This window comes from Nocardia sp. NPDC004151 (assembly GCF_042874235.1).
Classification (GTDB): domain Bacteria; phylum Actinomycetota; class Actinomycetes; order Mycobacteriales; family Mycobacteriaceae; genus Nocardia.
Map to the genome: position 1 here is coordinate 1 of NZ_JBIAMR010000018.1, position 54,135 is coordinate 54,135.

Consider the following 54,135-nt stretch of genomic DNA (forward strand, 5'->3'; position numbering starts at 1 on the left):
ATTTGCCAACGTGGACAGCGCTTTCCAGCTCACGTGTGGAGGGGTGCCGCTTCGCGGCACCCCTCCACACGAACTACTTTCAAAACACGGCCTAGATCTCTCGCGCTGGTTCTCCTGCGGCCGCTGCGATCATGGGTGGGAATCAGTCGGGAGTCGGGAGTCGGCATGGCCAAGCTCGATCGTGTGCAGCTCATCGAACTGGTCGCGCGCGTCGCGAGCGGCGAAGGGAGCGACGAGCAGTTGGATGAATGGCTCACTCAGCTGCAGGATTCGGTGGCGGACCCGCGCATCTCGGACTACATCTTCTGGGACTTCTCCGACCCGCCGCTGACTGCTGAACAGATCGTGGACAAGTCGCTGGCCTACCGGCCGATCGTGCTGGGCGGACCGGAACAGCCGACGGTTCCAACGGAGTGATCTGCCGCAGCGGCGCGGTTCCACGAACCTTTTCGCCCAAGCGGGTGTCGGCATTTCGCCGTGGATAGCCTTGACGCTGTGGATGGTCTCGACATCAAAACCGCCGTGGGCAGCGATACGGGCAATCGCTATTCGGCGAACTTCGACGTCACTTATCTCGCTGAGAAGCCCTTGCTCGCGGTGCTGGCCGACGGTATGGGAGATGGGCCGGGCAGTGCGGCCGCGGGGCGGATCGCTGTCGATACCTTCGTCGACTACGCCACGCGTGTGGCAGAACCGGGGCCGGACACGCTGCGCGATGCGGTGGCAGCAGCTCATGCCGACGTGAGCCGCGTCGGCCGTGAATTGCGGGACCTCGCCGGGTGCACTCTTACCGCCATGATTGCCGCGCCACAGGGTTACTGGCTCGTTCAGATCGGTGACTCGCGTGTATATCGGTGGCGTGCCGGGCTGCTCGAACTGTTGACCACCGACCATACGATGGCATGGCTGGGTGCGGTGCACGGTTGGTATCCGTTCGACTCGGCACAGGCCGCGGCGGCCCGATATCAACTGACACGCTATATCGGCCATGGGTCCGCGCCGGAACCCGATGTGTTCAGCGTGACGATGAGACCCGGTGACCGATACCTGTTGTGCACCGACGGCGTATCCGAACAGGTCGGCTACGACGACCTACGGACATTTCTCGGTCGCGATACACCGCCGAACTCTGTCGTCACCGCCCTTTTGGCCGCCTGCGAGACAGCGGGCGGAAACGACAACGCCTCCGCCATCGTGATCCGAGTCGAGTGAACGACATGTCGGAGGTTGTGAACTTGACGGCGGTTGATTCCGCGGGTGTGCAGTGGCCGGTCGTGCTTCGTCTGGGTGAGCCTTCGGTGGCGCGGGTGGAGTTGGTGGGTCATGGCGTGTTCGGGTCGGCTGATGACGACTACCTGAGTTGTCTGCTCGCTGTGCGCGAGTATCTGGAGGCCAGGGGCCGACTGTTGTGCTGTCAGGGCGCTCGGCCAGATGTGTGGCCGTCGGGCATGTTGCGGCAGTTCGACAATGGCCGGCGGGCACACGTTCTCGACCATGATCGGCGAGGTGCGGAGCTCGAGGTGGTGGACATCTTCGCGCCGGCGCCGGCGGAGGTGGTCGTGAGCGTGCTGGATCAGGGCAAGGCCGTGTTCGCGTTCCATGGCTTGCCCTGGCGAGGAGAGTAGCTGCCACCTCACCGCCGGAAGGTCGGCGCAGACAGGGGAACGTCCTGTCTTGCCGCACCGCGCCGACCGAACCGGCCGGCACGCGGCGAATGCGAGTCGAGACCGACTGCGGCGCAGGAACATCCGCTGCTGCCGATCCGAGCGCGTCGCCGACTCGTCCTGGGGATTCGCCCGAAGTCCCCTCCATGACGTGGATCGGGACAGGACTACGCTTCCTCGATTTGCTTCGTGTCCGGCTTCTGAACCCCGTTGGGGCGGATCTGTTCGAGGGCCTGCCGTACGACGTCCTCGGAGACGTCGCCCTTGACCGAGATTTCCGAGTCGCCGATTCTCAAGGTGAATTTCGTTGTGCGGCTGGCGATCCAGGCTGTCACGCATGCGGTGACCGCACCCATCAAGGGCGCGGATTCGACCACCAGTTTGATGAGTTCCGATGCGCCGAGCGCGTCCGGGACGGGTTCGCCGCTGATCAGTCGTTTGTGGACGGCGCGTAGGTCGTCGTCCACCACGATCGCCTCGAACAGCGAGGCCAGTTCGGCGATGTCGTCGTCGGCGTCGGTGATCGAGATGGTGATCGTTGCGGCCACGTGGATCCTCCCCGGTTGGTCTGTGGCCGCAATTCTAGGACGGACGGTCAGTGCGCGCGCGAGTGGTACTGGGGGATGGGAGGATTCGCGCGTCGGGTGCAGTACCGTCCCTCCGGGAAATCACCCGGGGGACGGTCCGCACCGTCCGCGCGCCGCTGCCGGCGGTCGCGTTCGATGATGCGCGCCGCCAACCGGACGACGGCCTCCTCGAGCCGCATCCCCAGCGATTCGGCTCGCAGCGCCGCCAACTCCAGGACGAATTCCTCCTCGGCGGAGGCCAGGTCACTCAGGATCTCGTCGAGCGCCATCCCGTCGATGGCCTGCTCCCGGGTCAGATCCCGCCCCGGCAGCCAGCTGAGCACCCACCGGCTCCCGGCAGGACCGGGAACCAGATGCGCGGTCTCAGGCGTCATGTCACTGGTGATCGCCTGTCCGGAAATACGTAGCGCCATAGCCTTTCACCCCCTCGGAGCTGGACTCCCCGAAAAACTACGGTCCGGCGCTTAACGCTCGCTATCGATTTCCTTACCGGGACCGGTCCGGTCGCCGTCTCGCAGGGCGCCGGGTGATCAGACCTGGCGCGGTGGGATCCCCTCGCGAAGCATGTCCTCGACGGTGGCGAAGGAATGAGCGGTGAGCCACAGGCGCAGCAGGTGACGGCGACGGGCGGGGTCCTCGTGGTCCGTGTAGGCCTCGCGGCTGTGCAGGATCTTCGCGTTGTTGAGGATCTGGATGTCGCCGGGGGCGAATTCCATGGGGAGGTAGAAGTCGGGGTCGTTGGCGGTGTCCTCGAGCATGCGCATGGCCTCGAGTTGCAGATCGGTCAGGGGCGGGACGCCGGGGTGGCGTTGGGCGTCGCGGATGTACCAGCCGATGTAGAAGATCCGGGGTGTGCCGTTGATGTCATGGATGGCAGGCAGGGTGAAATACGGCGCCTCGCCGGGGGATTGCTCGTCGTTGCGGTCCCAGTGGAAGGGGCTGCGGAGCACCTCGAGGAGATCGGGCCGTTCGGCCAGGATGTGGTTGTAGACGGCCAGGGAGCTCGCGATGCGGCTCTCCCCACCGGTTTTCGCGGGGTTCAAGCACAGCAGCCCGACCAGGTCGGAGCCGTCGGTGTGGAAGTCCTGACGCTCATTGGTGGTGTAGAGCCGCACCGCCGGGCCGGTGCGCGGGAGGCGCTCGTCGCGGACGTGGCCCAGCAGGTCGCCCGCCGCGTTCTGGCTGACCGGAGTGCCCAGGTGCAGGCCGAGACCGACGTAGGCGAGCTCGGTCTCCTCCTCGGTCAGCAGTTCGACGGGGAACCGGCGGATGAGAACGAAGGCGCGGCCCTGCGCCAACGTGACCGTCCACTCGCGCAGCGGATCGGCCAGGCCCGGCAGCGGGAAGTCCTCGCGGCGCAGGTTTGTGGCGTCACGCCCGGCGGCCAGGGCCGCGCGCGTGGCGTCCACGATCTCCGCGCGCTGCGCGTCGGTCAGGACGGTCGCCCATTCGGTGGAGTCGCCGAGGTCCGCGCCGCGCCAGACTGCCGGCGACTGCGCGGGTCGGGAAACGGCACTCATCGCGGATCCACTCCTGATGTCTGCAACTCTTCGATGAGTTGTTCCACCCGGGTGCGGATTTCGTCGCGAATCGGCCGCACGGCCTCGACGCCTTTGCCCGCCGGGTCGTCCAGGGTCCAGTCGCGGTAGTCGACGCCGGGGAAGTAGGGGCAGGTGTCGCCGCAACCCATGGTGATCACCACGGTGGAGGTCTGCACGGTGTCGGGGGTGAGGACCTTCGGTGTCTGGGCGGTGATGTCGATGCCCAGCTCGGCCATGGCCTCGACCGCGGCCGGGTTGATGGTGTCGGCGGGCGCGGTTCCGGCCGAGCGGACTTCGATGGCGTCCCCGGCCAGGTGGGCGAGGAAGCCCTGCGCCATCTGGGAGCGGCCCGCGTTGTGGACGCAGACGAACAGGACGCTCGGCTTGACGGAGGTCATTGGTGGGCGGAGCCTTTCAGGCGGTCGGGACGTCGGCCGCGGCGCGCTCGGCCGGGGCGGGAGCGGGGAACAGCGCGCCGACCAGGACGAATCCCAGTGCGGCGCCGAGGAATTGCGCGGCAATGAACGCGGGCGCCGAGGAGGGTGCGATTCCGGCGAAGGTGTCGGAGAAGATTCGGCCGACCGTGACGGCGGGATTGGCGAAACTGGTGGAGCTGGTGAACCAGTACGCCGCACCGATATAGGCGGCCACGGCGACGGCCGCCAGTGCGGCGCGGCCGGTGCGCACCAGCGCGAAGATGACGGCGATGAGCCCGGCGGTGGCTACCACCTCACCGACGAGATGGCCGGTGGTGACCCGGTGATGGGTCGCGATCTGGACGGCCCGCTGATCGAACATGATGTTGGCCAGCACTGCCCCGGCGATGCCGCCGGGCACCTGGACGCCGACATAGGCGAGCAACTCGGCGGTGGTGAGGCCGGTGTCGAGGCGGCGACCCGCCCACCAATCAGCTACCGAGACAACCGGATTGAAGTGCGCGCCGGAGACCGGTCCGAGGATCAGAATCAGCACTCCCAGCCCGAACACGGTCGCGGTCGAGTTCTCCAGCAGCTGGCGCCCGACGTCATGGGCGGACAGCTGCTGCGCCGCGATGCCGGACCCGACGACCACGCACACCAGCAGTCCGGTGCCGACGAACTCGGCCAGCAAACGCCGGGACAGGACGGTCATCGTGCGGCCGCCTCGGGCAAGGCGATATCCAGCAGATCCGACAGCTGCCGCAGCGCTCCGGGCTCGACACGGTAGTACACCCACGAGCCGCGGCGCTCGCTCGACAGCAGCCCGGCTTCCCGCAGCACCTTCAGATGGTGGGAGATGGTGGGCTGGGAGACGTCGAAGCCGTCGGAGATATCGCACACGCAGGCTTCCTGGCCCACATGGCTGGCGATCACCGACAACAGCCGCAGCCGCACCGGATCCGACAACGCCTTGAACACCGCCGCCAACTCGGTGGCGGCCGGTGCGGTCAAGGGTTGCCGGGCCAGGGGAGTGACCTCACATCCGGGTGCGGTCACCGCGGTGAGCGGCAGTTCTCGTTTCGACACACGTCGATATTGACGGGTGTCGAAGTCGCGCGCAAGCGAACAACCGGCGAATTCGCCGCGACGTCAGCCGCAGCAGGACTGGCCCGCAGCGACCGCCTCGGCCTTCGCGGTGCTGCCGCAGCAGGCTCCCTCCGCGTCGGCTTCCTCGGCGGTGCCGCAGCAGACCGCCGTGGCCTGCGCATCCGTCGCCGCCTGCCCGGAGGCGAGAACCGGTGCCGTGCCGAAGGTCTCGCTGTCGGCCAGGACGGTGTAGACCTCCCACCGTTCGGCGTCGGGGGCGGTCACCCACACCTTGTCCTGGGTGGCGAAGCAACAGGTGGTGGCGATCTGCTCCTCGGTGAACATCCCCGCCTCGGACAGGCGGGCGATCTCGCCGTGGACCTGCTCGCTGGATTCCACCTCGACCCCGAGGTGGTTGAGGCTGCCGCCGTGACCGGGGTTCTCGATCAGGACCAGCTTGAGCGGGGGTTCGGCGACGGCGAAGTTGGCGTAACCCGGCTTGCGCTTGGCGGGCTCGGTCTTGAACAGGGTCGAGTAGAACGCGACCGCCTGATCGAGGTCGTCGACGTTGAGTGCGAGCTGGATGCGGGACATGAGACTGTACCTCCACTTGTGAGACATATGTCGAAGAACTGCTGTGACCGAGTCTGCGCCACATCTTCGACATATGTCAAGAAGGTCGGTAAGGTTGATCGCATGCCCAAGGCGCTACCAGTGATCGACATGTCCGCCCCGGTCTGCTGTGCCCCGGTCGCCGCAGGTCCGGTCGACGATGCCGCCGCCCTCGAAATCGCGCTGCGGCTCAAGGCAATTGCCGACCCGGCCCGGGTGAAGCTGCTCTCGTTGCTGCTCACCAGCCCGGCGGGCGAGGTGAACACCGGTGACCTCGCGGAGACCGTCGGCCTGGCCGAATCGACCGTCAGCCACCACCTCGGCCAGCTGAAGAAGGCGGGCCTGATCGAATCGGAACGCCGCGGCATGAACACTTTTCACCGCGCCTACCGCGACGCGCTCTCAGCCCTGTGCCTGGTGCTGGACCCGAACTGCTGCCGCTGAATCCAGCCCGAGGGCGGCGACGTGCAGCCGGTCGGTAACTTCCCCGGTCAGCTCGCGCGGGAGAACACGGCCACCAGGAAGTCCGCGTCGGCGGAGAACGGCCGGAGGTCCCACGTCGACAACAGCAGATCCGGTGTGAGCCCGGAGGTTTGGGCGTCGGAGAGGAACTGGGTGAAGTCGTAGCCGCGATCGGCGCCGAACCCGATGGCCGCGCGGCCGGTGGGGGCGAGGTGCCGGGCGAAGGCGGACAGGACGGTCCGGCGGGTGGACGGCGCCAGGAACGCCATCACATTGCCCGCGCAGACGATGGCGTCGAAGTCGGCGGGCACGCCCCGGCCGGGCAGGTCCAGTTCGGCCAGGTCCCCGACAAGCCAGGTGGGGCCGGGGTGGTCGTGCTCGGCCGCGGCGATCAGCACCGGGTCGACGTCGACACCCACCACGGTGTGACCCACCTGGTGCAGGTGGCCGCCGATCCGGCCCGGCCCGCACCCCGCGTCCAGGATGCGGCTGCCGCGCCCCAGCATGGCGTCGATGAGTCGCGCCTCGCCGACGATGTCGGTGCCTTCGGCGGCCAGATCGCGGAAACGCTCCACGTAGCGGGTCGAGTGGGTGGGATCGGCGGCGATGATCTCCTCCCACTGACTGGGGGTGCGTCCGCTCATGGTCTGAACCTCCTCGCTCGGGGCGCGTCCGCTTCACTCTGCCAGCCCGCGAATCGGTGTCCGGGCGGGGGCTGGCGAGTAGCGGACGCGCCCCGGCTGCCGCGCCTACGCCAGGCGAGTCGGCAGCGGGGCGAGGGTGTAGTTCTGCCAGACGTAGTTGTCCATCTGGTGCTGGTCGCCGGAGAGGTTCACGACGCGGTCGACCTTGCCGTCGGCGTTGAAATGCCAGACGAGCGCCCACATGGTGTCGACCTTGCCCTCGCCGGCGGTGGAGTAGCCGCGGTGGATGTCGACGACGTATTCGTCATTGGCTTCGAGGAAGAACGTCTCGGCCTTCATTCCCGCGGTCGAGAGCTGGTTGAAGAATTCCACGACCTCGTCGATACCGTGCTTGGTGCCCGACAGCGGGTGGCGGCCGGGAATGGTCCAGCTGATGTCCTCGGTGAGGACGGCCCGCATCCCGTCGAGGTCGTAGCGGGCGTAGGCCTCGAAGAAGGCGGCGATGGCGGCGATCTTCGGATCCTGTTCGGTCACAACGTTTGTCGTCATGCCAACAGGTTATTGCCGAGCTGCGGCGGGGAGAAGAATCGATCCGGAATGGACCTGGAACGGATCGTTATCAATCGATCCGGACTTCGGTTGAGCGGATGACGAGATTCGAACTCGCGACCCTCACCTTGGCAAGGTGATGCGCTACCAGCTGCGCTACATCCGCGTGCTCACCCGGCCTTGTGGGCCGATCGGCTTGCGGGACAGAACATTAGCCTATGGGTGGGTGGGTTGTGCAAATCGGCTGGAAACCGGCGGTGTCGCCCCACCTCTTCGGGCCCTGGCGGCATTGCTTTCCGACTAGTACTCCAGCATCACTTCGTGATGTTTGCCTGTCTTCGCTGGTAGTGGGCTTGTTTGGCGCGGTGTTGGTGTCTTCGTCGCCAGGTCGACCAGCGATATGCCATGGTCAGGTTGTGTGTCGGGATGATCAGGTGTGCCAGGAGACGCTTGATTTCGCCGAGTGTGAGTGGAATGAGGCCGCTGCCAATGCTTTTGGGGAGACAGCGGCCGTGACAGCGAGGTAGGTGTGGGCGAGCATGGCCAGGGTAATGTGTCGGTACCAGGCGTCATAGCGACGGACTTGATAGTGGTCGAGCCCGACTTCGGTTTTCGCGGTCTGGAAACAGTCCTCGACCGACCAGCGGGCGCCGGCGACCCGGATGAGTTCCTCGTCGGCAGTGCCGACCGGCGCACCACACAGGTAGTAGGCGATTTCGAGCTCGGCCTTGGCGTTTCGAGTCAGCGACCGGCGGGCCAACAGCCAGCGCCGCCACCCGGGACCGGCTTCGCTGAGCGAGGGCAGTGTGGCCACAGCCCAGTCGAACAGTCGGGGGCCTTTCGCGCCGTCGCCACAGCTCACGCGCTTCCACGCCTCGGGGGGTGCGTCCGCGACGACCTGATCGGCACGCCAACTGCCCGCCAGTGACACGATCGGGGCGCTGCTGGGCACGGCCACCACATATCCGATCCGTCGGCGTTCGAGCCAGCGCCGGAACTTCGAATCACCGCCGTATGCCTCGTCGGCGGTGACCCACCGAGCGGGGACACCGGCATCCAGAGCGCGAGCCAGCATTCGTTGTGCCAGAACCTGTTTCGTCGCGAACTCGACCTTGTCGGGCACCCCGGCGTCGCGGCAGCGATCCCGATCAGCGGTCCACGACTTGGGCAGATACAACTCCCGGTCGATCAACGTACGGCCCTTCACGGTCGCATATGCACAGAACACCCCGAGCTGACAGTTCTCCACCCGACCAGCTGTTCCCGAGTATTGCCGTTGCACCCCAGCCGATTTCACTCCCTTCTTGAGAAATCCGGTCTCGTCGACCACCAGCACACCGTCCGCATCGCCCAGATGCTCGACCGCATAGGCACGTGCCTCGTCGCGGACTCCGTCGACGTCCCAGGCCGCCTTGTTCAACAGCCGCTGCATCCCGTTCGGGGTCGAATCGCCCGCGGCTTCAGCCAGGGTCCAGCCGTTTTTCCCCGCCAGCGGCGCGAGCAGGCCCCGCACATACGCGCGTGCCCGCAACCGCGGCTCCGCCCGATGGAACCGCCCCGCGACCCGCGCGAACAACTCCTCGAGACCAGCTGTCCACGCCGCCAGATCCTCATCAACCAGCACGAAACCCTATGCTACCCAACAACATCACGAAGTGATGCTGGAGTACTAGACGGGGTCGCCGTAGTAGCGGGCTGGTAGAGGACGGTTTCCACGTCAAAGCACCACCACCCCAGGCCGCACCCGGAACCGGTGAATCACCCTCTACCAGGGCACATCTCGAACTTCGTTGGATTTTCGGCGATTACCACCGGAACCCCGCTCAGCAGCGGCTACCACGAGCGCGGCACGGCCGCCCGGCGCCGCGCCGCCGAGCTGCTCGCCGACGTCGACGTCCGCCTCGACACGGTCCTGGCCCAGATGGACGAGTGGCTGGCCCGCACCGACGCCCTCATCAACGACGCTATCGGTGACCCGGTTCACTACGGTGCTTTTGACTCGTACTCGTCTTCAGCACGAGGGTGTCCGGGATGGCCGGGGATTCGTCGCTGTCGGATCGTCGTGTGCTGAGCGCGGAGGAGGCACGCTGGCAGACGGCGGTGCGCCGGGCGACGGTGATCGGGCCGCTCCCGCGGCCGAATCGGGTGAGTGTGTCGGTCGCCGAGGAGGCCGCCGCCCGCCTGAGGGTCTTGTTCACGTCGGCGCTGGGCCTGCTGATCGCCACCCTGTTGGGAGTGCCAAGATCGGTCGGTCACTATTCACTGAAGCCTTTGGTTCCTGAGATTTGTTCTCTCGCAAGGCAAATCGTCAGCCAAGGGATTCGCCCATGATCAACCAGGAGTACGCGGCCAGCGCACAGCACGGCCCCAAAGCTCAAAGCTCGAGCTAGCGGATCAGCAGACCGGGATCCCTACGGAGCCGTTGAGGCTGGTGTGAAAGAGGAGGCAGACCAGGTGGTTCGCGGCAGAATACGAGCCATTCGAAGAGCCGGTGGTGTCCACGGGCTGTGCGGCGGTGACGGGCAGTGGCTCGGCTTGAGCGGGGGCGGCGAGGAGGGCCATCGGGGTGAGGAGGCCGGAAGTGACGGCCAAAGCACCGAGGAACTTCTTCGAATTCATTTGAGACTCCCTCTGTTTGGATCGGAACGGGAGTCAGTATCACAGTCTCGGAGCGTGTGCCTGTAGACCCGATAGTTGGGGCTACTGATGTGTCAAGGAGCGCCTCGAGCAGCAACAGTCCCAGCCGCGCCCATTGGCGTCGGTCAGGTCTGCACGCCCCGCCACCGCTACGCTGGTCACGAGTTCTCCGGTATTCAGGTTCTTCGTCGCCGAACCGTCTACCGGAGCCCCAACGAGATCACCCAAAACACGTCGCCAGTCTAAAGTGGCTGCGCCGGTGACCATCTGGTTTCGATGGTCCGCCGAAGGTCAGGCGGTCGACGATCGCCGCCGTCATCTCGGCGCCGGTGGCCGAATATCCGTGCTTGAGCAGTGCTTTCGTGTCGTGGACGGGTGTCCTCGACTGCCGACTACGTCGGTGCTGAGGCGGGCGGTACGGAGTTGGCCGTGGGCGTGTGCGAGTGCCCCGTTGTCGGATCCAGATCGGCAAGCTGCTACCGGAAATGGCGATGCTGTTAGCCCGACGCGATGTTCAATACTCCGATCGGTGTGTCTCAGTTTTCCTGATCCGGCTCTTTTTCGAGCCTTCCGATGAGGGCCGAGGCGACGAGGCCCACGACCCGGTCTTCGTCATGGGCCAGTCGTCGCAAGATGTCCAGCGCGATGGTCCCCGGCATTTCGGCGAGAGCCTGGGTCAGTCGCACCCGTACCGCCGAGTCCGCTGTGTGCGCGGTGAGTTCGTCTGCCAGCGCACTCATGATCAGGTCCGCCCACTTCGCGTCCTGCGCCAATGCTCCCAAGAGCTCGGCCGCCTCGACATCGTTCGGCCCCTTGACCACCGTATCGACCAGTGCCGGCACAGCCCGGGCCACGCCCCGCGCACCGAGTGAGAGAGCAGCATGTCTGCGGACCGTGGCGTCGGCGTCCCCGAGCGCGTCCGTGAGTATCGTGGTCGCTTCGTCGCCCGGTAGCTCGGCGAGCGCCAGGACCGCGCGCCGCCGGACTTCGACGTCTTCCGAGCCCAGGCCGAACGCCACGCTCGCCACGCCGTCGCCGTTGGCCCGGGCGAGTGCCCACCGCAGGGCCCCGGCAACGTTCGGATCGGATTCGGTCAGGATCGCCTCGGCCAGCAGTTCGGCAGGCACCGGCACGTCCTCGGCGGGGGAGAGGACGGCCTGCTGTCGCCGGGCGGCACTGTGCGAACGGAGTCCGTGCAAGAGCTCGACTATGCGTAGGACGTCTTGCCAGCCTCCTGGATCGGCGGCATCTACGGTACGGAGCCGCTCGAGGAGTTCTTGCTCCCGGTTCAGTCGTGCTTCGGTCCTTCGAATAAGGTCACCGACCAGTATGGACGGGCTGAATCCAGGATCGTCGAGAGCCTGTCCGATTTGGCGCAGGGACAGTCCCAGCGACCGCAACCCCTCCACATGGAAGATCCGCCGGATATCGTCGGGTGAGTATTCCCTGTAGCCACTCACGGTGCGGCCTGTCGGTCGTACCAGCCCGAGGGAGTCGTAGTGCCTGAGCATCCGGGCGCTCACTCCCGAGAAGCGCGCCACGTCGCCGATCAGCACGCCGTTGTCTCCTCCCGATCCGGACCGAGTGCGACGCCCCGTCTCGCCTCACCGATGGCGAGGTCGAATCCGGCATCCGGGTCACTCAGGAGCCGCTGCGTGGCGCTCGCGTGCGCCCGCACCGTCGGGTCGTGACTTGTCATCGCCGTCTGCAGGACCGGCTCGACCACCTCGCCGAGTGCAACGAGAGCACGGCTCAGACTCAGCCGTACCTCGCGGTCACCTCGGCCGAATTGCGTGGCCAGTTCCGCGGCCAGCCCCTCCTTCACTTCCTGCTCGTCGGGCACGAGAACGACCGCAGCGCGCCATGCACTCCGCGCGACCTCGTCGTCGGCATCGTGCAGCATCGAATGCGTAATCGCTGACCAGGTATTCGGGGCACCGATCTTGGACAGCGTATGCAACGCTTGGCTGCGGGCTTGCGTGTGTTCGGAATAGAGCTCCGCCCGTAGTGCGGGAACGGTGATCTCGTGCGGGAGCCGGGTCAGCGCCCAGGTGAGCATGTCGCGCACGAAGAAGTCCGGCTCGATCGCGCACCGCCCTACGAGTGCATCGACGAAGAAGGGCTCGGGATACGTGCCGGCTGCCAGAGCCGCCTCGAGCCGGGTCGATGAGTTCGCAGCGGCCAATGCCTCGAACAGTCGCATGGTGTGTGGGTTCCTGTGTGTCGAATTGATGGGGACCACCTCCGACAGCCATTCAATGCCTTTACACAGTGACAAGGTCAAGCACTCACGGCCGATGTCGTGGGCATCGCTGTACTCCACGATCACATCGCGTCCATCCTGGGCTGGGCAGGGCATGCGGAAGACGGGCACAGCCCACCTGAGGTCTCCCCGCTTTCTCGGAGGGAGGGCTTACCAGGTCGGCGTCAGACGGTGGCGACGATCTTGCCAATGTGGATAGCGGTGGCTGCGACGATGTCATCGAGGGCGAACACGGTGTCGAATGGGATGCGATGTGCCGGTGCGGAAACCTGCCAGGCTACGCGGAAACCGGTTGCCGCCCGGCAACTCTCACGAGCGCTGTCCAGCGCCGAAGGTGCTCACGATCACCTCTGCCCGACGGTATGCCGACCAGATTTGCAGCGGCAAACCTCGGTGCTCGCTTCCCGACCCGTGCGCGTCGAGGTGCCGATCAGTCTGATCGCGGCTGCCGCGGATTCTGGGTCGCCGACGACGAAGATGGTAAGGCGGCAAGCAGATTCGTCGTAGGTCCAGTGGACATTGAGCTGCGCTGGGACACTCGAATCGTCGACCGCGGTCGCGGCGAGTTGTGCGGTGATCTGGTCCATCGCGAGACGGTCGACGTCGTCGATGTGCACGACAGACGAAACGTGCACGTGCGGGGTGCTGACCGGTTCGTCGGAGACCACGCCGGTGAAGGCACGCAAGTCCCGTTCGCTGATTCGGTACTGCTTGCCCATCCGCATGGCCGGCAGACGGCCGTCTCGAACGTATCCGCGCACGGTACGCACATGCAATCCGAGAATGGCAGCCACCTGTTCGGCCGAATACAGAGCAACGGTCATCAACACAACGTACCGGGCCGTTAGCAGGAGACATCAGATTGAGTGAGCCGGACCAGGATTGGCGGCTCGGAGAATCTGATGCCGGCTAACGCGCCCGCAAGCCGGTTGGCCGAACTGCGCGTGCTGTGCACCCAGGTCAACCGCCTACGCAGTCTGCTCGCGATTGATGCCGAGCTGTGTACCCGCTATCCCGAACTCGCCCCGATGTTGGCCGCGATGGGCGGGGCCGCCGATGTTATCCGCGCTGACATCGAGATTCGCCGCGTACCGGCCGGGCCTGAAATCTTCGCCCGCACCACCGATTACGCGGTAATCCCCGACCGGATCCACCAGCACTGGCCCACCAGCGCCGATCACCAACTCACCGCCGCCTACGTGCGCTACCAGTGCGCTGGGATCGCCGATACCTACGCCGACGCCGCCGCGGTGACCGAACTCCACGCCGCCCACCCGCGCCGATTCGTCGTCGAGTGGGGCAACCCGCCTGAGCCGGACCGCGATAAGGCCCGACACCCGCGCCGTACCCCCCCGCCTGCGCTGTGCGGGCGGGTGATGTGCTCGCGCGGCGCGAACGATGGCGGCTTGTCGTGTGAAACGGCTCGGCTTGCACCCGTATGGTTTTAGGTGATGAGCGAGTTGGCATGTGGGGTCCAGTGACGTGAAAAGTCGTACTAGGCGAGAGCTCACACCCTGAGATTCGGTAGAAGGTTGTGTGGCAACGTGTTTCGCCCGGCTGGACCCGACGCTCTGCCCAAATCCGTGAAAAGTCGCGCTCAGCGGCGAGCTGGTGCGATCCCGCTACCGTTCACTAAGCCGCCGCCGACCGCTTCACCGGTCGAGCACGATGGCCGACGCACGGGCGCGGACCTCGTCGCGAGTGCGGCCCTCGTGGTCGGCGGCCAGGAACTGGTTGCCGATAGCCAGGCAGAAGGCGAGCAGGCTTCGGGCCTCGACCTCGTCCGGATCGGAGCAGAAGGTGCCGATCATCTTCCGCAACAGTTCCATGCGCCGGTTGTCGACGCGCTGCAGGCGCGCGAACACCGACTCGTCTCGTCGCGCCCAATCACGAATCGCGAGGTCGAGCGCCAGCAGACGCTCGCTGGACAGAGTTAGCCGTCCGGCTAGAACGATCCTGTCGCGTGGGTCGGATTCTCGTTGGACGCGGTCGAGCACATCGTCGACGCATTCGCCCTCCCAGGCGTCCAACATCGCTTCCAGCAGAGCGTCACGATCGCCGAAATAGCCGTAGAACCCGCCCTTGGTCACTCCCAGTGACTTGGCCAGAACCTCGACACGTACCGCTTCGACACCGCTGGTCGCCAACGTCTGCAACCCCTGCTCGATCCACGCCTCGCGTGGGGTACGGGCCACGCCCATGCTGTGACTCCTCTCACCCACCTCCACACTATACGCCGCCGTATATCAGGGCTAATTTCTCTTATACGCAACCGTATAACAAGTGAGTTCCCTCGAACGAGAGGAAAAGTCCACGATGTCCATCGGATTCATCGCCTTCCACTACCCCAGGGCTGAGCATTTCGAGGAATTCATCGACAGGACACGCCAGATGGGCGATGTCATGCGGTCGACGCCGGGATTCTTGTCAGGAGGATGCTGGACCACCGCAACGCCCGATGGCGACTCGGTCGTCACCGCCTGCCATTTCGAGTCCCAGGAAGCGTTGCAAGCGGCCATGGCCGCGGCGCGCGGTCTGGGCCCGGTCGTCGCCTTCGATGAGCGTGAGCAGCGCCCCCGCGAAATCCACACGCTGCTGCGCCAGTTCCAGTTGACGCGATGAGGTTCCCCGACATCGCCCACACCGAGCTGCAGTGACTGGATCCACGAGCTGACAACCGCGGACACCATGGGCCGACGCCACCTCTGCTTCCGCGTGTGTCTCCAAGCGAATTGGAGCATGGTTTCCACAATATGGGTAGGCCGGCCAAAAATAGCTCGGATCGCCCGCGCGGCGCTGCCGCGAGCGACTCCACTGGCCGAGTCGGGTCCGGCAGCGGTCACCATGTCTGCGGTAGCGCGGGCGGCTGGCGCGTCCAACGGATCTGTGTACCACCGCTTTCCGGAACGGGGCAGGGCGCTTTCCGGAACGGGTCAGGGCGCGCAGCCACAGCCCGATAGCAAGGCGGAGGGCCAGGATCTCGCTGACTGCTCTAGCTCACCACGATCGTCGGGGTCTCCAATACAGCTAAGGAAAGGTTCAGGAATGTGGATTCAAAAACTGGATTCTCGCTGACGGGCGGCCTGCTCAGCTTCATTGGATCGGTTCACACTGCGCTCGGAGGTGTCATGTGGGTGGTTGGCGACGAAACGGCCGAGTTCTCCTTCTGGTTCACCGCGTTCGGTGTCGCCGCTGTCTGCTTCGGTATTTCCGTGATCGAGATTGAGCGAACCAGAGGCTACGTGCCGGCGCCGATCCTCGCCGCAATCGCGGTGCTCACCCTGTTCGGCCTCGCATGCGAGCCCGTCTCGGGGTTTCTCGCGGTCCTGGCACCTCTGGCCGTCGGCGTCCGTGGATGGATCCGCCATCGCCGCAACGCCGCAGTCCCAGCTTGATGAGCCGAGTCCAGCCCGACCCAGCACGGCCCCACAGTCAACTCATGTGCGCCAGCAAGTTCCACGCGGTCACCGACCGGTATGGTGCAGTGCCACCGAACACCGAGCTATCAAGATCACCCGCGTCGTTCGGTTGCCCTACCCCAAGGGGTTCGATGACCACGGCACCACACTGATCGATGCGGCACCATGGCATCAGAAAGACCCTGCCGATCACCGCGATTCGACCAACCACTGCCGCACAGAGCTGGTCTTCAAGCATCGAACATGGTGGCGCGCATCATATTTCGGCGTCCTTCACTGCACTGGAGTAAGTGCTCAAATCTGTTTTGGAGAGCGATGACAAAAGAGGAGGGTAGCGACGATGCCGGTATCCGTCAGGCACGTCCCAGAAGGTCCGAGGTCACCGGAGGTGACGCGATGACAAGTGCTCGGTACGTTCGCGCGAACGGTCTCGTTGTGACCGCGACGGTGTCGGCCGCGACGACGATGGTGGGATTCGGCGTCTGGATGCGGGTTGATCCGGCTGGATTCGCCGACTGGGCGAACTGGCCCAACCATGTGCACTTTCTGCACGACGCCGGTGTTTTCCAAATCGGCATCGGGCTGATGCTGCTATGCGCACTGTGGTGGCGCGACGCACTCGCGGTCACGCTGACGGGGTTCGTGTTCGCCAATTCCTTCCACGCGATCAACCATGCGCTGGACCGCGATCTCGGTGGCAACGACTCCGACTTCTGGATGCTCGGACTGGTGTCGGCACTCGCCGCCGCCGCACTGGTCATTCGTCTGCAGGCCCTGCGGGCACGGCGAATGGAGGCCACCCGATGAAGGTCTTGCTAGCGGGCGCTACCGGAACACTGGGCAGTGAACTGGTGTCGCAACTGATTGCCGCCGGGCACACGGTCATCGGATTGTGCCGGAGCGAGATCGGAGCCGGACGGCTGGCCGCGGCCGGAGCCGAACCGGTACTCGCTGACATCATGGACCAACGTGGATTGCTGACGGCTCTCGAAGGCCGTGCGGCCGACGCGGTGATTCACGAAGCCACCGCGCTCACACGGACCCCGACTGCGCATCGCCATCTCTATACGACCAACGCCCTGCGCGATGTGGGCACCACGCATCTACTGCGGGCGGCCGAAGTGGTCGGTGCGCACCGGTTCGTCACCCAATCATTCTTTCTCGGTTATGGTTACCGCGACCACGGTGATGATCCAATCACCGAAGACGCCCCCTTCGGTGTACCCGCAAACGACGCTTTCGACCGGCACCTGCGTTCGATGCTCTCCAACGAGAACCAAGTGCTCTCCGCACCAGGGATGGACGGCATAGCCCTACGCTATGGTCTGTTCTACGGTCCGGAGGTCAGCACCTACACCCTCGCGGACATGACACGTAAGCGTCTACTGCCGGTCCCGCGACCAGCGGGTGTGACATCGCCCATCCATATCGCCGATGCCGCGGCGGCGACCGTCGCGGCCCTCGAGAGGGGGCGCGGCGGAGAGTCGTACAACATTTCCGACGACCACCCGCTCGGCTTCGACGAATACATCCGAGCCATCGCCCGAGCGGCCGCCGCCCAGGAACCGCGTCGAATACCGTCGTGGCTGTTGCGAGCCGCCCCGTATATGCATGCGCTGATGGTGAGCACCCGCATTCGCCTATCCAATGAAAAGGCCAAACGCGAGCTGGATTGGTCGCCTCGATTCCCGTCCTGTCACGAGGGACTTTCGGCTATCGATTGGGGCTGAGTACTGATTCGGAAAGTGTCGATGATAAGGCAAAACCGGCCGAGCAGACGGGTTCGCAAGTTGACTGCCGATGGCATACGTACGAGGGGTGAGGCAGAGACGGTCCCTTGCCCCAGGTCCAACCCCGCAGGGGACCGCTCGACACCCGGAAGACCGATCCCGACGAAAGGCCCCAGGCACTGCACAGACCGCGACTTCGCGGGCTCCTTGTTCGGCCCGGTGCCGACGCGCAAGCCCGGCATGCTGGACAACACGGCAGCAGCGAGGCGACCACTTGCGATTCCCCACCCATACCGGCCTGCGCGACAGGCACATTCAGCCGGAGTTCAGATCGAGAGAGTCCGGCGGCGGTCTGCAGTCGCTGGCTCTTGCGTCCGCAGGTTTCCCACCAGCGTGCCGGAGATCGGGTTCACCGGCTCATCAGCGCGGTGATCAGGTCCAGGCCCGGGCAGTTATCGGCAGCGGTGCTGTCGAGATGATGTTCGGCATACCAGGATTCGGATGCCTCCGGGTGCGGCCCGACCAGCGCGATCCGCCCCTTGCCCGACGGCGCGACCACTGCTGCGGCGGCGCCGTTGCGGTAGCGTGCCAGGATCTGGGGCGGATCAGCCGAATCCGGGACGGCGAAGAACGGGCCGTCCTGGAAGTACATCTGCTGGTTGTGGTTTCGCCAGGCCACGGTGGCCACGGTGTCGGCGGTGCTGTGGATCTCGGCGCCCGGTGAGTCCGAGTACTGTTCGACCTCGCCTGGCCACAGACCGAAACCGTTGACGGTGCCGGCGAGGTAGCCACCCATGCAGATGCCGAGGTAGCGGCCACCGGATCGGACAGAGTCGGTGATCGCGGAAGCGTAGGGGTCCATCTGGCGGCGGGCGTGGGCGACATCGTCACCTCCGCCGGGTTGCAGGTACACCGAAGCGGCTGCCAGCGTTCGGCCGTCGAGGGGCAGCTCCGAATCAGGACCGGTGAATTTCACGGTGAACCGACCCGAGCGAGCCAGCAGGTCCGCCGCAGCCTCCGAACATCCGTCGCAGGACGCTGGGCCCCGATACACCAAGGCCACGGGAAGACCCTGGATGGCGGGTGTATCGAGGTCGGGTTCCGCCGCGCACCCGGCGAGCGGGCACGCGGCGGCCACCGCCAGCGCAAGCAGAGTGCGCCATTGCCCTGACACTGATTTCGACCTCACGAAACGAATTCTGCTGTTCCACCTATGAGAAAACTGTGAGGATGCGTCCGGCATCCCGGCTCCCCTTCGCCTCCACACCCGAAACCCCACCCGTACGCCGCCGGTCGTGACACACTCGAAAACCCAATCGGCAAGCACGACGTCGTGAGCGATGCATCCCGCCATGGAAGCCACGCAGCGGGATTCGAGCGCGGCATTTCTGCCCGCGCGGGATGCCCGCCCCTACCGCTGGTCTCGCCTGCGTTGGCGTCGATGGCTTCGATCGTGTCTTGGGGCGGCTGGGGCCTGTTCCGGAGTACGGATTGGGCGTGCGAGAGTCCATGTCATGAAGACGACCGCGGCGGCCAGCATGCCCAGTCCGGTCCACTGGTTGATGTTCCACCCGCCGGAGCGCAGGTGGTCGGCGTCGGTGTCGTGCAGGGCGGCGGTCACGATGAGGGTCACTCCGTAGCAGCCGAGCAGTCCAGCGACGATGGTTCGGATATCGAAAAGCATTGTGTCAGTTCCTCATCCCACGACGATGTTCAACACAACGACGCCCGTCAGCGCGATGCCCGCCAGCAGGGCGGGGCGCTGGTACCACGGCAGACCGGCCGCATCAGGGTCCACGAATTGGTACTTGGGGGTCACGGAGTAGACCAGGCCGATCAGCTCGTCGGCAGGTTTGGCGCGTCCAGCCCCGCGGAGGCCGGTCGCTACTGTCACGGGTGCGGGCAGCGTTGGCGGAGTCCGTGCGTGGTGACGCGGTCTACTGTTCGGCGTCGTGCCGTGCCCGGCACTGGCGGTGGGTGAAGCGGACACGCTCACGGGTACCCACCATCGGTGCCACGTCCGGGCTCCGGGCTCGGTGTCCTGAATGCGGCCAGCAGTGGATCGCGGGCCTGGACCGGCGCACGTCGACGGTGTACTGCTCGCCGCGGTGTCGAACCCGCGCGTGGCGTAACCGTTCGTCGAACACGTCACGGTGACACCAGTTCCGAACGGTTTGCCGATATCGAGAAAATAGCCCCTGAAATGGTCAAATCGTCTTTGATGCGGCATGGCGTCTGGTTGTCTCGGAGGGTCACCATGGGTGAGTCAGAAGTTATACGCTCGCATCTCACATCACGACCTGCGCCGATTGCGGGGTTCGCCAGCTGGAGGTGGGGACAGGGTCGGTGATGTCGGAGATGATCACGATGCCGGCCAAGATCGGGAAAGTCACACAGCGCCAGTACCGGCAGATGGTCGCCCGGGGCCGGGTCCTGGTGGGGCAGCAGTCACGGTCCCAGTTCGCGCTGGGCGATTTCGCGCTCAAGATCGCCCCCCCATGCAGCCCGTCGGCGGCGCCCACGCCACGCAGCCCTCGCTGACCGTCGGTTACGAGATCGCTTCACCGGCAAGACCATCGGTGCTTACCTGGGTTTGGTGCCCACCGAATACTCCTCCGGCACCACCCGATCGCAGGGATCGATCACCAAGACCGGCAACAGCCATGCCCGCCGCCTGCTTTCAAGGCCGCCTGGCACCACCGCAGGACCTACCGCAGTCCCACCGCCACCATGGGTGCGCGCTGGGCGCTGGTGCTCGCCGCGGCCCGCGCCTGCGGGCACGCCGGCAACCATCGCCTGCACCACCAGTGGGAACAGTTCACTGCCCACCACAAACGCCCCGTGATCGCCAACGTCGCCGTCGCCCGCGGCCGGTCGGTGCCACCGGATCCACCGGATCGGGAACTTCGGCAGCACAGCGGACTACTATCGGAGTTCCGGGGGCGTGAATCGCAGGTGACCCACATGGTCGAGGATGACCCCCTCAGAAAACACCGGGATATGGATATGGCGGCTCCGCCAGTCGCGGAGCTGAGTTCGGTGGGGTTCGAGGACGCCGAGGAGATCGGGCGGGGCGGGTTCGGCGTGGTCTGCCGCTGCACCCAGCGCGACCTGGATCGCGTCGTCGCGGTGAAGGTGCTCACCACCGCTGAACCGGACGAGGAAAGCAGAGCGCGATTTCTGCGGGAGCAGCGCGCGATGGGGCGGCTGACCGGCCACCCGAACATCGTCGGGGTTTTGCAGATCGGCGAGATCTCTTCTGGGAGACCGTATTTGGTGATGCAGTGCCACGAGCGCGGATCTCTCGAGGACCGGATCCGCAGGGACGGTCCACTTTCTGTGGACGAGGCGCTGCGGCTCGGGATCAAGGTGGCCGGGGCGCTCGAGACGGCGCACCGGCTCAGTATCGTGCATCGTGACGTCAAACCGGCGAATATCCTGTTCACCGAATACGGGGAGCCGGCGTTGTGCGATTTCGGAGTCGCCCGTATCGCCGGTGGATTCGAGACCGCAGCTAGAACGGTCATGGCGTCGCCGGCTTTCGCTGCTCCCGAGGTTCTCGACGGCCATCCGCCCGGTCCGGCATCGGATGTGTACGGGCTGGGAAGCACGTTGTTCTGTGCGCTCACCGGACATGCCGCTTTCGAACGCCGGAGTGGGGAACAGGTCGTTGCGCAGTTTCTTCGGATCACCACCGATCCGGTGCCGGATCTGCGCACGGGCGGGATCCCCGCCGATGTGTGCGCGGCAATCGAGACCGCGATGGACCGCGATCCGTCGCAGCGCCCCTCCGCCCTCGCCCTCGGTAAGCAGCTCCAACGGATCCAGCGCGACCATGGTTACGCCGTCGATGAGATGACCATCCGCGGTGAACCCGACAACGTGCAGGAAGCCCACGTACCGGCGCGGGGACCGTGCCGTCGCAGCGGGGATACGGGTGCCCTTCCGTTGGAACTGACAAGCTTTGTCGGTCGGAAGGCACAACTGTCCGAGGTGAAGAAGGCGCTGTCGGAATCGCGTTTGGTTACGCTGACGGGCATCGGTGGGGTCGGCAAGACGCGGCTCGCGTCGCGGGCGGCGAGCAAGTTGTGCCGCGGTTACGCAGACGGGGTGCGACTGGTCGAGTTCGGCGACATCGACGACCCCGAGTTAGTGGACGACATTGTGGCTACGTCCGTAGGCGTGCAGAACCTGGCCGGCAGGCTGACGAGGGAGGTACTGGTCGAGTTTCTGTCGACACGCAAAATTTTGCTGGTGCTCGACAACTGCGAGCACCTGGTGGGGGCGGTCGCGGACCTCGCGGAGTCGCTACTGCGTGCCTGCGTGGACCTGTCGATCTTGGCCACCAGCCGCGAGGTCCTCGGAATCGGCGGCGAATCCGTGTTGCCGGTGACGCCACTGGGTTTCCCGGATCCGTCCAGCATGCCCACGCTGGGAGAAGCGTCCCGATACGATGCGGTGGAATTGTTCGTCGAACGAGCGGCGGCGGTAGTGCCCGGGTTCGAGCTGACCCGAAACAACCGGCTTGCCGTAGCCCGGATCTGTGCCCGGCTGGACGGGTTGCCATTGGCGATCGAGCTGGCCACGGCCCGGCTGCGCGTGCTGTCCGCCGATCAGATTCTCCGACGGCTCGATGACCGGTACACCCTGCTCACAGCGGGCAATCGGGATGTCCCGACGCGCCAGCAGACACTGTGGTGGTGCATCGGCTGGAGTTACGACCTGTGCACGCCACGCGAGCAGCAGCTGTGGTGGCAACTGTCGATCTTCGCTCACAGCTTCGACCTCGACGCAGCCGAACAGGTGTGCGGCACCGCCACACCCGACCCCGACCTGCTCGATGCATTGTTCGCGTTGGTGGAGAAGTCGATCCTGATCCGGGAGGAATCCGGTGGCGTGGTCAGGTTTCGGATGCTCGACACGGTGCAGAACTACGGCAGGAGAAAGCTCGAGGAGGCAGGTGAGGACCGGGAGATCGGTCGCCGGCATCGGGATTGGTACGAGCGGTTGGCGTTCGACGCGGAGGCCGAGTGGATCAGTCCCCGCCAACTCGAGTGGGATTCTCGCCTGAAGCGGGAACTGCCGAATCTGCGCAAGGCAATGGAGTTCGACGAGGCCGGTACCGGCGGCATGAGGATTGCAGCAGCTCTGTTCTCGTTCTGGTACATGGGTGGCCGAATCACCGAGGGCCGCAGCTGGCTCGACCGTACTTTGGCCCACTCGGCCGGTGGACACGGTCGAGATCGCGCCAAGGCGCTCTACTCGGCCGGGATGCTTGCCGCGGCTCAGGCGGACCTTGCCGCGGCGAAGGCACGGGTGGCGGAACTCAGGGGGCTGGCCAGGCAGATGGCCGACCCGGAGATCGCCGTGTGGGAGGCGGTTGCGGACGGTTACACCGCGCTTGTCGGCGACGATCTCGGCCATGCAGTCGCCCGCCTGGAGCAGGCCGGAGAACTGGCCGCAGGCTGTAGCGATCCCGTATTGCGAATGGACTCTTCCCTGTTGCTGGGGTGGGCATACCAACTCAGTGGGGATCTCCGGCGCGCGGTCGCCTGTCACGAGCAGACGCTGGCATTCGCCGACTCTCGCGGAGGAGAGACGTCGTTTCGCTCCTGGCTGTTGTGGGCGATGGGTACGGCCGTCTGGAGGCAGGGTGCGCTCGACCGGGCCACCGACCTGTTGCAGGAGAGCCTTCGTCATGCACGCTCGGTAGATGATCCGCTCATCGCCGCGACCAGTTTGGAAGCTCTCGCATGGATCGCGTCGGATCGCGACGATGTCCGCCGCGCCTGCGTGTTGATGGGTGCTGCCGAAGCACGGGGCCGGGCCGCCGGTAGCTCCTCCATCCTGTTCCCCAACCTGGCCACCTATCACGAGGCCTGCGAGCGCCGCGCACAGGAGATTCTCGGAACGCGAGAATTCGAAAAAACCCGGGCGAAGGGCGGTGCGATGAGTTTCGCCGCGGCCGCTGCCTTCGGCCTCGAAGAAGACCCCCCATCGCTCGCCGACCGAACGGCGTCGGTCCTCACCAAACGTGAGCAGCAGGTCGCCGAACTGGTAGCCGAAGGCCTCACCAACAGCGCAATCGCTGGTCGATTGATGATCTCACAGCGCACTGCCCAGGGGCACGTCGAGCACATCCTGACGAAGCTGGGTTTCACCTCGCGGGCTCAGATCGCGAGGTGGGTCGGAGCAGGTGCAGGACCATCCTGAGTTCACATGATCCATGTTTGGGCGCTGCGTCGCGCCGGCCGGCGATGCAGTGACTTCCCACCTCGTATCCAGGGCTCATGCGCTGTGGTTGATCATGACGTGTTTGGTCCGGGAGAAGTCGTCGAGCGCGTAGAGCGAGAGGTCGCGGCCGTAGCCTGATCCCTTGAACCCGCCCCATGGCACCTCGCATGCGAACACGAGGTGAGAGTTGACCCAGACAGTGCCGAAGTCGAGCCGCTTGGGCACGCTCAGAGAGAGGCCCGCATCCCGCGTCCATACCGACGCCGAGAGGCCATACGGTGTCTCGTTGGCCCTCGCAACCGCCTCGTCGGTCGTGCTGAACGATTCGACTGTGACGACGGGGCCGAAGATTTCCTGCTGGGTGATCGGCGCCCCGGCCGGCACCGCGCTGAACACAGTCGGTTCGATGAAGTAGCCGGGGCCGTCCAGCACCGCGCCGCCGATCGCCGCGTGCAGGCCGGCCGCCGTCGCCTCGGCCAACGACTTTCGGACGCGCTCGAAGTGTGGGCGGGAAACCATAGGGCCGATTTCGACGTCGTCCCCGGCAGCCGGCGCGCCGACTACAAGGCTGCCGACTTCCCGAACCAGGAGTTGGGTGAACTCTTCCGCCACCGATTCGTGCACCAGTACCCGGCAGGCTGCGCCGCAGTCCTGGCCCGCATTGAAGAATCCGGCGTTGCGCACTCCGGCCGCGGCCGCACCGAGGTCGGCGTCGGCGAAGACGACGACGGGTGCTTTGCCGCCGAGTTCGAGGTGGACGCGTTTGACCGAACGTGAGGCGGTTTCTGCGACTGCCCGGCCACTGAGAACGCTTCCCGTCACCGCGACAAGTGCGATGTCGGGGTGTTCGGCCAGGCGCTGTCCTACTGTCCCGCCAAGGCCGGTCACGATATTGACGGTTCCGTCGGGGATGTGCCCGGCGATGAGCTCGGCCAGTTTCAGTACCGACAGCGGCGTCTGTTCGGCGGGCTTGAGTACCACGCTGTTTCCGGCGGCAAGAATGGCGCCGATCTTCCAGGCGGCCATCAGCAGCGGATAGTTCCAGGGCGTGATCACCCCGACCACTCCCACCGGTTCGCGGAGAATGACCGAGGTGTGTCCCCGTGCATAGTCTCCACCGGCCAGGGAAGTCATTGTCCGCCCCGCCCCCGCCATGAACCGGAACGTGTCCATGGTGTTGGAGACATCGTCCTCGGCGATGCTGCGGGGTTTGCCGGTATTCGCGGACTCGAGCACTGCGAGTGCTTCGCGGTTGGCTTCTACGATGTCCGCGATCCGGGAGAGCACCTCGGATCGTTCCCGCGGTGTGGTGCAGCCCCACGATCTTTGAGCCTCGACGGCCGCCTCCACGGCCGAATCGACATCTTCGATGGTTCCTGCCGGGACGGATCCGAGGATCTCTTCCGTGGTCGGATCGAGGATGTCGATGACGTCCGTGGACGAGCCCTGGACAAACGATCCGCGGATGAAGTGGCCTGCGGGCGGCACGTCAGCGACCGGGATCTGATCCGGAGATGGGCGCCGAACGGTGAATCGCCCAATTTCAGTTGATGCCATGATTATTCGCCTGTACTTTCTGCGCCCGGCCCGGCGCCTGTAGATAGGTTCTTCGTTTCGGCCGCGTCGCCGAGGCGTCAAGTGCGGCGGAACGATTCCTGCGGCGGGCAAGAGCTGTGGCTGTGAAGTAGTAGAGCGGTGAAACGACAGCCAATCCGACGATGAGCGAGATATCCGTGTTGCCGAGCATTTTGGCGATCGGTCCGAGGAAGGCGGTTCCGATGATCATGAACGGGAGTTGTACAGCGACACCGATGAGGTAGCAGCCGACCGCAGGCCAGTTGACCCGGCCGTAGCGACCGCCGTCGCGCTTGTAGAAATCCTCGACGACGTAGTCCCCATGCCGGACCAGGTAGTAGTCCACCAGATTCACGGCGGTCCACGGCACCAGCGAACCCAGCAGCAGAACCAGGAAGTTCTTGTAAGTTGCGACGAAGTCGCTGCCCCCGGTGAGCGCGACACTCGCGGCCAGCGCGCACAGTCCGGTGGCGACCAGAGCACGTTCGCGCCCGCGTGGATTGAAGCGCGGAAAGATCGTCTGCGCAATCGTGATCGTGCACAGCGTGCCGCAGTACAGGTTCATCGCGTTCGTAGCGGCGACTCCGACGCTGAAGACCACAACCACCACGACGCTGATCCCTGCGGTAGCCTCGGTCAGGGCGACAACCGGGTCGGTGTGGGGGAGCAGCAATCCGATGCCTGCCCCGAGGACCATCGGCAGGATCGAGCCGATACTGGTGCCCCAGTAGCTCATCCAGAATGCCGGCCTCGAGCCCGTCTTTGCCGGCAGGTAGCGCGAATAATCGGAAACGTATGGGGCATAGGCGATCTGCCACACCGCACACGCCCCGAAGGTGCTCATGAAGCCGGCCGGCGTCGCAGTGCCCGTGCTCAAGAAGTGAGCGGGCACCGAGTGGACGACGAACGCCCAGACGAACGCCATCAGCAGAACCAGCCCCGACGCCCACGTCATGATGCGCGCGTAGGCGTGGATCAGGGTGTAACCCCAGATGGCCGCGCAGACGCTGATCGCCGCGAGCACCACGATGCCGGCCCTACCGCTCAGGAAGGGTATCGCCGACGCGAGGGACTGCCCGCCGAAGACAAGAATCGAGATGAAGAACCCCATGTACATGCAGACGACGACGCCGACGATGAGAATCGATCCCAGCGAACCGAATTGGCCCTTGGTCTGCACCATCTGTGGAACACCCAGCCTGGGCCCCTGAGCAGAGTGCAGCGCCATGAAGATCGCACCGAAGAGGTTTCCTGCGATGATCGCCAGCGCGGCCGACCAGGCGGGCTGCCCGAAGCGGGTCGTCGACAACGCCCCGGTGACGATCGCCAGGATCATGATGTTGGTTCCGAACCAGATTGTGAACATGTCCCGGTTGCGCCCGTGGCGCTGATCGGCTGGGATCGGCTGGATGGTGGCCGATTCGATGGTGGAGACGGATTCCTCACGACCGCTGCGATTTTCACTCACTGGTGTTGCCTTTCGCAGGACCCCGGAGCAGGTTCGGGGAGTGCGGTTTCGGCCGCGACAGGTTCGATCAGCGGATGACGAAGCCGCGCTCGACAACGTCGGCGAGAAGATCGGCGTAGGAATCCATGTCGTCACGGGCCGGACGCGGTGCCGCGGCATAGGGCATGGCGGCCTTTACGGCGGGACTGAGGAAGTACGCGCCCGCCGTCAGCACCGTCAGCGCCTCGAACTGCTCGGGCCTGTGCACGGCGAGCTCATCGAGAGCGGCTTCGGGGTCCTTGTCAGTACCCGATGCGACGGCGGCGGCGAACGCCTCTGCGATATCGGGCCGGTAGCCGAGAACCTGGTCGAGCAACGCGCCGGGTACTCCGGCGGCGCTCGCCGAGGGCATGGAGCCGGACGCGGGAATCAGTGTGTCGGCGAGAAGTGCGAAGGTGCGTCGCTGGTCGGAATCGAACATCATGCTGTCCTTAGAACGCGGTCGGGATGCTGTGGCGGGTGTCGGCGAGGTGCCGCATCGAGCGCAGCGCAATCGCCATGATGGTCGCGGTCGGGTTCACGCCCGTGGATGTGACGAAAACGCTGCCGTCGATGACGAACAAATTGGGTACGTCGTGTGCCCGACCCCACTGATCGACGACGGAGGCGGCGGGGTCGGTGCCCATGGTGGCCGTGCCGAGCAGATGCCATGCGCTGTGGCGCACCACTGGGATCGGGTGGACTTCGACAGCCCCGGCGGCCTGATGCGCCTCGATCGCCCGCTCCACGTTGAATTCGAGCATTCGCTCACAGTTCTTACCGATGGTGTAGCGGATTTTCGCGGCCGGGATCCCGTCGGAGTCCGTGACATCCGCGGCGAGCATGACCGCGTTGTGCTCGTCGGGCAGGTCTTCGGTGGTGATCCCCCATTCGGTGTAGCGCCCGAACGTGCGCTCGAGGCGGCTGTGGAAGGCGGGCCCGAAACTCCCACGCCAGTCCTGGCCCCGCTCCCACAGGACGTGGGCGAGCGGGCCACCGGTCGGCATCAGGTTCCACTTCGCTCCCCGCACGAAACCACGGCCGGTGTCGGTCTCGTAGAATTGCATCGACTGCAGCGCCTGTCCTGCCGGGCCGAGCCAGGTTTCGAGGTCTTCGTCGTAGGCACCGAATACCGAGGCGTACGGGTGCGTCATCAGACGCTTGCCCACCAGCCCGGAGGAGTTGGCGAGGCCGTCGGGGAAAAGCGACGAGGTCGAGTTCAGCAGCAGGCGCGGTGTGCCGACACCGTTCGCGGCCATCACGGTAACCCGGGCCGCCAGGTGTCGCAGGTTCCCGTCGCGGTCGACGTACTCGGCGCCGGTGACAAGTCCGCGGTCGTTCACGGTGAGCCGGCTGACCCGGGCACCGGTGATCAGCACCGCACCCAGCGCGATCGCGTCACGCCAGTGTGTGAGGTCGGTGCTGGCCTTGGCTCCGGTTGGACATCCGGATTCACACGCGCCGTAGCGCAGGCAGGCCGGGCGGTTCTTGAAGTCGCGCGACGCGATGGCATTCGGTGCCGGCCACCAGTGCCAGCCCAGCTTGTCCATCCCTTTGGCCGCGACCAGCCCGTACTTGCCGATCGGCAGCGGTGGCAGCGGAAAGGTGTGCGGATCCGGATAGGCGGGGTCGCCTTCCAGCCCGGACGCGCCGATATGGTGGGTGACCTCGTCGTAGAACGGTCGCAGATCCTCATAGGTGAACGGCCAGTCCTCGGCCACGCCGTCGAGTGTCTTGACCCGGAAGTCCGACGGCATCGCGCGAACCCAGTGCCCGGAGAACAGGATCGTGCTACCGCCGACCCCGTTGAACATCAGCGGTTCGACCGGGCTCTCGGTGGCATCGACCGGATAGTCGGCCGGGTTCTGACGCACATTCGGGCTGGAGTTCCACTGCTTCAGACGGGTGAGCGCCCACGACGGTTTGTCGCCGGTGAAGTCGTCGGGCAGGTTCCATTCTCCCTGCTCCAGACACACGACCTCGAGGCCTCTGCCGGCCAACTCGAGTGCCGCCACCCCGCCGGATGCTCCGGCGCCCACGATGAGGACGTCGGCTCCTTCGGCGGTGTCGTAGTCGATGTGCCGTGTGTTCATGTTCCTCGGCTGTGCTCCTGGTCAGCCCAAGAGCAATGATGCATAGGTCACACCTCGCCCGCCAGCATCGATCCACAACAAATCGGCGAACCTGTGTTGTGCAAATGCACAAGGGGATGAAATGCGCACGTAACGCGACATCGAGGCGGCAGATCACCAGAGCGCAACGTCAATATCGAACCTGCCTTGACGACTGATGTCGAGACGATGGTGGTTGCTGCGCCGACCTGGTTCGAGAACGTGCTGTGTCCACCATGTGGGCGACAGCCGGGTGCCATGGCCGATCGGAGGGGCCGCAAAGGTACAGGGACCGTTCGAGATTGTGTTTGATCGGAATCAAGACCAGGTCGTCGCCTTCCATGCCCGCAGCGGACTCGGGTACCACGGTCACGCCGATTCCTGCCCTGACCATGGAGAACAAGGTGCTCAGCTGGCGCACCCGATGCGTGGGTCGGAATTCGGAACGGGCACGGCGGTGCAACTCCCGGATGTGCGGCTCGCAGCCGCCCGTCGACAGCAGCAGCGGATCGTCGGTGAGGTCGGCGATGTCGACGACGGCCTCGGCGGCCAGCGGATGATCCCTTCTCATGGCCGCGCAGAATGTCTCTCGCGCCAGCAGTACCGCTCGCGTCGGTGCTTCGGACGGGTCGACGAGCACCGCCGCATCCGCGGTCGCATCACCGATCCACCCAGCCACTTCGGCGTCTTCACCTTCCAGCACAACAACTCTCACCCGGGGCAGGTCGACCTCCCAGGCGTTGAGGAGATCGGGAAGCAAGGCGTGACAAGCGGTCGGCGGCGCCGCGAGTGTGATCGAACCGGAAGGGACGCCAGTCCGGCCTCGCAGCACGTCCTGGGCGGCTGCGGCGGCCGCCACCGCGACCCGGGCGTGCTCGAGAATGCCCTGGCCCAGGGCGGTGGGGGTGATAGGGAACTCCCGCGTCACCACAGGCTGCCCGCTGAGGCGCTCGAGCGCTGCGATGGTGTGCGATACGGCGGACTGGCTGACGCCGAGTTCGGCTGCGGCCGCGCCGAATCCGCCGGCGTCCACGACCGCAACCAGGGTTTTGAGGTGTGTGAGTGAGATGTCCATGAATCTTCCTCATGATTCGACCAGTTCATGTCATTGGACTCATCTATAGCTCACCGGCAGACTGAAACGCGACCGAAAGACTCGCGTGAAGGGGGCCCCTCCGATGACCCTGGTCGAAGCCAGAGCGAGAACGAGGGCAAGTTGGGTGCCGAAGTTTGTTGTGCTGTCGGCGATTTGGGGTGCCAGCTTCGCACTCATCAAGCTCGCTGTCGATGCGGGTGTCGCCTCGGTGTGGGTCGCGTTGTGGCGGTGTGCCTTCGGCGTGCTCGCGCTGACCGTCGTGTGTGCGGTGCGTCGGGAGGCGCTACCGCGCACACGGTCGATTTGGGGCCATGCTGCTGTGGTCGCCTTGCTGGTCAACGCGATTCCCTTCACCCTGTTCGCGCTGGCCGAGCAACACATCAGCTCGGTGCTGGCCGGCCTGATCAACGCGACGACCCCGATCATGACGATGGGCTTCACCATCCTGCTGGTCCCCGGCGAGCCACTGACCCGACGTCGGGTCGAAGGTGTCCTGATCGGGTTTGCAGGCGTGGCTTGCCTGCTCGGAGTCTGGCGGGGCATGGACGCTGACACAGTGGGCGGCATTGTCGTATGTCTGGGCGCCACCCTCTGCTACGGCGCTGGATTCGCCTACACCCACAGATTCCTTACCAAGCCGGGGAGTTCGCCAGCGGTCCTATCGCTGACCCAGTCGCTCGCTGCCACACTGGAATTAACCCTGTTTGCCATGCTGGCCGGTCACGTCCCGACCGCGCCGGGGTGGCCTGGCGCTGTCGGTCTGATCGTGCTGGGCGTGTTCGGCACGGGCTACGCGTTCGTGCTCAACATGCAGGTGATCGCCTCCGCCGGGGCGGCGGTCGCCTCGACGATCACCTACGTCGTCCCGATCTGGTCCACCGTTCTGGGTGCAGTGCTGCTGTCGGAAGCTGTCCGCTGGAATGTTGTTATCGGCGGCATCGCGGTCGTCACTGGCATTGTCGTGACACGCTCCCGGCCTGCCCTGAGTGAACCCGATAGCGGGGAAGATGTATCAGCATTTCGGTGAAAGGTCGCCGCTGGTCGCGGACGCGGAGGATAACGCGATCGGGGACGAGCTGCCTGGCCCGATCGAGGCGAACCCCGACCTTGCACCGGAACCGAATCCGCTCGATGAGATCGGCGGGCAAGCAGGCGTTCGCCGGCCGGGTCGGCGCGTCGGCGTTCCGTACGGCTGGGCAGGTCCGGCTGCTCGCCGAGCGCATGACCGAAGTGGGATGGCGGGTCGACGGTTCCGAGCCCACCATGACCGCAACCGCCGCCGCTGCACGGATTCGGTCCGTTATCCCGGGCCGTGCGGAACCGCCCTTCGGCTCAGCAGGACTGTTTGCCGATGGCCGTGTCGAGCAGGCCGGCGAACTCGTCGATGCCGTTGTCCCATTCCCGGGGCATACGAAGGACAGCGATGCGCACGTCCGCGCCGGCGTCGGTGAGCGAGCTCCCGGCAGCGCGGGCGTTGGCGAACATTTCGCGCTGAGCAGGCGGGGTGCTCACGTCTGGTTCTCCTCATTCTCCGGCGGTTATGCGGCGGAACGGGTTTGGGTTTCGAAGTCGCAGACGCAGGCGGCGCTCAAGTCGGCCTGGCGGCGGGCTTTGGCGGCCGCGCCGGACGAGGGCGGTCTGACAGATCCGCAGGCACAGCACGCTCTTTTCCATCAGTTCACCTCCCCTGACAACGGCCGCGTTTCTGACGACCGGACTGGGCAACGTGATCATTCGCCGCGGCAACCTGCGCTCGATCCGAAGAGCGGCGCCGACGACAACAGTGCACTTGTCCACGACACCCCGAATCGGATCGTCGCAGTGAACTATCCGGTCGGGGCTGCCCGGAAATAGGGGTAGTGACTGGCGAGGTCGCCTATTCAACCGCCGCGGGTTCATGTCGACCGAAACGGCACTTCTGATGGGAGTAGAAGTCGGGCGAGTCGGTTGAACCTCGGCGGCTCAACTCTCGGTCTTGAACTCACCAACGATACGTGCCAGCGATGCCGGGTCCTGCAGCATCGGCAGGTGACCTGTCGACAGTTCGCTACGGAACTCCGCGCCGAGCTCGGTGGCGTGCCTGCGTTGATCGGCCGCGGGGATAACCCGGTCCGACGAGGTCACGACATACCCGCGGCGCGCCGGAAACGTTCGCGCGGACACGCCGTCCCGATAGAGGTGTTGCGATTCCGGCTCGAACTGCGAGACGATGCGCGAGGTGTCAGCCTCGCCGAGGCCCGCGCACACCCCGGAGCGGATCGCGTTCTCGGGAGGCTTGGTTCCCGCGAACCGCATGATCAGACCCATGACGAGCTTCTGCGGCATTGGCATGGCACCGAGGAACGACTTCCCGATGCCGGGCATCGACGCCGCGACGCCGAGGATGCCGTCGAGCCGCTCTGGCGCGATGGCCGTGATCTCACTGGCCACGACCCCGCCGATCGAGTGGGCCACGATCGTGAATACGCGGCCGGGTGTCTGTTCCAAAACCGCGTCGGCGTAGTCCCGCAGGGTCGCGTCCGCGCGCCGCGGGTAGGTCGCGACGACCGATTCGACGTGCAGCGAATTTCGAACATCGTCCCAGATCCAGGCTGGAAGTCCTGCGCCGCTGAGGAACAGTATCGGCGTTGTCCGCGAGGCGGTCATAGTTGCTCCTGTATTTGGCTGTCGGTGCGTTGTCGCTGATGCTCCTCGAGTTGGAGGCCCGCTTCCGGGTCGGGCCCGAGGAGCTGCCGCCGGCTTCCCGGCCCAGCTTCGGTGCCAACGTGAAAACTGGCCGCGAGTAAGCGAGTACAGCTGGTCGCCGGACCGGGCAAGGCCGGCCTGCCGTCGATCGGTAGGGCACCCTCGTCCGGCAATACCGCTGGCCGCAGTCCCCGGGGAAGGACCGCGGCCAGCGGTGACACGGTGACCTAGCTGAGGTGCTCGCTGGCGGATTCCATGGTCTGCTTGAAGATGCTCAGGCCGTGGTCCATTACGGCGCCCATCACGATGGTGAGGTCGTCGGGTTTTGTGTCGTGGATCCATATGAACCGGCTGCGGCCGTCCCCGTGCGGGAAGACTTGCATCGACGCGTTGTCGTGTGTCGGTTGCATGGTGTCGCCGATGATCGAGAAGACGAGCCGGCGCCGCTCGTTGTCGAGCGCGATGAGCCGCTCGCGCGCCACGGTTCCGTCGGCGAGCGTGACGACCCTGACGTCGGCTTCGTCGAGCCGGCTGTCGGTGACGAAGCCGGGCGCCATCCGGAGGGGCCCGTCGGTGAAGTCACCGATGATCGCCCACACGGCCGAGGGGTCGGCGTCGATGATGATCTCTTTCTGCACGGAGGCCATAGCTGTCTCTTCTCTGATGGTGGGATACGGATCCGGGGATCGCGAAGTTGGCGGGTGCGTCTATGCGGCGACGACGCAGAACTGGTTGCCCTCGGGGTCGGCCAGCACGACCCACCCGTCGAAACGCCCCACTTCGGTCGCGCCGAGGGCCCGAATCCGGTCGACATCGCCCGTCAGGTCATCGGTGAACAGGTCCAGGTGCAGGCGATTCTTGCCCTCCCGGCCTTCGGGCACGGCCTGCAAGGACAGGCCGGCGCCGGTCTTGTTCGAGTCCTCGAGGTAGGTGGTGCCTCCATCCGAGGATGCGACCTGGTACCCCGTGACCGCCTGCCAGAAGGCGGTGCTGCCTTCCAGGTTGTTCGTGTCGATACAGATGTTGCCAATGCTGACGCTCACCAACGAGCCCCTCTCATCTAACTGACGTATCGGTTACGCCAGTTAGGTAACCTACCATGGCCACTAGCCGGGTAGGGTGCGAGAGGTGAAGAATGAGCGGACTGCCGATCTTGTGCCGGACCTCGCAACCGCGACGGCGCCGATGCCGCTGCGCACGATCGAGAAGTTCATCAACACCCGCCGCCGCGACAGCGACGAGATCGCAACCCCGCCACAGCTCGCGAAGTGGTTGCACGACCACGGCCTGGCATCGGTCGACACTGTGGTGAACGCCGAGCAGCGCGACCGCGCCGAACGGATCCGCGAGGGACTACGCGCGCTGATCGCGGAGAACAACACCGAGCCGGTCTCGAGCCCACGCCCTGACGGCCTCAACCCGGCCGCTCGTGCCGAATTCGCCGAACTCACCCGCGACTTCCCGCTGATGCTCGATGTGACCGTTTCCCCGCCGCAACTGGTCCCCTGCGCCCGGACGCCGGTCGAGGCGGCGCTGGCCAGGCTCCTCGCCATCGTGGCCGAGGCTGTGGCCGAAGGCACGTGGACGCGGCTGAAGGCCTGCCGGGAGCCGAGCTGCCGATGGGCCTATTACGACCACTCGCGCAATCGCCGCCGGACCTGGTGTTCCATGGACATCTGCGGCAACCGTGCCAAAGCTCGCGCCTCACACCACCGCAAGTCCACCACGCCCTCGACCGCGAGCCAGCCCACCAATCGATAGGTCCGCGCAGTCGGCCTGGCGATCTCACACCGCCATCCAGGGCAGGCGTGGAGTGGCGTTGTGCAGCTGCTCTGGCCAGTTCGCTCGAGCACATCAGCGACGTCGTGCGAGTCCTGTACCAGCGCATGGATATCGGCCGCTGCCGCACTATGGTCGGAGCGTGATCGATGAACGCAGACCGCAACTGTTCCTGACATTGGTTGCGCTGTCCTCCATCCCGTTCTTCGTGTTGGGCGCAGTCACCGGCGAAATACAGCTGGGCACAATGCGGCTACCCGCGAGCGCAGCCATGTTCATGATTCCCGTTGCCGTCGCCGTGGCACTGACCTGGCGGTATTCCGGTGCTGCGGCGGTGCCTGGGCTGCTGCGGCGGGCCGTGGACCGTCCCGCTGCCGCGCTGCGTTGGTACGTGCTTGCTGTGTTGCTGCCGGTGGCGCTGGCGGTGGTATCCGCGGCGGCCGTGTGCTGGACGGGGCAGGCCGGATGGCGGCTGCCGCTATCCCCGGCCGCCGCACCAGGGCTGGTGCTGGTTTTCCTGATCGCAGCGACCTGCGAGGAACTGGGTTGGACCGGATATGCGATCGAGCCGTTGCAGCAGCGCTTCGGCATGTTGCCGGCCGCGCTCGGTCTGGGCATCTATTGGGCGCTCTGGCATCTGATTCCGTTGGTCGAGGCGGGACATCCGGTGGGTTGGATCGCCGGATGGTTCCTCGGTGCGGTCGCCATTCGGGTGCTGATCGTGTGGCTGCACGATCGCACAGGGCATGGAGTGAGTGCGGCGATCCTGATGCACGTCTCGTTCAATGTCACCGCCGCCTACACCCCAGGGCTGGACCGGCCGATCAGCGTGATCACCACCGGCGTCCTCACGGCCGCGCTCACCGCCGGTCTGATGTGGGGCAGCACATCTCGGACTCCGCGGGCAATCGACGCGTTGACGCACTGAACCGCTCCCCGCTCCCACGGGCGTGACCGGCGCATATCGGCCCGTGAGGGCCAGTGACGAGAATAGTCACGCTTAGCGCCCGCAGACGAGGCTGTGGGCTCGAAATACATTGCCAGGAAACATGTTCGATGCTGGTAGCCGCCATCGGCGGCCCAACTTCGCAAAAAGTCACGCTAAGGAGTTACCGCAGACAACGACACATTATCTGCGCCGAAGGTCTGGAAATGGGCCACGGAAGGGGTGCGTCGAATGATCTTCGAGGTGCGGGTTCTGGTGCGCGAGAGGCCCTTCCGGCGTGGACGACTGGTGCTGGAAGCCACGACCGCAGGGCATGCGGGATGGCGCGCGGACTCGGCGGTAGGTGCGCCGTCGCTGCGGCCGGTCCGCAGCCAGGCAGGATGAAAAGGAATTGAGGCGGTTGTTCGAGTCATGGAATGCGCGGCTCACCCCCGCGCCCTACCGCGAAGTGTTGTTTCGACGGCCCGAGTACGCGGCGGCCGGGACGACCGCCAGTGCGAGTATGCCACCGGCGAGTGCCAGGGTGGGATAGCTGGTGGCGGTGACCATGAGTCCGGAGCCCATGCCGCCGGTGGCTCCGGCGATGGCGATGGATACGTCCACCGCGCCTTGGGTTTTCGCCCGAGTGGCCAGCGTGACAGTGTCGGTGATGATCGCGGTGCCCGCGACGAGTCCGAGGTTCCAGCCCAGCCCGAGCAGGGCCAGCGCCAGCGCGAGCAGGGCGACCGAGTCGCCGGGTGCGAGGCTGGCGAGTACTCCCGCGGCGAGCAGCGTCACGCCGGACGCGGCGGCGACAGGCAGGCGACCGAAGCGGTCGACGAGCCATCCGGTCAATGGGGAGGGGAGGTACATGGCACCGACGTGGATGGCGATCACTGCGCCGGCGGCGGCGGTGTCGTGGCCGTGCGCGAGCATGTGGACCGGTGTCATGGTCATGATCGCCACCATCACCAGTTGGGTCAGCGCCATCACGAATCCACCGGCGGCAATCGCCTTGCTGGAGCCGTCAGCGGACGAGATCTGCGTGGTGCTCGGCGCGGCGGTGGAGTCCGTCGCGCCGATCTGCCGCGCCAACAGCAGCGGGTCCGGGCGCAGCCACATCGCCAGCACCAGCGCGGCCAAGCCGTAGGCCAGCGCGGCTAGCAGGAAAGGCCCTGCCAGATAGGGAATTCCCACGGCTCGGGCGAGCGTGCCTGTCGGGGCGGCGAGGTTGGGGCCGACGACACCACCGAGGGTGGTGGCCACCAGCACGGTCGATACGGCACGGCCGCGGTGGGAGACGGTGGCCAGATCGGCTCCGGCGTAACGGGCTTGCAAGTTGGTGGCGGTGCCCGCGCCGTAGACGAACAACGCGACGAACAGCATCACCGGGTTGTCCGCGACGGCGGCGGCGATGACACCGAGGCTGCCGATCGCGCCGGTGAAGTATCCCGCGGCCAGGCCAGGGCGGCGGCCGCGGGACTGGGACAGCCGGCCCACGGCGACGGCGGCGAGCGCGGAGCCGGCGGTGAACAGGGCGCTGGGTAGGCCGGCCAGGCTGGTGGAGCCGAGCATGTCCTGGGCCAGCAGTGCGCCGACGGTGATCCCGGCGGCCAGTCCGGCGCCGCTGAGGATCTGCGCGGACACCAGCACTGTCAGGACACGGCGTTGGGCGCGGACAGCATCGGGGAGGTGAGGAATGGCGATGGCGTCGGCACTGTGGGTCACAAGAGGTCTTTCCTGGAGATGTGAGCTGGCGCAGGGGGGGGCATCAAGGCGGGAATCCTTCCCGGTTGGATTTTGGTTGTTCGCCGGTGTGGAATCCGCTCGTCGCCTCCCTGCCCAGCCCCAGCAGCGTGAACAGCGCTGTCAGTGCGCGTAAATCGCCGGGCGGTGCTGATGCCAGGGGAACCACCGTTCGAGGTCGGCGGCCAGGCTCAGCAGGGTGGCCTCGTCGCCGTAGGGGCCGACGAATTGGACGCCGATCGGCCAGCCCTCGGCCGATCGTGCCAGGGGCAAGGAGATCGCTGGATTACCGGTGGCGTTGAACAGGGCGGTGAAGGGCGCGAAGTCGAAGATCTTGCGGTACCAGTCATGCGCGGTCAAGCTCGCGTCGTCGGCATCGAGGTGACCGAGAGGGAGATTCGGGCTGGCCGTAGTCGGAGTGAGGTAGACGTCGTAGTCGGTGAGTAGTCGGGCGACCTCACGGCGCGCGAGGTTGAAGGTCTCCTCGACGACGTACAAGTCCGCCGCGGACCTGGTGGCGCCGTAGGCGACACAGGCGCGGGTGCTGGCTTCAAGGTGTTCGGTGCCAGGGTCGACGCCCAGTGCCTTGGCCGCGGTGGTGACGGTGTGTGCGAGAAAGCTGCACCAGGCATCGAGATTGGCGTGATGGAACGCCTCGGCGTCGATGCGCGGAGTGGCTTCCTCGACGTGATGGCCTATCGAAGCCAACTGTTCGGCGACGCTGTGGACGGCGTCGGCGCAGGCGGGACCGGCCTGGGAGAGATCGCCTGCGACGGCGATGCGCAACGCGCGCGTCGGGTGGGAGATCAGTGCGCTGTAGCTCGTCGGCTCGGCGGGAAACAGATACTTGTCGCCAGGTTCACTGCCGTGTATCGCGTCGAGCAACGCGGCGCAGTCCCGGACGGTACGGGTGACTGCGAACTCCGCGCCCATGCCGAGCAGAGGATCAGCGTAGTCCGGAGCGGCGGAGACGCGGCCACGGCTCGGTTTGAGTCCGACCAGCCCACACGCCGCGGCCGGGATGCGGATGGAGCCGCCGCCATCGTTGGCATGGGCCAGCGGTAGCGCTCCGGCTGCGACCAACGCCGCGGCGCCGCCGCTGGATCCGCCCGCCGTGCGGGTGGGGTCCCACGGGTTGCGCGTCGGTGCGCCGTAGGCGAGAGCTTCAGTCGTGGCGTTGAACCCGAGCTCGGGGGAGGTGGTCACCGCCATCATCGCCAGCCCAGCTCGGCGCAAGCGGGCCATCAACGCCGTGTCGTCGGCGTACATCACGCCAGGGCCGAACAACCGGCTGCCGTTGCGCTGCGGTACTCCGGCCGCATGAATGATCAGGTCCTTGAACGCGGAGGGCACCCCCGCGAACGGGCCGGACGCATCGTAGGCCAGGGGGCGCTCGAACACCTCGCCCGCGACCGCACCGAGAACAGGGTCGACCTGCGCGATCGCGGCCGCAGCCGCGGCCTGCACGTCCGCGGCGCTGACCTCGCCCTGGTTGATCAGCTGGGCCAGCTCTGTGGCGTCCCGGCCGGCGTAATCGGCGACATCCATCGAAACCTCCAAGTTCGTCATAGTGGTGCGGGAGAACCTAGGCCGAGGCGGGCAGCGTGACGTCCGCCGATCGACGGACGTCGCGAAACGGCGACTGTGCATTGTCATTGAGCGACCGGCAGATCGGGGGTGCTGTAACCGGGCCATACTGTGGCGGTGGTTGTTGCACCCGGTCGAGATCTGGAACCCGCTGCCGCCGTCCGAGTGCGAGCCGCTATCAGGGCGGCCACGCCGGACCGATCGGGCCTGGGGCGGGTGCTATTCGAGCTTTCGCGAGTCGTCGCCTATCAGCACGCCGCATTGTCGCGGTGGGATCCAGGCGCCCGGGTGCACATCACAGCGGCCAGCGTCGGATACCCCCGGGAGGCGCTCGAGGTCACCAACAACTGCCTGCACACCCATCCCCTGTTCACCCGGCTCCGGCACGACCAGATACCGATGCGATTGTGCGATGTGCCGGCGCAGGTACGGCACGGTGCGATCTTCGACCGGGTAATCGTCCCCCTCGGCTACCGGGAGGGCCTGACCCAGCCCTTGTTCGCCGCCGACGGCCGCTATCTCGGCATGCTGAACATGAGCACCACCACGCACGGACTTTTTCCGACAACGTCGGTGACAGCACTCGCGTTGATGGCAGATGTGGTCGGCGCCGCCATAGATCCTTGCCGAGGCATCGCAGCGTCGGCTGATCAGGAGGAATCGGTAGTGATCGTCACCGCGAGCGGAACCGTACATCCGGTGACGGAGCCTGCCGCAGCGCACCTGTTCGTACCTGGCAGCGCCGGCATCGAACTCGCGTGGGCGGTCGCCGCCTCCGGTCGACCCTGCGACCATCTGCTGCTCGACGGCGATGTCGTATACCGGACGCGGATGCAGGCGGCGCGATCAGGCGGGACCCTGGTCGCCTACCGGCGCGTCGATCCACCTCGCGGCCTCACCCCTCGGGAGCTCGGCGTGCTCGCGCTACTTCCACAAGGCGGTTCCAACGCCACCCTCGCCGCCCACCTGCGGGTCAAACCCTCCACCATCGCCACTCACATCGAGCGCATCCTGCGAAAACTCCACGTGCCCAACCGCACCGCCGCCGCTGCCACCGCGGCGTGCTGGGGACTGACCGTGAACTACCGCGACAGCGGGCTCATCTACTCGCGGTTGTCGATGTAGTCGAGGACTTCGGTGCGTCTAAACCCCGACGAGGCCAAGGCACATTGCAACGCATGCGAACTCGCGATGGCGTGCACATCGATCTGCGGGAGTTCCCGGTTTAACGGCTGATCTGACCGGAGAGCCTTGGTGAGGCTGCCGATTTGGGCGCTGGGGCAGCGCTGGCGTCATGCTGGCGCTGTCGGCTTCGAGCCAGCCAGATGTTCTCTGGCCCATCCTTCCCGGCCAGCAACAGGTCCATCCACCTCGGTGTCCACCCTGCCGATGTGCGCGCTGCGATCGAGCGAGCGCGGACCGCTGGCTGGTCCCCGGACCTTTCGCCAACACTGTTTCGCCTAGACCACCCGGACCGCCGGTAACCAGGCAGGCCAGGCGCCACTCGAGTTGCCGGGACGCTACGAACCAAACAGAGGACTTGGGAGAGAACGAGGCAGGAGCACTGGACCGAGCGATCAGCGGCGTGACCGGACGTTCCTGTCCGCCGTCGTGGCTGTCAGCTGAGGCCATTCATGCCAGCATCAGTGGTATTCGGCCGCCTGTCCTCGACGTGTACGACGTGTAGCTCGGTGCCGTCCCGATGGCGCTTGGTACGACCGCACAGCCCGACGGCCAGCTGCGAAGGATCGTGGGGCTCATCGGGACCGACGTAGGTGAGGACATTGTTGTGGTGCCCAGTGACGACCCATCCCTCCACATCCTTGGGGTTGATCACGCCGAAATCTCCTGCTGCCGATCCGGCACGAGCCGGGCCGAACTCCGCCAGGATCGTGGTGGCTTGCTCGGCGAGGTCCCCATCCGGAGCGGTGAGCACGACACAGGTGCCGTGCTCGAAAAGCACCCACGACTTGCGGGGGTCGGCGAGCAGCTGCCGCCAGACGTCGGTAAGTAGTGCTGCGTTCATGGTGGTCATTCTTGCGCAGACCTCTGACTTGTCCGGTTTCTGTTGCGGTACACGCTCGTTCGATGTTCTGGGTACACGCTGGAGGGGAGCAGCCGGAAGAGTGCATCAATCGCCCGCCATGCGGCATGAGGATGCGTTCGGCCGGCCTGCGGCTCGGCCTGTCCGAGCCGCCCCGTAAGCGGCTACTTAAGACTGGTGTCAGGACCGGGTCCCGGTTTTGCGGCCGTTGCCGGTGGCGAAGACCCGTATCTGCGCTGATAGTTCCCCCGGTTACCTGCGAGAAGATCGATCCGACTGGCAGTACAGATGATGCCGAGACCGCGTGAGTGGTACCGGAACGCTGGCGCAGCCGGTCCGAAGCAAGTGGCTGTGGCTCAGCGTAGATGGTCGGCGAGCGTGCCTTGCTCGCCGAACAATTCGTTGGTCCAGCGTTCGAGCAGGGCGGTGTTGTCGGTGTGGTCGGGATGGAAGCCCGACTCGAAGTATTCGTCGAACCGACCGAAGACACTCGCGGTCAGGAACGGCGAATGTCGCAGGGCGGTCAGGCTACGCACCAGCGTGACGGGGTTGTAGGTGGCGCGGTCCCGGACCAGGGAGACAGCGGTGTGCGCGATCACGCCGATGCCGAAAAAGGCCATGGTGAACCACATTGCGGCAATGCGGCGGCGTTCGGCGCCACCGACGGCACAGTAGACATCGAAAGCCACCGACTTGTGCTCGGACTCCTCGACCGCGTGCCACAGCAGCATCGAGCGCACTTCGGTCCGGCCCAACAGGGCTTGCGCCCGCTCATCACTGAGCAGAGTTTCCGCGAATACCGCCGTGTAATGCTCGAGCGCGGCCGTGATCGCCAGGCAGGTCAGCGGTGACAGCATCCGTTCGCAAAGTGCGAAGAACAACCGGGTGGTGCGGTCGCCCAAACGAGTGGGATAGCCCATCTGGTGCAGTCGTTCGTTCAGTTGCCGATGCTCGCGGCCGTGGGTGACCTCCTGGCCGATGAAACCGCGGACCCGCGTCTGGAGTTCGGGCTCGGTCAGCTGATCGGCGTGACGCCGGACCGAGCGCACGAAGAAGTCCTCGCCCTCCGGAAAGACCGATGACAGGTAGGCGATCGCGTGGCTCATGACCAGATCCCCGTCGACATAGTGCTGTCGCAGTGACCCCGTGGGGTAACTGAATCGGATGCGGCGAACCCGAATCGGCCGTTTGGCGTTACCGGACGAATAGCTCATGACTTTCTCGGTCTCTCTCGAATCTTCCCCTGTTGCCCGTAACTAGCGAGCGGACAATACTTTTGACAGCGGCTAGGACGGCGGCGGTGGGATACGGCTCATAGCCGGGTATCGACCGCGACATGGCCAGCCCATCGAACAGCGCGAACAGCAAGTGCAGCACAACGGGAGCGCCGTGCGAATCGTCGCCGGCCGGAAACATCTCGGCGTAGACCCGCTCGATGGCGGCCGTCACCTTCCGATCGATTTCGACGACCGCGGCAGCCAACTCCGCATCGGTGCGGGCCGCTGTCCACAGCTCCTGCCATGCGGTATAGGTGGGGCGCTGATACATCGACCACAGCAGCTCGATCGCGATGTCGACCTGGTCCGCCGACGGATCGGGCGCGGGCATGACCGCCCGGTACTCCTCGGTACTGCGGTCGAACGAATGCGCGACCGCGGCGCACAGTAGATCCGATTTCGTCGGAAAATGATGCAGCAGTGCACCGATGGAGATCCGAGCCCGATGTGCCACGTCGGTGGTCGTGACCGCGCGGAAGCCGACCTCGATCAGTGCGTCGATGGTGGCGTCGAGCACGGCGCGACGCGTCTGTGCAGTCCGCTCGGCCTGTGTCCGCCGGGTCCGCGTGTTCGCCATGCTGTCAAGCATGACACCATAAACCGTATACCGATACGGTTTCCTGCAACTGCGAATTGAGCACGCCTCGAACAGAACTCGCCAGCCAGTAAACCGATGAAGCATCATCAAGCGGCTATGCGTATCCCGATTGGGTCGATCACCCGATGCGAGCCAGATCCAGGACTCGAACGCCGTTGACAGGCAACCTTTCGATCTGTGAGACACAAGCATCCAGTCATTCGGGGCCACGCGAAATCGGTGCGGGCTCATGCGGTCATCGCAACCGGCTGCTCGTCATGGGGGAGGAGCGAGCCGAACACACTCAATTCGGCTAGTTGGACACTTGCTGTCAGGATCAGGTCCCGGCCAGGATTTGATCCAGGTGCCCGGTGGGATGCGGCTGCCCACCGTCTGGTTTGGTGTGGCTCTCTAATGGCTTGCTTCCCACCGGGTGCCGTGCAGGGAGTGGCTGAAGAGGGGCCTGCCCCAAGCTCGAACTAGCGGTGCCCTCCCGCACGGACACCACTTGGTTCGTTGACGCGGGAAGGCACGGCGATGACCGTCATCATCGGAATGGAGGACTACTCGTGACCGCATTGGAAAATGTGTGGGCGGTAATCCGATCCCGCCATCCTGATGTGCCCGCGGTCGTCCTGACCGTGGGAGCGGGTTCGACCGGCGGCAGCAACCTCACCCTTGGCCACTTCGCACCTCAGCGATGATTACGAACTCCATGAACTGTTCGTCGGCGGGGAAGGGCTCCAGCGTGGCGGTGTCGATGTGTTCGGCACGCTGCTGCATGAGGTCACGCACGGTGTCGCGGTGACGCGAGCGATCAAGGACACCAGCCGCCAGGGCCGTTGGCACAACGAGCGGTACCGCGCCCTTGGCGAGGAACTCGGGCTGGCGCTGGCGCATCACCCGAAACTCGGATGGTCGGTCACGAGCGTGCCGGACTTGACCCAGCAGCAGTACAGCGAGGTGCTGGATGAACTGGCCTTGGCGCTCGTGGCCTACCGCCGGCGGGAACCGAATCGGCGCGGCGGCCGTACGTCTAGCAACAACGGCCTGTCCGCAGCGTGCACGTGTGGCCGCAAGATTCGGGTATCCCGAACGACTCTCGCTGCTGGACCGATCTACTGCGGTACCTGTGGGGGTGAGTTCGTGACTGAGGGCGAACCTGAGGGTCTGAACTCAGTTCAGATTGAGTTCACAGACCTCAGTTCACGTTGAGTTCACGACAGCAGAAAGGCCTGGCGGAAACCGGGCCTGATCTGGTCAAACGTTGGTGCGCGATACTGGGATTGAACCAGTGACCTCTTCCGTGTCAGGGAAGCGCTCTCCCGCTGAGCTAATCGCGCGGGTAAATCCCCCTTTGAGCGGATGACGAGATTCGAACTCGCGACCCTCACCTTGGCAAGGTGATGCGCTACCAGCTGCGCTACATCCGCGTGCTCACCCGGCCTTGTGGGCCGATCGGCTTGCGGGACAGAACATTAGCCTATGGGTGGGTGGGTAATGCAAATCGCCAGGAAAACGGGCGATTTCGGGCATGTCGCGGCGCCGGTCAGCCGGTCTCGGGCAACGGGCCGGCCGGGGGTGCGGCCTGGGCGCGGGAAAGGCGCACCGCCGCAACACACATGACGACCACCGAGAGGGCGACGAAGGCGGTGCCCACCGGACCGGACCGCAGCCGCTCGTCGAGGACGGTCATGCCGAGGAAGGCCGCGCCGAGCGGCTCGGCGACGGTGAACGCGGGCAGCGAGGCCGACAGCGGACCCACCTGATAGCCACGCTGTTGCAGATACAGGCCCAGCAGGCCGCAGGCGGCCAGGACGTACAGCTCCCAGCTGGTGAGGGCGGTCCCGATGCTGATCGTGAACAACTGGGTGACGTTGTCGGTGAGGGCGGCCGAGACACCGAAGAGCAGACCGGCCGCCGTGCCCAGCAGCAGGGCTTGCAGGGTTGGCACGCGCACGGTGGTAGCCACCACGATGCTGACCGCGATGACACCGGCCGCCAGTCCCAACGGGAGCGCCCAGCGATGCCACGGCGCCTCGGTGACCCCCTCGGTCGGTTCGCCGATCACCAGGAAGCACGCCAGCGCGATCGACAACGCCGCCGCCTGCAACCACATCACCGTGGTCACCCGCCGCCCGCTGTAGTGCGCGGCCAGCGGCAGCGCGAACACCAGGGCCGTCACCAGAATCGGCTGCACCACCAGCACCGAACCCAAGGCCAGCGCCGCCACCTGGAACGCGAATCCGCCCGCGTCGCCGATTACCCCGGCCACCCACCGCGGATTGCGAATCAGCTTGGCCAGCAACGCATCCCCCTCGGGGACGTCCGCCGCCGCCCGTTGCTGCGCCACCGCGGACACGGCGAACAACACCGCGCCGATGAATGCGCACACCACCGCTGCCACAGGTAGGTTTCCCACCTGATCAAGTCTGCCCGACAAGGTCGTCCCGGTCGGTTGGCGGGGCCGTCGAACATGGCCCGAAATCGGCGGTCGAACGACCGGGCGCTGCGGCCCGGCGCCCGTGGACTCTGGTCAGTCGATCTCGTCGGCCCAGGCTTGGAGCCCGGCCAGAAACCCCCGCCGCTGCGTCGCGGTCAGCCGCCCCATCGCCCGCAGCAGCGCGTCCGACCGCCGGTTGATGAAGGTTGCCACGTCGTCGCGGCGATCGTCGGGCAGCGACAGCAGGGTGCGGCGATTGTCGGCGGGGTCGTTGTGCCGGCGCAACCACCCGGCTCGGTTCAGCTCCCCGGCGAGTTGACTCGCATTCGTCAGGCTGATGCCGAGCCGGCGGGCCAGATCGCTGACGCTGAGACTTCCCGCCGCCAGCACCTGCGCGAGCACCGCGCCGTGCCGATTGCCGAGCCCGCCCGCGTCGAAGGATTCGCGCAACGCGGCGGGCATATCGCCGTGGGCGCGCCGGAAATGCGTGGCGATCAGGGGTGCGAGCGCCTCCAGTTGCCGCTGGTGTTCCGCACTCACCGGTGCGCCCGCGGCGTCCGCCGCTCGCTGTGGCCGAGGCACGAACCCCTCCGATCGATGTCGTACTGCGGTCTTGACAGATCCAGGATACAGGTTCGAAGATCTGAACTGTTCGGAAAATTGAACTAATAGGAGACGGCGCTCTCCGTGAAAGGCTCACCCATGCGCACTCGACTGCTCACCGCGGCCGCCCTGCTCACCACCGGATATCTGTGCGGCGCCTTCGGATACGGATTGATCAATGTCGTGCAAGCGTTCAAGACGGTGCCGCTGGACGTGCGGTTCACCTTCCATACCGCGCTGATGAAGGTCAACGGCCCCGTCATGCAATCGGCGATGGGCTTGGCCGCCCTCACCTCACTGCTGCTGGCGATCTACAGCGGGGGAGTCGTGCGCCGTTCGGCCGCAACGGCTTTCGGACTCGTGCTCACGTCCTTCGTCATCACCCGATTCGGCAATGTCCCGATCAACGGCAAGATCAAGCAGTGGGCCGTCGGCCCCCGCCCCGACGACTACGCCCGGATCCTGCACCGCTGGGAGCTGTTCCACATCGCTCGCACCGGCACGGCGTTGCTGGCCTTCCTCATCATCATCGCCATCGCGGTCTTCGCCCGGCCCGCTCCGGCGGACCGGGATCAGACAGTTCTGCCCGCCCCCAACTGAATTCGCGCGGCGGGGGCGGCGCCGTGGTAGAAATGCCGCCCCAGCCCCACCGTGAACACCAGAATTCCGTACGCGGCGTGCTCCATCGACGCCGTGAACAGCGACCGCGTCCGCATATACCGCGCCGCGAACAACCACCCGCCCACACTGCTGGCCGCCACCGAGAACCAGCTCCCGAACACGATGTGCACGTACCCGAACGCCGCCGCGCTCGCCGCCACCATCGCCCGGCCCTCCCCGAACACCGGCGCGTACCGGTGGAACAGGAACGACCGGAAGATCAGCTCCTGTGGGTACACGCTCAACGCCGGATACAACACCATGACCGCCAGCCAGATCAACGGATTGCGCCGCGGCAGATCGAACAGATCTTCCTGCCGCAGCAACGCCGTCGCCGCGGTCAACGCGACCGCGTTCGCCCCCGCGCCGACCGCCATCGACCGTGCCTGCTCCGGGAATGCCTCGGCTCGCCACAGGGATTGACGGTCGAACCCCTTCGACCGTCGCAGATACACGGTCACCCCGGTCCCCAGCACCAGCAACGCCGGAATCGGTGGCTTCCCCCGCAACACCGCGTTGTAGACGGTCGTCCCGCCGAAGAACAACGCCGCGTACTCGGCCGCCAGATAAACCCGCCGCCACCGCCGAATCCTCATGGGCACCACCATAATTTCCGGCTTGTGAACCCGCAGCGGAGCAAATTTCGCCATTGGTCGTAGCGAATTTCGCCGAATCGGAGGTCACTGACGCTGTGTCTAGTTAATCTGTGCAGCGTTAGTGAACCTGGAAGGCTAGGACCTCGCGTGAGCTACTCACTCATCATCGAGAACGGCACCATCGTCGACGGGACCGGCGCCGAGCCGTACACCGGCGATATCGCCGTCGAGAACGGGCGCATCGCCGCCATCACCCCACCGGGCCGGCTCGCGGACACCGAGGCGGAGAACCGGATCGACGCGAAGGGACTGCTGGTCACCCCCGGCTTCGTCGACATTCACACCCACTACGACGGCCAGATCACCTGGGATCCCCAGCTGACCCCGAGCTGCTGGCACGGTGTGACCACCGTGGTGATGGGCAACTGCGGGGTCGGGTTCGCGCCGGTCACGCCCGAGAAGCGGGAGTGGCTGATCGGCCTCATGGAAGGCGTCGAGGACATCCCCGGCGCCGCCCTCTCGGCCGGAATCCGCTGGGACTGGCAATCTTTCCCGCAGTATCTGGACGCGATCGACAGACTGCCACTGGCCGTCGACGTCGGCACCCAGGTCCCGCACGGCGCGGTGCGCGCATACGTGATGGGGGAGCGCGGCGCGAAGAACGAGGACGCCTCACCCGAGGACATCGCCATGATGGCCAAACTCGTGCGCGAGGGCATCGAGGCGGGCGCCCTGGGCTTCTCGACTTCCCGCACCATCGTGCACCGGGCCATCGACGGTGAGCCGGTTCCGGGTACCTTCGCCGCCGAGGAGGAGCTGTTCGCCATCGGCCATGCCCTGGCGGACGCGGGCGTGGGCGTCTTCGAACTGGCCCCGGCCGGCATCATGGGCGAGGACCTCGCCGCGCCCGACCGTGAACTCGCCTGGATGGTCCGCCTGGCCGAACAGACCGGCCGCACCGTGAGTTACGGCCTGCTGCAGCACGATGGCGCGCCCGACGACTGGAAGCGGCTGCTGGACACCGCCGGTGCGGCCTTCGAGGCCGGGATCCCGATCCGCCCGCAGGTCTCGGCCCGGCCGCTGGGCCTGCTGATCGGCCTGCAGACCTTCAACCCGTTCTCGTTCCGGCCCAGCTACCAGGCCGCGGTCGAACGCGCGGGGCACAGTCTCGACGCCCTGGTCGCCGAACTCCGCGATCCGGCCCTGCGTCGGACGATCCTCACCGAGGCCGACCTCCCCGACAACCCGATGGCCTTCATCAGCATGGGTTTGGACCGCACCTTCACCCTGGGCGATCCCCCGGACTACGAGCCGGATCCGGCGGCCGGCCTCGCCACCGACGCGGCCCGTGCGGGCATCGAACCGTTCGAGTACATCTACGACCAGCTGCTGACCCGCGACGGCACGGCGCTGTTCTACCGTCCGCTGCTCAACTATTCGGGCTTCACCCACGACCCGATTCGCGAGATGCTCATGCACCCGGCCAGCGCGGTCGGCCTCGGCGACGGCGGCGCGCACGTCGGCGCCATCTGCGATGCCTCCAACACCACCTACCTGCTGACCCACTGGGCGCGCGATCGTTCCCGGGGCGAGCGGATTCCCCTGCCGCTGGCGATCCGCAAGATGACCCTCGACACCGCCCAGATGTACGGGCTCGATGACCGCGGCGTCGTGGCGGTCGGCAAGAAGGCCGACTTCAACGTCATCGACTTCGAGGCCCTGCGCCTGCTGCCGCCCGCCATGGCCCATGACCTGCCCGGCGGGGCGCGCCGCTTGTTGCAGCGGGCCGAGGGGTACCGCGCGACGATCGTCTCCGGTGAGGTCGTACTGCGCGATGGCGAGGACACCGGTGCCCGTCCAGGAGCCCTGATCCGCTCCCAACGCGGTAACTGACACCGTGCGCCCCGTGCGTACAGGCCAGGTCGCCCAGCGTCTGGCCTGTACCGATCGCGGTGCGCGATAACAGAATCAGGTGACGGACGCTCCGATAGGGACCTTCGCGGCAACCGGTTGCGATACGTTTGCTGGATTGGACTCGGCAACCGGGAGGTTCGGGATGATCTCTGAGGATTCGTATCTGCTCGCCCCGGTCGAGGGCGATTTCATGTCGGTGCGGGCGGTGACGGTTCGTGGTGGCGACGAGCAGATCGGCGCCGATCTGGCCCGGCTCGGCCGCTCGGATTTCGCCGCCCGGATCGCGCCGTATACCGATCCGGTCTACGCGCAGGCCCGGCGCGTCTACCTGGAACGGAATCATCCGGCGCTGGCGGCGCGGGCCCGCGGCGTGGCGTCGGTGTTCGGAGTGCCGGCCGACGGCGACGAATTCGACACCACCGCGGTCGGATACGACGTCCCGGGCGGTCCGGCGTGCTCGGCTGTGTGGTTCCCGCCGTCGGTCACCACCACCGGGCGGCCGCTGTTCGGCCGCAATATGGACTGGTTCACCCTGCCGCTGAGCGCCACCACCGGCATGGCGGCCGGCCCCGACGAGCATCCGTCCTGCTCCCGGACCGTGCTGATCACCACTGTCGGCGAATCCGGCCGCGCGGTGGCCCAATTGGGCTGTCATGACCTGATCAGCCCGGGATTCGACGGCGTCAACGACGCGGGCCTGATCATGGCGCTGCTGGTCGATCACACCGCGCCCGGCAATCCGGGCACCAGCGGCGCGGGCTTCCTCGACCACGGCCTGTCGTCGATGCAGCTGGTCGGCTACGTGCTCGAGGCCGCGACCACCGTCGCGGAGGCCAAGCGCGCACTGCTGACCCAGCACATCTTCGTGCCGGTCGCCGAAAGCCAGCACTGGCTCATCGCCGACGCCCACGGCGCGGCCGCGGTCTTCGAGATCGACCGCACCTCACGCCAATACCGTTTCACCGACGCCCCCGGCGACGCGCCGTTCATCATCACCAACCACGCCCTGCACACTTATCCGGGCGTCGACACCTTCCCGCAGGTGGATCCGGGACGTGAGCACGACTCCTTCGTCCGCTACCGCATGCTGTCCGACGCGATCGCCGCGCACGACGGGCCGTGGAGCCCCGACGATGTCGACGCCCTGCTCGATGTCGTGCTGTGCGCCTTCGTCGACAACGCGGCCGCGGGCGTCACCGGTGGGCTGCCCGAGCGCACGCTGTGGAACTACGTGGCCGACCCGGTCGACCGCAGCTACCGGTTCCGGTTCCACCAGCGCGATCTGGGCCCCGAACCGGGCACCAACCACATGCGGGTGCAGCGCACCGACCACCTCGACTGGAGTCTGGACAAGGCGCTGGCCTGACCCGGAAATGCAGAAAGGCCCGGCGTGAGCCGGGCCTGATCTGTATGGAACATGGTGCGCGATACTGGGATTGAACCAGTGACCTCTTCCGTGTCAGGGAAGCGCTCTCCCGCTGAGCTAATCGCGCGGGTCTTTATGCTCTTCAAAAAGAAGAGGCGGCGACGGGAATCGAACCCGTGTGCACGGCTTTGCAGGCCGTTGCCTCACCACTCGGCCACACCGCCAAGCAGGCCGTGTTGGCCCCTCGAGCGGATGACGGGATTCGAACCCGCGACCCTCACCTTGGCAAGGTGATGCGCTACCAGCTGCGCTACATCCGCATTTCGTCCCGGGCGCCTCTTGGCTGTCCCGCTGACGAGGTAGAACATTAGCCGACGATCTGCGCAGGTAACAAATCGCCTGGTAGATGGGGGTAAATACGAACTACAGGTATGTGGTTTCGCCGGTCGGCCCACGAACTCGGCGACCGGACGGACACGGATCACCCTTATCCCACCCCGTCTCGGCGACGCCCTCGTGTCGCCCCGGCAACACCCCGGTGAAACCTCACCCGCCCCACCGCCCCCGATAACCTCAGTTTTACGCCGTTGTGCACGCGATTTGGTGTGATGCCAGCCGGGTGTGTAATCTTCATTCTCGTTCGAGCGGCACCGCAAACGCCGCTCCGGACAGTCGCCTCGGCGACAAGACCCCGGTTCTATAGCTCAGCGGGAGAGCACTCGCTTCACACGCGAGGGGTCGCTGGTTCGATCCCAGCTAGAACCACCGAATTGGTATCAACCCGAACCGGGTTGATTGGGCCCCTGCCCGGCGATTTTTCGTCGGGCAGGGGACTGTAGGGATAACGGCGGATCCTGATCTCGGTCCGATGTTGGGGGAGTTCGTCGGTGAGGTGCCTCGATCTCAGGTGGAGTCGGTGCTGCGGGGGTGCCTCGCCGATCTCGCCGGAAGCCCGATCGGGGCGATGCCGGAACTGAGCGAACGTCTGGCCCGACAGCGGCTCGCGAAATCACCCCGCCGGGCCTAGGACCGGTATTGCTCGTCGGAGGCGAGATCGGCGATGGTGTCGCGGATCTGACGCATGATGGCATCGAGTTCGCCGATCACCTCGTCGACGCGGGCGGCCGCGGCCGGGGTGCGGGCCTGCGACCGGACGCCACCGAGCCGCAGACTCACCGCGAAGAGGTTGTCGATGACCGTGCGGTGCAACTGCATGGCGATGCGGTCGCGCTCATTGATAACCCGCAAAGCCCGAAGCCGAGTCTCGGCCAGACGCGCATTCACCAAATTGTCGGCGCGGGCCCGCAATTCGGCCATCGGGAACGGTTTGGCCAGGAAATCGTTGGCACCCGCGCGCAGTATGTCCAACCGGATGTCCTCGTCGGCGCGAGCGCTGGTGGCCAACACGGGCGTGTTCGCCAGGTGCTGATCGGCTCGGACCTCACGCAGTAATTCGTCGCCGCTCAACAGCCGGGCCGCCCGCACCATCCGGTCCGGCCGCGCCACGCTGCCGTGCGGGACCAGGATCTCGGCGACGATCAGGAACAACAGGGCCGCGAGCAGGATGACGCCGATCTGCTGGGGGACGAAGGTCAGCCGATTGGCATGCTGGGTCCACACCACCCGACTCGAACCCGAGTTCGACGCCCAGCGCGACGATCGCGGCCAGCACCGACCGCACGATCCCGACCCGCACGCCGAGCACCCGCTGCGCGACCCGCGATATCAGGCGACCGACACCAGCGTCGCCCCGACAGCGACGGCCACGTTCACCAAGACTTCACCAGCACCCATCGCTGCAGCGTAACCGGCTAGCCGCCGACACGGTCCCCGCCGCTGGCGCACGACGCCATGATCTCCCGCGGGAACCGCTCGCGCGGCGGGGCGGTCAGCGGGCACCATCGAGACATGTCCGACGTGAACAAGCACAACCTCGTCTACTTCGAAAACCCTTCCATGCGAGGCCTGTACGCCGCCCTGGACGAATGGCAGCGCGCCAACAATCAGCGCTTCCTGTCCCTGACGATCCACCCCGACGCCGGAAACTTCTGCTGCATAGCGCTGACCAACCCGGCCGAAGTGGTCATCACCAGCGTCGACGGGCACCATCATGCCGCGGTCAACCGCTTCGGCCTACTCGCGGTGACGACCGACTAGTCTCCTGGTCCCGCGGAGTGACCGGAGAGGTAGAGCCGTTCGGCGTTGTCGGTGTCCTCTGCCACAATCGCGTTCATGTCGATCTCCCCGCCGTCGGACCCGATGTACTCGAGCGTGTATTCCGACTGGGTGCGGGCGTCCGACCCCGATGCGGTCGCCGAGGCTGAGGTCTGGTCGCCTACCTGGCGAAGGGGTTTCAGGGTGCGGATACTCCCGGCGGTTTCATCGACAGGGTGGTGGACCGGCGGGTGACGATGCTCCCGGAGTCGCACCGGCCCTGGGTCTGGGACATGGTGGGGCACTGGTTCGCCGCCTATATTCCGCTGGTGGCCTGGGAATCTCGGTGCCGGAAGGCGGCGTCGAGCGCGTACGGCCGGGCGCGGGCGGCGGAGCGGAAGCACTCGCTGCTGGTTCCGGTGGACTATCACCGGGAGAACACATTGCTGTTCGCGCGTGCGGGTGCGCTGCCCGTCAAAGAAGTAGCGGTACACCAGAAATGGCTGGCGGAAACCATGTCACCGGCGGCGGCGCATGAGGAATTCGTTCGGTTGCTGGTGGCGTCGGCGCGTGGTGGCGCGCCGTTGGGGACGGACTGGCATCGGCGCTTGCGGTCCTCGGCCAAGGCGGCCGGGCTGACTGTAGACGAGGACGCCCGGGTATTGGCGATAATGTTCGGCGCGTGCCCGGGCAATGTGCCGGACGGGTTGCTCGATGCCGCGGCGAAGGTGTTCGCGAAATCGCGGCCGGACGATGGTGCGGGACTGGCGGACCTGTTTCCGACCACCGACACCGATGGCGCGGCACTACTGCGAATGCTCGACGCCGCCGGAGTCGTCGATGCCATGGCTGACGGAACCCTCACGCCGCCAAGTGGATTGGCTGGATGGGTCAGTCACTTCTACTCCATGTACTGCTACGTCAAGGCGCAGTACGGTGGCATCATGCAGCAGCGGATGCCCGCGGAGCTGTTCGACCTCGTCGGTCGGATAGGACCGCGATTGCGGGAATCCGGTGAGCGGGTGAAGATGTCGGAGGGAAGGTACTGTCGGCCGTACCTCGATGCCGATCTTGCCGATGCGGTGATCGCAGCGGGCGTAGGTATCGAGGACGCGGACCGTCGGACCCTCTACTACTGGGTGACAGGTCGCAGCGTGACCTCGTCGCATTGGCGGAGGATCCAGTTCTGGGACCGCGACTGGAAGCTGTCGTGCATGCCGATCGGGGAGACGCCGGTACCGCGATCACCCGGCTGCCGGGCAATCCCGGCATCGTGCGCCGCGTCCGCGTGCGCGTTGATGCGGTACTCGAGCGCCTTGCGGGCGCCGGGCTGCTGGATGCCGAATTGGCCGTCGCCGAGCTCGACGGTCTGCTCGATCAGCCGTCCGTCCTGGCGTTGCAGGGGATAGCCGAGGTCATGGCGGAGCTGGACGGAGTCCAGCCGTTGCTGCGCACGTTGCAGGCCGGCATTCCGAGCGAATTCGTTTGGCCGGCAATGGAAAGCGCTGTCGCCGAGCTGGACGACGTGCAGGGCGTGACCTCCCCCTGGCCGATGCTCACCCTCTACAGCACGGACCGCGCGATCGTGATCGACCCACACGGCAGGGTCGCCGATACCGCATTCGAGCTACCGGCCGGGACGGTTTCTCATGTGGTGTTCTACG

58 protein-coding genes, 7 tRNA genes and 3 pseudogenes (1 of these 68 only partly in view) are annotated in these 54,135 nt (G+C 66.0%); 26 read left to right on the forward strand and 42 right to left on the reverse strand.

What is annotated here, in order from left to right; translation table 11 throughout:
• Positions 1-165: 165 nt before the first annotated feature.
• The 3 genes from ACFYTS_RS30510 (at position 166) to ACFYTS_RS30520 (ending at position 1,625) form a co-directional block, all read left to right on the forward strand.
• Positions 166-417 carry a hypothetical protein gene (locus tag ACFYTS_RS30510; RefSeq protein ID WP_387308982.1) on the forward strand — a complete coding sequence of 84 codons (252 nt, stop codon included), beginning with the start codon at positions 166-168 and terminating at the stop codon, positions 415-417.
• 78 nt (positions 418-495) lie between these two features.
• The gene (locus ACFYTS_RS30515) at positions 496-1,212 is read left to right on the forward strand and encodes a PP2C family protein-serine/threonine phosphatase (RefSeq protein ID WP_387308983.1); all 717 of its coding nucleotides are present in this window, start codon (positions 496-498) and stop codon (positions 1,210-1,212) included.
• Positions 1,213-1,217: 5 nt separating this feature from the next.
• Positions 1,218-1,625 (forward strand): hypothetical protein, encoded by a 408-nt coding sequence (locus tag ACFYTS_RS30520; protein ID WP_387308984.1) that lies wholly within the window; start codon positions 1,218-1,220, stop codon positions 1,623-1,625.
• 206 nt (positions 1,626-1,831) lie between these two features.
• Here ACFYTS_RS30520 and ACFYTS_RS30525 read toward each other — a convergent pair whose 3' ends face one another.
• The 7 genes from ACFYTS_RS30525 to ACFYTS_RS30555 form a co-directional block, all read right to left on the reverse strand.
• A complete protein-coding gene (locus ACFYTS_RS30525) occupies positions 1,832-2,212 on the reverse strand; it encodes a hypothetical protein (protein WP_387308985.1) in 381 nt (126 codons plus the stop codon).
• Positions 2,213-2,259: 47 nt separating this feature from the next.
• Positions 2,260-2,664 (reverse strand): hypothetical protein, encoded by a 405-nt coding sequence (locus tag ACFYTS_RS30530; RefSeq protein WP_387308986.1) that lies wholly within the window; start codon positions 2,662-2,664, stop codon positions 2,260-2,262.
• 117 nt (positions 2,665-2,781) lie between these two features.
• A complete protein-coding gene (locus ACFYTS_RS30535) occupies positions 2,782-3,771 on the reverse strand; it encodes a TauD/TfdA family dioxygenase (RefSeq protein WP_387308987.1) in 990 nt (329 codons plus the stop codon).
• Positions 3,768-4,190 carry an arsenate reductase ArsC gene (locus tag ACFYTS_RS30540; protein ID WP_387308988.1) on the reverse strand — a complete coding sequence of 141 codons (423 nt, stop codon included), beginning with the start codon at positions 4,188-4,190 and terminating at the stop codon, positions 3,768-3,770. Before ACFYTS_RS30540 ends, ACFYTS_RS30535 begins: the two co-directional genes overlap by 4 nt.
• Positions 4,191-4,206: 16 nt before the next feature.
• A complete protein-coding gene (locus tag ACFYTS_RS30545; RefSeq protein WP_387308989.1) occupies positions 4,207-4,923 on the reverse strand; it encodes an aquaporin in 717 nt (238 codons plus the stop codon).
• Positions 4,920-5,297, reverse strand: coding sequence for a metalloregulator ArsR/SmtB family transcription factor (locus ACFYTS_RS30550; RefSeq protein WP_357289146.1), 378 nt, complete (start codon positions 5,295-5,297; stop codon positions 4,920-4,922). The genes ACFYTS_RS30545 and ACFYTS_RS30550 overlap by 4 nt, the downstream gene beginning before the upstream one ends.
• Before the next feature lie 63 nt (positions 5,298-5,360).
• Positions 5,361-5,891 (reverse strand): ArsI/CadI family heavy metal resistance metalloenzyme, encoded by a 531-nt coding sequence (locus ACFYTS_RS30555; RefSeq protein WP_387308990.1) that lies wholly within the window; start codon positions 5,889-5,891, stop codon positions 5,361-5,363.
• Between the two features lie 102 nt (positions 5,892-5,993).
• Between ACFYTS_RS30555 and ACFYTS_RS30560 the strand changes: the two genes are divergently transcribed.
• A complete protein-coding gene (locus ACFYTS_RS30560; protein WP_357289140.1) occupies positions 5,994-6,353 on the forward strand; it encodes an Rv2640c family ArsR-like transcriptional regulator in 360 nt (119 codons plus the stop codon).
• A 47-nt stretch (positions 6,354-6,400) separates the two neighbouring features.
• On the opposite strand, the gene ACFYTS_RS30565 is transcribed toward ACFYTS_RS30560, so the two are convergent.
• The 5 genes and pseudogenes from ACFYTS_RS30565 to ACFYTS_RS30585 all read right to left on the reverse strand — a co-directional run bounded on the left by ACFYTS_RS30565 (position 6,401) and on the right by ACFYTS_RS30585 (position 9,548).
• Complete coding sequence (locus ACFYTS_RS30565) at positions 6,401-7,015, reverse strand: class I SAM-dependent methyltransferase (RefSeq protein ID WP_387308991.1); 615 nt, start codon at positions 7,013-7,015, stop codon at positions 6,401-6,403.
• 105 nt (positions 7,016-7,120) lie between these two features.
• Positions 7,121-7,564, reverse strand: a complete 444-nt coding sequence (locus ACFYTS_RS30570) for a nuclear transport factor 2 family protein (protein ID WP_357093981.1) — start codon at positions 7,562-7,564, stop codon at positions 7,121-7,123.
• A 93-nt stretch (positions 7,565-7,657) separates the two neighbouring features.
• A tRNA-Gly gene (locus ACFYTS_RS30575) sits at positions 7,658-7,730 on the reverse strand.
• Between the two features lie 148 nt (positions 7,731-7,878).
• A pseudogene (locus ACFYTS_RS30580) lies at positions 7,879-9,170 on the reverse strand (IS701 family transposase).
• A 159-nt stretch (positions 9,171-9,329) separates the two neighbouring features.
• Positions 9,330-9,548, reverse strand: a complete 219-nt coding sequence (locus ACFYTS_RS30585; RefSeq protein WP_387308992.1) for a hypothetical protein — start codon at positions 9,546-9,548, stop codon at positions 9,330-9,332.
• 47 nt (positions 9,549-9,595) lie between these two features.
• On the opposite strand from ACFYTS_RS30585, the gene ACFYTS_RS30590 reads away from it, so the two are divergent.
• Positions 9,596-9,895: a hypothetical protein gene (locus ACFYTS_RS30590; RefSeq protein ID WP_387308993.1), complete on the forward strand. Its 300-nt coding sequence runs from the start codon at positions 9,596-9,598 to the stop codon at positions 9,893-9,895.
• Between the two features lie 63 nt (positions 9,896-9,958).
• On the opposite strand, the gene ACFYTS_RS30595 is transcribed toward ACFYTS_RS30590, so the two are convergent.
• From ACFYTS_RS30595 to ACFYTS_RS30610, 4 genes are all read right to left on the reverse strand, one after another.
• Positions 9,959-10,183 carry a hypothetical protein gene (locus ACFYTS_RS30595; RefSeq protein WP_387308994.1) on the reverse strand — a complete coding sequence of 75 codons (225 nt, stop codon included), beginning with the start codon at positions 10,181-10,183 and terminating at the stop codon, positions 9,959-9,961.
• A gap of 554 nt (positions 10,184-10,737) precedes the next feature.
• Complete coding sequence (locus ACFYTS_RS30600) at positions 10,738-11,757, reverse strand: HEAT repeat domain-containing protein (RefSeq protein WP_387308995.1); 1,020 nt, start codon at positions 11,755-11,757, stop codon at positions 10,738-10,740.
• Complete coding sequence (locus tag ACFYTS_RS30605) at positions 11,751-12,404, reverse strand: HEAT repeat domain-containing protein (protein WP_387309102.1); 654 nt, start codon at positions 12,402-12,404, stop codon at positions 11,751-11,753. Before ACFYTS_RS30605 ends, ACFYTS_RS30600 begins: the two co-directional genes overlap by 7 nt.
• A gap of 404 nt (positions 12,405-12,808) precedes the next feature.
• Positions 12,809-13,288: a helix-turn-helix domain-containing protein gene (locus ACFYTS_RS30610; RefSeq protein ID WP_387308996.1), complete on the reverse strand. Its 480-nt coding sequence runs from the start codon at positions 13,286-13,288 to the stop codon at positions 12,809-12,811.
• 78 nt (positions 13,289-13,366) lie between these two features.
• Between ACFYTS_RS30610 and ACFYTS_RS30615 the strand changes: the two genes are divergently transcribed.
• On the forward strand, positions 13,367-13,912 hold the full coding sequence (locus ACFYTS_RS30615; protein WP_387308997.1) for a hypothetical protein: 546 nt from the start codon (positions 13,367-13,369) through the stop codon (positions 13,910-13,912).
• 204 nt (positions 13,913-14,116) lie between these two features.
• Here the strand turns inward: ACFYTS_RS30615 and ACFYTS_RS30620 are convergent, their stop codons facing one another.
• Positions 14,117-14,665 (reverse strand): TetR/AcrR family transcriptional regulator, encoded by a 549-nt coding sequence (locus ACFYTS_RS30620; RefSeq protein ID WP_387309103.1) that lies wholly within the window; start codon positions 14,663-14,665, stop codon positions 14,117-14,119.
• 115 nt (positions 14,666-14,780) lie between these two features.
• Between ACFYTS_RS30620 and ACFYTS_RS30625 the strand changes: the two genes are divergently transcribed.
• The 5 genes and pseudogenes from ACFYTS_RS30625 to ACFYTS_RS30645 all read left to right on the forward strand — a co-directional run bounded on the left by ACFYTS_RS30625 (position 14,781) and on the right by ACFYTS_RS30645 (position 17,613).
• Positions 14,781-15,086 carry a hypothetical protein gene (locus tag ACFYTS_RS30625; protein ID WP_387308998.1) on the forward strand — a complete coding sequence of 102 codons (306 nt, stop codon included), beginning with the start codon at positions 14,781-14,783 and terminating at the stop codon, positions 15,084-15,086.
• 117 nt (positions 15,087-15,203) lie between these two features.
• A pseudogene (locus ACFYTS_RS30630) lies at positions 15,204-15,392 on the forward strand (TetR family transcriptional regulator); the annotation flags it as partial.
• 119 nt (positions 15,393-15,511) lie between these two features.
• Positions 15,512-15,859: a DUF6463 family protein gene (locus tag ACFYTS_RS30635; protein ID WP_357285618.1), complete on the forward strand. Its 348-nt coding sequence runs from the start codon at positions 15,512-15,514 to the stop codon at positions 15,857-15,859.
• Positions 15,860-16,318: 459 nt separating this feature from the next.
• Positions 16,319-16,690 (forward strand): hypothetical protein, encoded by a 372-nt coding sequence (locus ACFYTS_RS30640; protein WP_387308999.1) that lies wholly within the window; start codon positions 16,319-16,321, stop codon positions 16,688-16,690.
• A complete protein-coding gene (locus ACFYTS_RS30645) occupies positions 16,687-17,613 on the forward strand; it encodes an NAD-dependent epimerase/dehydratase family protein (protein WP_357285610.1) in 927 nt (308 codons plus the stop codon). Before ACFYTS_RS30640 ends, ACFYTS_RS30645 begins: the two co-directional genes overlap by 4 nt.
• 409 nt (positions 17,614-18,022) lie before the next feature.
• Here the strand turns inward: ACFYTS_RS30645 and ACFYTS_RS30650 are convergent, their stop codons facing one another.
• The 3 genes from ACFYTS_RS30650 to ACFYTS_RS30660 form a co-directional block, all read right to left on the reverse strand.
• Positions 18,023-18,802: a BPL-N domain-containing protein gene (locus ACFYTS_RS30650; protein ID WP_387309000.1), complete on the reverse strand. Its 780-nt coding sequence runs from the start codon at positions 18,800-18,802 to the stop codon at positions 18,023-18,025.
• A gap of 222 nt (positions 18,803-19,024) precedes the next feature.
• The gene (locus tag ACFYTS_RS30655) at positions 19,025-19,297 is read right to left on the reverse strand and encodes a hypothetical protein (protein WP_387309001.1); all 273 of its coding nucleotides are present in this window, start codon (positions 19,295-19,297) and stop codon (positions 19,025-19,027) included.
• A gap of 12 nt (positions 19,298-19,309) precedes the next feature.
• A complete protein-coding gene (locus ACFYTS_RS30660) occupies positions 19,310-19,507 on the reverse strand; it encodes a hypothetical protein (RefSeq protein WP_357285601.1) in 198 nt (65 codons plus the stop codon).
• A 684-nt stretch (positions 19,508-20,191) separates the two neighbouring features.
• Between ACFYTS_RS30660 and ACFYTS_RS30665 the strand changes: the two are divergent.
• Both ACFYTS_RS30665 and ACFYTS_RS30670 read left to right on the forward strand, forming a co-directional pair.
• Positions 20,192-20,317 (forward strand): annotated as a pseudogene (locus tag ACFYTS_RS30665) (transposase); the annotation flags it as partial.
• 26 nt (positions 20,318-20,343) lie between these two features.
• Complete coding sequence (locus ACFYTS_RS30670; protein ID WP_387309104.1) at positions 20,344-23,826, forward strand: protein kinase; 3,483 nt, start codon at positions 20,344-20,346, stop codon at positions 23,824-23,826.
• Between the two features lie 75 nt (positions 23,827-23,901).
• On the opposite strand, the gene ACFYTS_RS30675 is transcribed toward ACFYTS_RS30670, so the two are convergent.
• The 5 genes from ACFYTS_RS30675 to ACFYTS_RS30695 form a co-directional block, all read right to left on the reverse strand.
• Positions 23,902-25,404: an aldehyde dehydrogenase family protein gene (locus ACFYTS_RS30675; protein WP_387309002.1), complete on the reverse strand. Its 1,503-nt coding sequence runs from the start codon at positions 25,402-25,404 to the stop codon at positions 23,902-23,904.
• Positions 25,391-26,890: a purine-cytosine permease family protein gene (locus ACFYTS_RS30680; protein WP_387309003.1), complete on the reverse strand. Its 1,500-nt coding sequence runs from the start codon at positions 26,888-26,890 to the stop codon at positions 25,391-25,393. The genes ACFYTS_RS30675 and ACFYTS_RS30680 overlap by 14 nt, the downstream gene beginning before the upstream one ends.
• A gap of 67 nt (positions 26,891-26,957) precedes the next feature.
• Positions 26,958-27,350, reverse strand: coding sequence for a hypothetical protein (locus ACFYTS_RS30685; protein ID WP_357285587.1), 393 nt, complete (start codon positions 27,348-27,350; stop codon positions 26,958-26,960).
• Positions 27,351-27,360: 10 nt separating this feature from the next.
• The gene (locus ACFYTS_RS30690) at positions 27,361-29,001 is read right to left on the reverse strand and encodes a GMC family oxidoreductase (RefSeq protein WP_387309004.1); all 1,641 of its coding nucleotides are present in this window, start codon (positions 28,999-29,001) and stop codon (positions 27,361-27,363) included.
• Between the two features lie 169 nt (positions 29,002-29,170).
• Positions 29,171-30,094: a LysR substrate-binding domain-containing protein gene (locus tag ACFYTS_RS30695; protein WP_387309005.1), complete on the reverse strand. Its 924-nt coding sequence runs from the start codon at positions 30,092-30,094 to the stop codon at positions 29,171-29,173.
• A 103-nt stretch (positions 30,095-30,197) separates the two neighbouring features.
• Here ACFYTS_RS30695 and ACFYTS_RS30700 point away from each other — a divergent pair, with 103 nt between their 5' ends.
• A complete protein-coding gene (locus tag ACFYTS_RS30700) occupies positions 30,198-31,142 on the forward strand; it encodes a DMT family transporter (RefSeq protein ID WP_387309006.1) in 945 nt (314 codons plus the stop codon).
• Positions 31,143-31,246: 104 nt separating this feature from the next.
• Complete coding sequence (locus ACFYTS_RS30705) at positions 31,247-31,969, forward strand: hypothetical protein (RefSeq protein ID WP_387309007.1); 723 nt, start codon at positions 31,247-31,249, stop codon at positions 31,967-31,969.
• Positions 31,970-32,077: 108 nt separating this feature from the next.
• Here the strand turns inward: ACFYTS_RS30705 and ACFYTS_RS30710 are convergent, their stop codons facing one another.
• From ACFYTS_RS30710 to ACFYTS_RS30720, 3 genes are all read right to left on the reverse strand, one after another.
• A complete protein-coding gene (locus ACFYTS_RS30710; protein WP_387309008.1) occupies positions 32,078-32,761 on the reverse strand; it encodes an alpha/beta fold hydrolase in 684 nt (227 codons plus the stop codon).
• Between the two features lie 266 nt (positions 32,762-33,027).
• Complete coding sequence (locus ACFYTS_RS30715) at positions 33,028-33,447, reverse strand: SRPBCC family protein (RefSeq protein ID WP_387309009.1); 420 nt, start codon at positions 33,445-33,447, stop codon at positions 33,028-33,030.
• Positions 33,448-33,507: 60 nt separating this feature from the next.
• On the reverse strand, positions 33,508-33,843 hold the full coding sequence (locus ACFYTS_RS30720) for a VOC family protein (RefSeq protein WP_357285568.1): 336 nt from the start codon (positions 33,841-33,843) through the stop codon (positions 33,508-33,510).
• A gap of 85 nt (positions 33,844-33,928) precedes the next feature.
• Here ACFYTS_RS30720 and ACFYTS_RS30725 point away from each other — a divergent pair, with 85 nt between their 5' ends.
• Together ACFYTS_RS30725 and ACFYTS_RS30730 are read left to right on the forward strand one after the other, a co-directional pair.
• Complete coding sequence (locus ACFYTS_RS30725) at positions 33,929-34,561, forward strand: CGNR zinc finger domain-containing protein (RefSeq protein ID WP_387309010.1); 633 nt, start codon at positions 33,929-33,931, stop codon at positions 34,559-34,561.
• A gap of 160 nt (positions 34,562-34,721) precedes the next feature.
• Positions 34,722-35,507: a CPBP family intramembrane glutamic endopeptidase gene (locus tag ACFYTS_RS30730; RefSeq protein WP_387309011.1), complete on the forward strand. Its 786-nt coding sequence runs from the start codon at positions 34,722-34,724 to the stop codon at positions 35,505-35,507.
• Between the two features lie 456 nt (positions 35,508-35,963).
• Here the strand turns inward: ACFYTS_RS30730 and ACFYTS_RS30735 are convergent, their stop codons facing one another.
• Positions 35,964-37,232: an MFS transporter gene (locus ACFYTS_RS30735; protein ID WP_387309012.1), complete on the reverse strand. Its 1,269-nt coding sequence runs from the start codon at positions 37,230-37,232 to the stop codon at positions 35,964-35,966.
• Between the two features lie 141 nt (positions 37,233-37,373).
• Complete coding sequence (locus ACFYTS_RS30740) at positions 37,374-38,798, reverse strand: amidase (protein ID WP_387309013.1); 1,425 nt, start codon at positions 38,796-38,798, stop codon at positions 37,374-37,376.
• A gap of 327 nt (positions 38,799-39,125) precedes the next feature.
• Here ACFYTS_RS30740 and ACFYTS_RS30745 point away from each other — a divergent pair, with 327 nt between their 5' ends.
• The gene (locus tag ACFYTS_RS30745) at positions 39,126-39,962 is read left to right on the forward strand and encodes a LuxR C-terminal-related transcriptional regulator (protein WP_387309014.1); all 837 of its coding nucleotides are present in this window, start codon (positions 39,126-39,128) and stop codon (positions 39,960-39,962) included.
• A gap of 493 nt (positions 39,963-40,455) precedes the next feature.
• Here ACFYTS_RS30745 and ACFYTS_RS30750 read toward each other — a convergent pair whose 3' ends face one another.
• The 3 genes from ACFYTS_RS30750 to ACFYTS_RS30760 all read right to left on the reverse strand — a co-directional run bounded on the left by ACFYTS_RS30750 (position 40,456) and on the right by ACFYTS_RS30760 (position 42,675).
• Positions 40,456-40,863: a hypothetical protein gene (locus ACFYTS_RS30750; RefSeq protein WP_387309015.1), complete on the reverse strand. Its 408-nt coding sequence runs from the start codon at positions 40,861-40,863 to the stop codon at positions 40,456-40,458.
• Between the two features lie 374 nt (positions 40,864-41,237).
• Positions 41,238-42,095 (reverse strand): metal-dependent hydrolase, encoded by an 858-nt coding sequence (locus ACFYTS_RS30755; protein WP_387309016.1) that lies wholly within the window; start codon positions 42,093-42,095, stop codon positions 41,238-41,240.
• Entirely contained in the window at positions 42,076-42,675 is a 600-nt protein-coding gene (locus ACFYTS_RS30760) for a TetR/AcrR family transcriptional regulator (RefSeq protein ID WP_387309017.1), read from the reverse strand. The genes ACFYTS_RS30755 and ACFYTS_RS30760 overlap by 20 nt, the downstream gene beginning before the upstream one ends.
• A gap of 738 nt (positions 42,676-43,413) precedes the next feature.
• On the opposite strand from ACFYTS_RS30760, the gene ACFYTS_RS30765 reads away from it, so the two are divergent.
• The gene (locus ACFYTS_RS30765; protein ID WP_387309018.1) at positions 43,414-43,950 is read left to right on the forward strand and encodes a hypothetical protein; all 537 of its coding nucleotides are present in this window, start codon (positions 43,414-43,416) and stop codon (positions 43,948-43,950) included.
• A gap of 53 nt (positions 43,951-44,003) precedes the next feature.
• Here the strand turns inward: ACFYTS_RS30765 and ACFYTS_RS30770 are convergent.
• The 4 genes from ACFYTS_RS30770 to ACFYTS_RS30785 all read right to left on the reverse strand — a co-directional run bounded on the left by ACFYTS_RS30770 (position 44,004) and on the right by ACFYTS_RS30785 (position 45,718).
• Positions 44,004-44,078 (reverse strand) — tRNA-Val (locus ACFYTS_RS30770).
• 17 nt (positions 44,079-44,095) lie between these two features.
• A tRNA-Gly gene (locus ACFYTS_RS30775) sits at positions 44,096-44,168 on the reverse strand.
• Between the two features lie 116 nt (positions 44,169-44,284).
• Complete coding sequence (locus ACFYTS_RS30780; protein ID WP_387309019.1) at positions 44,285-45,157, reverse strand: DMT family transporter; 873 nt, start codon at positions 45,155-45,157, stop codon at positions 44,285-44,287.
• Positions 45,158-45,271: 114 nt separating this feature from the next.
• A complete protein-coding gene (locus tag ACFYTS_RS30785) occupies positions 45,272-45,718 on the reverse strand; it encodes a MarR family winged helix-turn-helix transcriptional regulator (protein ID WP_387309020.1) in 447 nt (148 codons plus the stop codon).
• 162 nt (positions 45,719-45,880) lie between these two features.
• Between ACFYTS_RS30785 and ACFYTS_RS30790 the strand changes: the two genes are divergently transcribed.
• Positions 45,881-46,381, forward strand: a complete 501-nt coding sequence (locus ACFYTS_RS30790; protein ID WP_387309021.1) for a DUF1772 domain-containing protein — start codon at positions 45,881-45,883, stop codon at positions 46,379-46,381.
• Here ACFYTS_RS30790 and ACFYTS_RS30795 read toward each other — a convergent pair.
• Positions 46,354-47,037 (reverse strand): CPBP family intramembrane glutamic endopeptidase, encoded by a 684-nt coding sequence (locus ACFYTS_RS30795; RefSeq protein WP_387309022.1) that lies wholly within the window; start codon positions 47,035-47,037, stop codon positions 46,354-46,356. The genes ACFYTS_RS30790 and ACFYTS_RS30795 overlap by 28 nt on opposite strands.
• 147 nt (positions 47,038-47,184) lie before the next feature.
• On the opposite strand from ACFYTS_RS30795, the gene ACFYTS_RS30800 reads away from it, so the two are divergent.
• Positions 47,185-48,930, forward strand: a complete 1,746-nt coding sequence (locus ACFYTS_RS30800) for an amidohydrolase family protein (RefSeq protein WP_387309023.1) — start codon at positions 47,185-47,187, stop codon at positions 48,928-48,930.
• Positions 48,931-49,093: 163 nt separating this feature from the next.
• Positions 49,094-50,317 (forward strand): C45 family autoproteolytic acyltransferase/hydolase, encoded by a 1,224-nt coding sequence (locus ACFYTS_RS30805; protein ID WP_387309024.1) that lies wholly within the window; start codon positions 49,094-49,096, stop codon positions 50,315-50,317.
• Between the two features lie 52 nt (positions 50,318-50,369).
• On the opposite strand, the gene ACFYTS_RS30810 is transcribed toward ACFYTS_RS30805, so the two are convergent.
• The 3 genes from ACFYTS_RS30810 to ACFYTS_RS30820 form a co-directional block, all read right to left on the reverse strand.
• Positions 50,370-50,444 (reverse strand) — tRNA-Val (locus ACFYTS_RS30810).
• A 26-nt stretch (positions 50,445-50,470) separates the two neighbouring features.
• A tRNA-Cys gene (locus tag ACFYTS_RS30815) sits at positions 50,471-50,541 on the reverse strand.
• Between the two features lie 23 nt (positions 50,542-50,564).
• Positions 50,565-50,637: transfer RNA gene (locus ACFYTS_RS30820), tRNA-Gly, on the reverse strand.
• 373 nt (positions 50,638-51,010) lie between these two features.
• Here ACFYTS_RS30820 and ACFYTS_RS30825 point away from each other — a divergent pair.
• A tRNA-Val gene (locus tag ACFYTS_RS30825) sits at positions 51,011-51,082 on the forward strand.
• Between the two features lie 258 nt (positions 51,083-51,340).
• Here ACFYTS_RS30825 and ACFYTS_RS30830 read toward each other — a convergent pair.
• The gene (locus ACFYTS_RS30830; protein ID WP_387309025.1) at positions 51,341-51,937 is read right to left on the reverse strand and encodes a response regulator; all 597 of its coding nucleotides are present in this window, start codon (positions 51,935-51,937) and stop codon (positions 51,341-51,343) included.
• A gap of 288 nt (positions 51,938-52,225) precedes the next feature.
• Here ACFYTS_RS30830 and ACFYTS_RS30835 point away from each other — a divergent pair, with 288 nt between their 5' ends.
• The 3 genes from ACFYTS_RS30835 to ACFYTS_RS30845 all read left to right on the forward strand — a co-directional run.
• Positions 52,226-52,474: a hypothetical protein gene (locus tag ACFYTS_RS30835; protein WP_379279197.1), complete on the forward strand. Its 249-nt coding sequence runs from the start codon at positions 52,226-52,228 to the stop codon at positions 52,472-52,474.
• A 233-nt stretch (positions 52,475-52,707) separates the two neighbouring features.
• The gene (locus ACFYTS_RS30840; RefSeq protein WP_387309026.1) at positions 52,708-53,880 is read left to right on the forward strand and encodes a hypothetical protein; all 1,173 of its coding nucleotides are present in this window, start codon (positions 52,708-52,710) and stop codon (positions 53,878-53,880) included.
• Positions 53,817-54,135, forward strand: partial view of a hypothetical protein gene (locus ACFYTS_RS30845; protein ID WP_387309027.1) — the beginning only. 356 nt of this gene lie beyond the right edge of the window; only the first 319 of its 675 coding nucleotides appear in the window; its start codon is at positions 53,817-53,819; the stop codon falls past the right edge of the window. The genes ACFYTS_RS30840 and ACFYTS_RS30845 overlap by 64 nt, the downstream gene beginning before the upstream one ends.

What these genes read in the sequence shown, in the direction of transcription:
- ACFYTS_RS30510 (WP_387308982.1), top strand. Translation starts at nt 166, where the DNA reads ATGGCCAAGCTCGATCGTGTGCAGCTCATCGAACTGGTCGCGCGCGTC.
- ACFYTS_RS30520 (WP_387308984.1), top strand. Translation starts at nt 1,218, where the DNA reads ATGTCGGAGGTTGTGAACTTGACGGCGGTTGATTCCGCGGGTGTGCAG.
- ACFYTS_RS30530 (WP_387308986.1), bottom strand. Translation starts at nt 2,664, where the DNA reads ATGGCGCTACGTATTTCCGGACAGGCGATCACCAGTGACATGACGCCT.
- ACFYTS_RS30535 (WP_387308987.1), bottom strand. Translation starts at nt 3,771, where the DNA reads ATGAGTGCCGTTTCCCGACCCGCGCAGTCGCCGGCAGTCTGGCGCGGC.
- ACFYTS_RS30540 (WP_387308988.1), bottom strand. Translation starts at nt 4,190, where the DNA reads ATGACCTCCGTCAAGCCGAGCGTCCTGTTCGTCTGCGTCCACAACGCG.
- ACFYTS_RS30545 (WP_387308989.1), bottom strand. Translation starts at nt 4,923, where the DNA reads ATGACCGTCCTGTCCCGGCGTTTGCTGGCCGAGTTCGTCGGCACCGGA.
- ACFYTS_RS30555 (WP_387308990.1), bottom strand. Translation starts at nt 5,891, where the DNA reads ATGTCCCGCATCCAGCTCGCACTCAACGTCGACGACCTCGATCAGGCG.
- ACFYTS_RS30560 (WP_357289140.1), top strand. Translation starts at nt 5,994, where the DNA reads ATGCCCAAGGCGCTACCAGTGATCGACATGTCCGCCCCGGTCTGCTGT.
- ACFYTS_RS30565 (WP_387308991.1), bottom strand. Translation starts at nt 7,015, where the DNA reads ATGAGCGGACGCACCCCCAGTCAGTGGGAGGAGATCATCGCCGCCGAT.
- ACFYTS_RS30570 (WP_357093981.1), bottom strand. Translation starts at nt 7,564, where the DNA reads ATGACGACAAACGTTGTGACCGAACAGGATCCGAAGATCGCCGCCATC.
- ACFYTS_RS30590 (WP_387308993.1), top strand. Translation starts at nt 9,596, where the DNA reads ATGGCCGGGGATTCGTCGCTGTCGGATCGTCGTGTGCTGAGCGCGGAG.
- ACFYTS_RS30595 (WP_387308994.1), bottom strand. Translation starts at nt 10,183, where the DNA reads ATGAATTCGAAGAAGTTCCTCGGTGCTTTGGCCGTCACTTCCGGCCTC.
- ACFYTS_RS30605 (WP_387309102.1), bottom strand. Translation starts at nt 12,404, where the DNA reads ATGCGACTGTTCGAGGCATTGGCCGCTGCGAACTCATCGACCCGGCTC.
- ACFYTS_RS30610 (WP_387308996.1), bottom strand. Translation starts at nt 13,288, where the DNA reads ATGACCGTTGCTCTGTATTCGGCCGAACAGGTGGCTGCCATTCTCGGA.
- ACFYTS_RS30615 (WP_387308997.1), top strand. Translation starts at nt 13,367, where the DNA reads ATGCCGGCTAACGCGCCCGCAAGCCGGTTGGCCGAACTGCGCGTGCTG.
- ACFYTS_RS30620 (WP_387309103.1), bottom strand. Translation starts at nt 14,665, where the DNA reads ATGGGCGTGGCCCGTACCCCACGCGAGGCGTGGATCGAGCAGGGGTTG.
- ACFYTS_RS30625 (WP_387308998.1), top strand. Translation starts at nt 14,781, where the DNA reads ATGTCCATCGGATTCATCGCCTTCCACTACCCCAGGGCTGAGCATTTC.
- ACFYTS_RS30645 (WP_357285610.1), top strand. Translation starts at nt 16,687, where the DNA reads ATGAAGGTCTTGCTAGCGGGCGCTACCGGAACACTGGGCAGTGAACTG.
- ACFYTS_RS30655 (WP_387309001.1), bottom strand. Translation starts at nt 19,297, where the DNA reads ATGCTTTTCGATATCCGAACCATCGTCGCTGGACTGCTCGGCTGCTAC.
- ACFYTS_RS30670 (WP_387309104.1), top strand. Translation starts at nt 20,344, where the DNA reads ATGGGTGCGCGCTGGGCGCTGGTGCTCGCCGCGGCCCGCGCCTGCGGG.
- ACFYTS_RS30675 (WP_387309002.1), bottom strand. Translation starts at nt 25,404, where the DNA reads ATGGCATCAACTGAAATTGGGCGATTCACCGTTCGGCGCCCATCTCCG.
- ACFYTS_RS30685 (WP_357285587.1), bottom strand. Translation starts at nt 27,350, where the DNA reads ATGTTCGATTCCGACCAGCGACGCACCTTCGCACTTCTCGCCGACACA.
- ACFYTS_RS30690 (WP_387309004.1), bottom strand. Translation starts at nt 29,001, where the DNA reads ATGAACACACGGCACATCGACTACGACACCGCCGAAGGAGCCGACGTC.
- ACFYTS_RS30695 (WP_387309005.1), bottom strand. Translation starts at nt 30,094, where the DNA reads ATGGACATCTCACTCACACACCTCAAAACCCTGGTTGCGGTCGTGGAC.
- ACFYTS_RS30700 (WP_387309006.1), top strand. Translation starts at nt 30,198, where the DNA reads ATGACCCTGGTCGAAGCCAGAGCGAGAACGAGGGCAAGTTGGGTGCCG.
- ACFYTS_RS30705 (WP_387309007.1), top strand. Translation starts at nt 31,247, where the DNA reads ATGAGATCGGCGGGCAAGCAGGCGTTCGCCGGCCGGGTCGGCGCGTCG.
- ACFYTS_RS30710 (WP_387309008.1), bottom strand. Translation starts at nt 32,761, where the DNA reads ATGACCGCCTCGCGGACAACGCCGATACTGTTCCTCAGCGGCGCAGGA.
- ACFYTS_RS30715 (WP_387309009.1), bottom strand. Translation starts at nt 33,447, where the DNA reads ATGGCCTCCGTGCAGAAAGAGATCATCATCGACGCCGACCCCTCGGCC.
- ACFYTS_RS30740 (WP_387309013.1), bottom strand. Translation starts at nt 38,798, where the DNA reads ATGGATGTCGCCGATTACGCCGGCCGGGACGCCACAGAGCTGGCCCAG.
- ACFYTS_RS30750 (WP_387309015.1), bottom strand. Translation starts at nt 40,863, where the DNA reads ATGAACGCAGCACTACTTACCGACGTCTGGCGGCAGCTGCTCGCCGAC.
- ACFYTS_RS30755 (WP_387309016.1), bottom strand. Translation starts at nt 42,095, where the DNA reads ATGAGCTATTCGTCCGGTAACGCCAAACGGCCGATTCGGGTTCGCCGC.
- ACFYTS_RS30790 (WP_387309021.1), top strand. Translation starts at nt 45,881, where the DNA reads ATGCGCACTCGACTGCTCACCGCGGCCGCCCTGCTCACCACCGGATAT.
- ACFYTS_RS30795 (WP_387309022.1), bottom strand. Translation starts at nt 47,037, where the DNA reads ATGAGGATTCGGCGGTGGCGGCGGGTTTATCTGGCGGCCGAGTACGCG.
- ACFYTS_RS30805 (WP_387309024.1), top strand. Translation starts at nt 49,094, where the DNA reads ATGATCTCTGAGGATTCGTATCTGCTCGCCCCGGTCGAGGGCGATTTC.
- ACFYTS_RS30835 (WP_379279197.1), top strand. Translation starts at nt 52,226, where the DNA reads ATGTCCGACGTGAACAAGCACAACCTCGTCTACTTCGAAAACCCTTCC.